At 43.7% G+C, this 48621-nt stretch carries 54 protein-coding genes; 36 read left to right on the top strand and 18 right to left on the bottom strand.

The window, feature by feature from the left end; genetic code table 11:
• From ACP5L5_RS08720 to ACP5L5_RS08710, 3 genes are all read right to left on the bottom strand, one after another.
• The coding region (locus ACP5L5_RS08720; RefSeq protein ID WP_428763119.1) for a hypothetical protein at positions 1-254 on the bottom strand (254 nt) is incomplete at its 3' end.
• The gene (locus tag ACP5L5_RS08715) at positions 238-369 is read right to left on the bottom strand and encodes a hypothetical protein (protein ID WP_428763117.1); all 132 of its coding nucleotides are present in this window, start codon (positions 367-369) and stop codon (positions 238-240) included. The genes ACP5L5_RS08720 and ACP5L5_RS08715, both read right to left, overlap by 17 nt.
• A gap of 326 nt (positions 370-695) precedes the next feature.
• Positions 696-1475: a hypothetical protein gene (locus ACP5L5_RS08710; RefSeq protein ID WP_013604764.1), complete on the bottom strand. Its 780-nt coding sequence runs from the start codon at positions 1473-1475 to the stop codon at positions 696-698.
• Positions 1476-1531: 56 nt separating this feature from the next.
• Here ACP5L5_RS08710 and ACP5L5_RS08705 point away from each other — a divergent pair, with 56 nt between their 5' ends.
• From ACP5L5_RS08705 to cas6, 7 genes are read left to right on the top strand one after another with little or no spacing between them, the layout of a single operon-like run.
• Positions 1532-1876 carry a hypothetical protein gene (locus tag ACP5L5_RS08705; protein ID WP_013604763.1) on the top strand — a complete coding sequence of 115 codons (345 nt, stop codon included), beginning with the start codon at positions 1532-1534 and terminating at the stop codon, positions 1874-1876.
• A 9-nt stretch (positions 1877-1885) separates the two neighbouring features.
• Complete coding sequence (locus ACP5L5_RS08700) at positions 1886-2884, top strand: DevR family CRISPR-associated autoregulator (protein WP_428763115.1); 999 nt, start codon at positions 1886-1888, stop codon at positions 2882-2884.
• Between the two features lie 17 nt (positions 2885-2901).
• A complete protein-coding gene (locus tag ACP5L5_RS08695) occupies positions 2902-3765 on the top strand; it encodes a hypothetical protein (protein WP_428763113.1) in 864 nt (287 codons plus the stop codon).
• Entirely contained in the window at positions 3758-4765 is a 1008-nt protein-coding gene (locus tag ACP5L5_RS08690; protein ID WP_428763111.1) for a hypothetical protein, read from the top strand. Before ACP5L5_RS08695 ends, ACP5L5_RS08690 begins: the two co-directional genes overlap by 8 nt.
• Positions 4755-6377, top strand: a complete 1623-nt coding sequence (cas3, locus tag ACP5L5_RS08685; protein ID WP_428763109.1) for a CRISPR-associated helicase Cas3' — start codon at positions 4755-4757, stop codon at positions 6375-6377. The genes ACP5L5_RS08690 and cas3 overlap by 11 nt, the downstream gene beginning before the upstream one ends.
• Positions 6378-6379: 2 nt before the next feature.
• Positions 6380-7084, top strand: coding sequence for a CRISPR-associated endonuclease Cas3'' (locus tag ACP5L5_RS08680; RefSeq protein ID WP_428763108.1), 705 nt, complete (start codon positions 6380-6382; stop codon positions 7082-7084).
• Positions 7081-7911: a CRISPR system precrRNA processing endoribonuclease RAMP protein Cas6 gene (cas6, locus tag ACP5L5_RS08675; protein ID WP_428763106.1), complete on the top strand. Its 831-nt coding sequence runs from the start codon at positions 7081-7083 to the stop codon at positions 7909-7911. Before ACP5L5_RS08680 ends, cas6 begins: the two co-directional genes overlap by 4 nt.
• A gap of 187 nt (positions 7912-8098) precedes the next feature.
• Here cas6 and ACP5L5_RS08670 read toward each other — a convergent pair whose 3' ends face one another.
• A complete protein-coding gene (locus tag ACP5L5_RS08670; RefSeq protein WP_428763104.1) occupies positions 8099-8233 on the bottom strand; it encodes a hypothetical protein in 135 nt (44 codons plus the stop codon).
• A gap of 357 nt (positions 8234-8590) precedes the next feature.
• Here ACP5L5_RS08670 and ACP5L5_RS08665 point away from each other — a divergent pair, with 357 nt between their 5' ends.
• The 5 genes from ACP5L5_RS08665 (at position 8591) to ACP5L5_RS08645 (ending at position 12119) form a co-directional block, all read left to right on the top strand.
• Positions 8591-9610: a metallophosphoesterase family protein gene (locus ACP5L5_RS08665; RefSeq protein WP_428763103.1), complete on the top strand. Its 1020-nt coding sequence runs from the start codon at positions 8591-8593 to the stop codon at positions 9608-9610.
• 48 nt (positions 9611-9658) lie between these two features.
• Positions 9659-10486: an inositol monophosphatase family protein gene (locus ACP5L5_RS08660; RefSeq protein ID WP_428763102.1), complete on the top strand. Its 828-nt coding sequence runs from the start codon at positions 9659-9661 to the stop codon at positions 10484-10486.
• Positions 10487-10555: 69 nt separating this feature from the next.
• The gene (locus ACP5L5_RS08655) at positions 10556-10783 is read left to right on the top strand and encodes a hypothetical protein (protein WP_048056933.1); all 228 of its coding nucleotides are present in this window, start codon (positions 10556-10558) and stop codon (positions 10781-10783) included.
• 81 nt (positions 10784-10864) lie between these two features.
• Positions 10865-11263, top strand: coding sequence for an SWIM zinc finger family protein (locus ACP5L5_RS08650; RefSeq protein ID WP_013604752.1), 399 nt, complete (start codon positions 10865-10867; stop codon positions 11261-11263).
• A gap of 160 nt (positions 11264-11423) precedes the next feature.
• Positions 11424-12119 (top strand): hypothetical protein, encoded by a 696-nt coding sequence (locus ACP5L5_RS08645; protein WP_428763099.1) that lies wholly within the window; start codon positions 11424-11426, stop codon positions 12117-12119.
• A 79-nt stretch (positions 12120-12198) separates the two neighbouring features.
• Here ACP5L5_RS08645 and ACP5L5_RS08640 read toward each other — a convergent pair whose 3' ends face one another.
• Complete coding sequence (locus ACP5L5_RS08640) at positions 12199-12612, bottom strand: hypothetical protein (protein ID WP_428763097.1); 414 nt, start codon at positions 12610-12612, stop codon at positions 12199-12201.
• A 71-nt stretch (positions 12613-12683) separates the two neighbouring features.
• On the opposite strand from ACP5L5_RS08640, the gene ACP5L5_RS08635 reads away from it, so the two are divergent.
• From ACP5L5_RS08635 to ACP5L5_RS08625, 3 genes are all read left to right on the top strand, one after another.
• Positions 12684-13346, top strand: coding sequence for a class I SAM-dependent methyltransferase (locus ACP5L5_RS08635; RefSeq protein WP_428763095.1), 663 nt, complete (start codon positions 12684-12686; stop codon positions 13344-13346).
• A gap of 66 nt (positions 13347-13412) precedes the next feature.
• A complete protein-coding gene (locus ACP5L5_RS08630; RefSeq protein WP_428763093.1) occupies positions 13413-15077 on the top strand; it encodes a long-chain fatty acid--CoA ligase in 1665 nt (554 codons plus the stop codon).
• A 33-nt stretch (positions 15078-15110) separates the two neighbouring features.
• Positions 15111-15692, top strand: a complete 582-nt coding sequence (locus ACP5L5_RS08625) for an MBL fold metallo-hydrolase (protein WP_428763091.1) — start codon at positions 15111-15113, stop codon at positions 15690-15692.
• On the opposite strand, the gene ACP5L5_RS08620 is transcribed toward ACP5L5_RS08625, so the two are convergent.
• From ACP5L5_RS08620 to ACP5L5_RS08605, 4 genes are all read right to left on the bottom strand, one after another.
• Entirely contained in the window at positions 15681-16613 is a 933-nt protein-coding gene (locus ACP5L5_RS08620) for an amidohydrolase family protein (RefSeq protein WP_428763089.1), read from the bottom strand. The two genes, ACP5L5_RS08625 and ACP5L5_RS08620, sit on opposite strands and share 12 nt — an antisense overlap.
• Before the next feature lie 106 nt (positions 16614-16719).
• Entirely contained in the window at positions 16720-17490 is a 771-nt protein-coding gene (locus ACP5L5_RS08615) for an enoyl-CoA hydratase-related protein (protein WP_428763087.1), read from the bottom strand.
• Positions 17491-17500: 10 nt separating this feature from the next.
• Positions 17501-18046: a Zn-ribbon domain-containing OB-fold protein gene (locus tag ACP5L5_RS08610; protein WP_428763085.1), complete on the bottom strand. Its 546-nt coding sequence runs from the start codon at positions 18044-18046 to the stop codon at positions 17501-17503.
• Complete coding sequence (locus ACP5L5_RS08605) at positions 18046-19260, bottom strand: thiolase domain-containing protein (protein WP_013604743.1); 1215 nt, start codon at positions 19258-19260, stop codon at positions 18046-18048. The genes ACP5L5_RS08610 and ACP5L5_RS08605 overlap by 1 nt, the downstream gene beginning before the upstream one ends.
• A gap of 160 nt (positions 19261-19420) precedes the next feature.
• On the opposite strand from ACP5L5_RS08605, the gene ACP5L5_RS08600 reads away from it, so the two are divergent.
• The 4 genes from ACP5L5_RS08600 (at position 19421) to ACP5L5_RS08585 (ending at position 24575) form a co-directional block, all read left to right on the top strand.
• Positions 19421-21415 carry a 3-hydroxyacyl-CoA dehydrogenase/enoyl-CoA hydratase family protein gene (locus ACP5L5_RS08600; RefSeq protein ID WP_428763083.1) on the top strand — a complete coding sequence of 665 codons (1995 nt, stop codon included), beginning with the start codon at positions 19421-19423 and terminating at the stop codon, positions 21413-21415.
• Between the two features lie 65 nt (positions 21416-21480).
• A complete protein-coding gene (locus ACP5L5_RS08595) occupies positions 21481-21819 on the top strand; it encodes an SCP2 sterol-binding domain-containing protein (protein ID WP_428763121.1) in 339 nt (112 codons plus the stop codon).
• A gap of 99 nt (positions 21820-21918) precedes the next feature.
• Complete coding sequence (locus ACP5L5_RS08590) at positions 21919-22875, top strand: hydroxyacid dehydrogenase (protein WP_013604740.1); 957 nt, start codon at positions 21919-21921, stop codon at positions 22873-22875.
• The gene (locus ACP5L5_RS08585; RefSeq protein ID WP_428763080.1) at positions 22875-24575 is read left to right on the top strand and encodes a thiamine pyrophosphate-binding protein; all 1701 of its coding nucleotides are present in this window, start codon (positions 22875-22877) and stop codon (positions 24573-24575) included. The genes ACP5L5_RS08590 and ACP5L5_RS08585 overlap by 1 nt, the downstream gene beginning before the upstream one ends.
• A gap of 33 nt (positions 24576-24608) precedes the next feature.
• Here ACP5L5_RS08585 and ACP5L5_RS08580 read toward each other — a convergent pair whose 3' ends face one another.
• Positions 24609-25655 carry a zinc-binding dehydrogenase gene (locus ACP5L5_RS08580; protein WP_273302707.1) on the bottom strand — a complete coding sequence of 349 codons (1047 nt, stop codon included), beginning with the start codon at positions 25653-25655 and terminating at the stop codon, positions 24609-24611.
• A 114-nt stretch (positions 25656-25769) separates the two neighbouring features.
• On the bottom strand, positions 25770-26237 hold the full coding sequence (locus tag ACP5L5_RS08575) for an SCP2 sterol-binding domain-containing protein (RefSeq protein ID WP_428763078.1): 468 nt from the start codon (positions 26235-26237) through the stop codon (positions 25770-25772).
• Positions 26238-26360: 123 nt separating this feature from the next.
• Here ACP5L5_RS08575 and ACP5L5_RS08570 point away from each other — a divergent pair, with 123 nt between their 5' ends.
• The 12 genes from ACP5L5_RS08570 (at position 26361) to ACP5L5_RS08515 (ending at position 38540) form a co-directional block, all read left to right on the top strand.
• Entirely contained in the window at positions 26361-27614 is a 1254-nt protein-coding gene (locus ACP5L5_RS08570; protein WP_428763076.1) for an acyl-CoA dehydrogenase family protein, read from the top strand.
• Positions 27615-27666: 52 nt separating this feature from the next.
• Positions 27667-28455 (top strand): acetoacetate decarboxylase family protein, encoded by a 789-nt coding sequence (locus ACP5L5_RS08565; protein WP_428763074.1) that lies wholly within the window; start codon positions 27667-27669, stop codon positions 28453-28455.
• A gap of 187 nt (positions 28456-28642) precedes the next feature.
• Complete coding sequence (locus tag ACP5L5_RS08560) at positions 28643-29041, top strand: hypothetical protein (protein ID WP_428763072.1); 399 nt, start codon at positions 28643-28645, stop codon at positions 29039-29041.
• A 118-nt stretch (positions 29042-29159) separates the two neighbouring features.
• Positions 29160-29774, top strand: a complete 615-nt coding sequence (locus ACP5L5_RS08555; protein ID WP_428763070.1) for a hypothetical protein — start codon at positions 29160-29162, stop codon at positions 29772-29774.
• A 124-nt stretch (positions 29775-29898) separates the two neighbouring features.
• On the top strand, positions 29899-30672 hold the full coding sequence (locus ACP5L5_RS08550; protein ID WP_428763068.1) for a DUF6114 domain-containing protein: 774 nt from the start codon (positions 29899-29901) through the stop codon (positions 30670-30672).
• An 80-nt stretch (positions 30673-30752) separates the two neighbouring features.
• The gene (locus tag ACP5L5_RS08545; RefSeq protein ID WP_428763066.1) at positions 30753-32837 is read left to right on the top strand and encodes an alkaline phosphatase family protein; all 2085 of its coding nucleotides are present in this window, start codon (positions 30753-30755) and stop codon (positions 32835-32837) included.
• Positions 32827-34218, top strand: coding sequence for an NAD(P)/FAD-dependent oxidoreductase (locus ACP5L5_RS08540; protein ID WP_428763065.1), 1392 nt, complete (start codon positions 32827-32829; stop codon positions 34216-34218). Before ACP5L5_RS08545 ends, ACP5L5_RS08540 begins: the two co-directional genes overlap by 11 nt.
• Positions 34200-35138: an FAD-dependent oxidoreductase gene (locus ACP5L5_RS08535; RefSeq protein WP_428763064.1), complete on the top strand. Its 939-nt coding sequence runs from the start codon at positions 34200-34202 to the stop codon at positions 35136-35138. Before ACP5L5_RS08540 ends, ACP5L5_RS08535 begins: the two co-directional genes overlap by 19 nt.
• A complete protein-coding gene (locus ACP5L5_RS08530) occupies positions 35135-36541 on the top strand; it encodes an FGGY family carbohydrate kinase (protein ID WP_428763062.1) in 1407 nt (468 codons plus the stop codon). Before ACP5L5_RS08535 ends, ACP5L5_RS08530 begins: the two co-directional genes overlap by 4 nt.
• Positions 36529-37923 carry an FAD-binding oxidoreductase gene (locus ACP5L5_RS08525; protein ID WP_428763060.1) on the top strand — a complete coding sequence of 465 codons (1395 nt, stop codon included), beginning with the start codon at positions 36529-36531 and terminating at the stop codon, positions 37921-37923. Before ACP5L5_RS08530 ends, ACP5L5_RS08525 begins: the two co-directional genes overlap by 13 nt.
• Before the next feature lie 54 nt (positions 37924-37977).
• Positions 37978-38211: an AbrB/MazE/SpoVT family DNA-binding domain-containing protein gene (locus ACP5L5_RS08520; protein WP_428763059.1), complete on the top strand. Its 234-nt coding sequence runs from the start codon at positions 37978-37980 to the stop codon at positions 38209-38211.
• Between the two features lie 116 nt (positions 38212-38327).
• A complete protein-coding gene (locus ACP5L5_RS08515) occupies positions 38328-38540 on the top strand; it encodes a hypothetical protein (RefSeq protein ID WP_428763057.1) in 213 nt (70 codons plus the stop codon).
• A 75-nt stretch (positions 38541-38615) separates the two neighbouring features.
• Here ACP5L5_RS08515 and ACP5L5_RS08510 read toward each other — a convergent pair whose 3' ends face one another.
• The 3 genes from ACP5L5_RS08510 to mqnC form a co-directional block, all read right to left on the bottom strand.
• Positions 38616-38957, bottom strand: coding sequence for a Rieske (2Fe-2S) protein (locus tag ACP5L5_RS08510; RefSeq protein WP_428763055.1), 342 nt, complete (start codon positions 38955-38957; stop codon positions 38616-38618).
• A gap of 76 nt (positions 38958-39033) precedes the next feature.
• Positions 39034-39159, bottom strand: coding sequence for a hypothetical protein (locus ACP5L5_RS08505; RefSeq protein ID WP_428763054.1), 126 nt, complete (start codon positions 39157-39159; stop codon positions 39034-39036).
• Between the two features lie 232 nt (positions 39160-39391).
• Positions 39392-40480, bottom strand: a complete 1089-nt coding sequence (gene mqnC, locus ACP5L5_RS08500; protein ID WP_428763052.1) for a cyclic dehypoxanthinyl futalosine synthase — start codon at positions 40478-40480, stop codon at positions 39392-39394.
• 111 nt (positions 40481-40591) lie between these two features.
• Here mqnC and ACP5L5_RS08495 point away from each other — a divergent pair, with 111 nt between their 5' ends.
• Genes ACP5L5_RS08495 through ACP5L5_RS08485 form a run of 3 tightly spaced genes read left to right on the top strand, consistent with a single transcriptional unit; the run spans position 40592 to position 43256 of the window.
• A complete protein-coding gene (locus ACP5L5_RS08495; protein WP_013604724.1) occupies positions 40592-41683 on the top strand; it encodes a CofH family radical SAM protein in 1092 nt (363 codons plus the stop codon).
• An 8-nt stretch (positions 41684-41691) separates the two neighbouring features.
• Positions 41692-42429 carry a menaquinone biosynthesis protein gene (locus ACP5L5_RS08490; protein WP_428763050.1) on the top strand — a complete coding sequence of 246 codons (738 nt, stop codon included), beginning with the start codon at positions 41692-41694 and terminating at the stop codon, positions 42427-42429.
• Positions 42430-42455: 26 nt separating this feature from the next.
• On the top strand, positions 42456-43256 hold the full coding sequence (locus ACP5L5_RS08485; RefSeq protein WP_428763049.1) for a menaquinone biosynthesis family protein: 801 nt from the start codon (positions 42456-42458) through the stop codon (positions 43254-43256).
• Here ACP5L5_RS08485 and ACP5L5_RS08480 read toward each other — a convergent pair.
• The 3 genes from ACP5L5_RS08480 to lysA form a co-directional block, all read right to left on the bottom strand.
• Positions 43253-44326: a CaiB/BaiF CoA transferase family protein gene (locus ACP5L5_RS08480; protein WP_428763047.1), complete on the bottom strand. Its 1074-nt coding sequence runs from the start codon at positions 44324-44326 to the stop codon at positions 43253-43255. The genes ACP5L5_RS08485 and ACP5L5_RS08480 overlap by 4 nt on opposite strands.
• A 47-nt stretch (positions 44327-44373) precedes the next feature.
• Complete coding sequence (locus ACP5L5_RS08475; RefSeq protein ID WP_428763045.1) at positions 44374-44883, bottom strand: PaaI family thioesterase; 510 nt, start codon at positions 44881-44883, stop codon at positions 44374-44376.
• 66 nt (positions 44884-44949) lie between these two features.
• Positions 44950-46155, bottom strand: a complete 1206-nt coding sequence (gene lysA / locus ACP5L5_RS08470; protein WP_428763043.1) for a diaminopimelate decarboxylase — start codon at positions 46153-46155, stop codon at positions 44950-44952.
• Between the two features lie 52 nt (positions 46156-46207).
• Between lysA and ACP5L5_RS08465 the strand changes: the two genes are divergently transcribed.
• Positions 46208-47056 carry a class II glutamine amidotransferase gene (locus ACP5L5_RS08465; RefSeq protein ID WP_428763041.1) on the top strand — a complete coding sequence of 283 codons (849 nt, stop codon included), beginning with the start codon at positions 46208-46210 and terminating at the stop codon, positions 47054-47056.
• 1 nt (position 47057) lies between these two features.
• Here ACP5L5_RS08465 and ACP5L5_RS08460 read toward each other — a convergent pair whose 3' ends face one another.
• On the bottom strand, positions 47058-48035 hold the full coding sequence (locus tag ACP5L5_RS08460; protein ID WP_428763039.1) for a S66 peptidase family protein: 978 nt from the start codon (positions 48033-48035) through the stop codon (positions 47058-47060).
• Positions 48036-48273: 238 nt separating this feature from the next.
• Here ACP5L5_RS08460 and ACP5L5_RS08455 point away from each other — a divergent pair, with 238 nt between their 5' ends.
• On the top strand, positions 48274-48609 hold the full coding sequence (locus ACP5L5_RS08455) for a hypothetical protein (RefSeq protein ID WP_428763037.1): 336 nt from the start codon (positions 48274-48276) through the stop codon (positions 48607-48609).
• Positions 48610-48621 lie beyond the last annotated feature (12 nt).

Here is a 48621-nt window from a genome sequence, read left to right as displayed (position 1 = left end):
CTGACGCTGGTTATGAATGCAACAAGTCTCTCCAGGTTAATGCTTGAGAACTGCCTGTAGATCCTGGGCAAGGCATAGGTGCCAGGGGGCACGAGCTGTATATTGAATGCGCAGTTACCATCCACGTAGTTCCTAACCCCCTGCCTGTCCTTGCTGAGTAGTTCCTGCATGTGCTCGGTGAGTACTGAATTAGTCAGGGCATGTATGTACACCCAGGGCTCCGCGGTGGTTTCCTCATCATGCTGGGACTGCATAAGTCCTCACAGACCTCTCTAGACGCCTGCCTCTTTTTATTGGCAACTCGGCAACTGCCTCATAAACAATACGCTTAAGTGCCTCCTCAGGCATCCACTTGTTTGACCTGTTCAAGGCAATGAGGTAAATGAGCCTCTTCCTAGCCTTCTATTCTCTTTAGAGAATATCTCAAAACTCACATTCGTAGTTCCAAAACCACCCATTAAAATCCCATGGCCTTCTATTCTCTTTAGAGAATATCTAAGACATTATTTTATAAGCTTATTTATAAGTCTTTCTTCATGAATATGAGCTAATTAATGGAATAATTATATCTATGTACGTTTATGGTACGTGTTTGTTCTTACGATTGTTTTGTCAGATTATTTATTATTCTGATGTTTGTGTTCAGTTTCTTATTATTGTAGTTGTTCCCACAATTATTTATCCCATGCATTGCGCTATTGTGTCTTTACTGTGCCCACTAGTATTGTACCTAACGGCGTTAATTCATAGTGGTGCGCCTTACCCCTCTTCTCATAATTAATTAATCTCTTCCTAACGAGCCTCACAAGTATTCTTTGCACTTTGGCCATCGACATGCACTCACTTACTTTCTTACACTCCTTTCTATACTCGTTTAGTATGTCCTTAGCCCTATGCTTGCCAAGGCCTATCAACCTTAGAACCCTGTACTCATCAAGCATTAGGTCAGCCAGTTTAGGTACCACGGGCCAGGGAATAACCCTCTCCTCAACACTCTTAAATAAAGCCCTGACTGATGGACTCTCCTCCTCAAGCATTGCGAAGACGCTATCCATGGTAATACCCACGTAAGGACCCACAGAGGCTAAGGCCAGCGCCAGAAACATCAATGCCGTGCTAAGCCACCTAAATCCACCAGCCATACCAATTATGACCCTACACGGTACATAAGCCTCAATTAGAGACCTAAGCCTAGCTACACTAGTTGCAATGCCGTCCTTAGGGTCAAGCCAAACATCAACAACATTAACCTCACTATCTAACTCATTAATGAATTTATGAAGTGCCTCCATAGTTTGAATGGGCTGTTCCCTACGGCCTCTAAGAATGCCCTCAGGCACAATCCTGGGTTCACTATTCACTAGAAAAACCACATCACCACCCACAGGCCCAGCCCTAGCCAATGCATGCTTCGCATTACCTGGATAAAGCCCAACACTAACCACCACACACTTCCTAACACTCAACTTCTCCATAGATAGAGAAGCATACTAAAACAAAGTATATAAACACTTTCAACTATTCAATATCAATGAGTCAGACATACCCGGAAGAAACCCAGAAAGAGAGAACAAATTACCTTGAGTCCATCATAAACTCTCTAGCTGTCTTAGCAAGTGAGAAGATTTATGGTCCGCTGGATGTCCTCGCATCAACACCAGACCCACAATTAGCATATGGAGTGCTCTACAATGCTATACGTTATTTAGCATCTCAGAGTTACTCAACACCTTCAGAGGAGGACATAGATAAATTATTTGCAATTGCCAGCAAGAGACCGGAAATACTTAGGGAGGTTGCCATAAAGGCATTAATTAGAGGTGTAAAAATGAGGTCTAGTAATAAGAAAGAAGCAATGCAGGTGCAGACAAAATAGGTGATTCTGATGGTTTTCGTATCAATGAGTTTTAGGTTCAGGATCGATGTCGAAGCCGCTAATATGGTAGAATCCGTGGGTAATTATTCGAGACATAGAGTTGTGCCTATAATAGCGCAGTACTATGATGGAAACGGTGGTTTAAGGTATGAGCTTACGTACTTACCTGCAATAAGTGGCCAATCACTTGCAAATGCTTTTTCAAGGGCATTGACCGACATAGCATTAAGCAGAAACCACCCGGTTTGTGACATGTGTAGAAATTACGAAAAAATCGGTGGTTTTCCCAAGAGACCTACATTAAGTGATAATGATTCTATCGACAAAAGAGTAAAGGAGTGCATTGTCGAGGATGTCACAGGTTTCATGGCAACTAAGGGTGGTGAGAGAGGTGAAGTTATTAAAAGGACGTCTAAGATATGGTTTAGTTACATGATCCCGGATGCAGATTCTATAAAGCATGCACCACCTATTCCTCAATTTCATGTCCGTTATAGCACTAATGAGAATGAACAGATGATTTTTTCTATCGAAAGTGGATCAGCAATTTATAGAGTTAAGATTGCTATAGACATTGATAGTATTGGTAAATTAACAGATAATAAATATGTTGATAATAGGCTTGATAGAATTAATGATGTCTTTGATGCATTAGCATTAATGTTTAACGGATATATAGGCGCTAAAAAAGCACGATACTTACCTCAGATGGAATTCCTTGGCGGTATTGCGTCAATTTCACACCCATATAGATTTATGGTAACTCCAGCCAAAGCTAAGCTGGTTAAGGATAGACTTGAGTCATGGTATTTATATGATACTGTTACAAGAGCCACAAGATTTCTAAGTATCTTTGGCAATAAGGTTCGACTCTCAATATATTATGCCGATAAGGAATTTAACACCTTACTGGCTTCTAAAGATATAACGATAGAAGGAGCCGACAGTCTTGAGGATTTAATCAGTAAAGTGAGGAACTCTGTGCAGAAGCTAATTGAGACGAAGTAATAATGAAGGTATAGACTATGTTAAAATCAAAATTCCTCATTCTCGTTGCAGTCGATTTAGAGACTTTCTCTATTTTACCTCCTCACGTATTAGCGTCACGTAGTATTCCTGTTCCAACACCATTAACACTTATTGGAGCCTTACTCTATCCTGTAATGGAGGATAAGTACGGTGTTCGTGAGCCAAATCCAGACGATCTTTATAAGGAAGCATACAATATAGGTATTCATTACGTAACATTTAGGGCTGCGCCCTATGCTACAGTCATGACTCTCGAGAGGGCGATGTCGATAACGTACCAGAGGCGTCTAAAGGAAATGAGTACAAGTATCATTAGCAAGTGCATTGACGTGTTTGCTGAAATCGAGAATTACGGATTGAAGGCAACAGAAAACAAATATGGAAGTAATAATGAGTGTATTAAACAATATAAAGAGGTTATTGCTAATGCATTCGCAGTTGCGTCGAGGGGCATTACGGTATTCAACGGTACATCATATATTGCTTATATCGTGAATAATGAGGAATTAGTGAAGTATGCTTGGCAAATTGTCAGGATTGGAAGGAAGGAAGATTTAGTCGTTGTACGTGATGTTAAGCTCGTAGGACTTAATGAACTTAAGCTATTAGGTGACGTTTCATTCAACAGCAGGTTTTATGTGCCTAAGGAATCCATTAAGGGCGAACCCATGAATGCATCATTATGGCAAATGCCAATCTACATAAACGGCTCTGTGCATGAAGAAGACGTGTATGTACCACATGGCTTATTTAATTCAACCATTATGGTGGACACGACCAAGGCAATTACGTATGAGGTAACTATTGACGGAATGAAGGAATTCATCGTTATTCCGAGAGAGGTGATTGAAAATGCCTAGCAAAAAATCGATAGCGGATAAAGAAACAGGTGGGACAGTGGTGATTAACTTCGATAATCTCTATAGTTATAAGTACCTGAGCTATTCGTGGTTTGTAAGATATGCACTTGCATTAACGATTAATGTGCCAAACGACCCATTTGAGGGTTCAATTGACCCTGCATTAATAAAAAGCGATAACGCATTGAAGACAATTAACGAGAAAATTCAAGAATTACTGAGCCATAGCAAGAAATCTAAAGTTAACAGTGTTTGGAAGCCGTGCGTGAATAATTTAACCAATGATGACTTACTGGATCCGAATGACTTCGAGGCCTATGTTAAAATAAACACTGACTGCTTCATGAATTTCGAATTCAAGGAGTATACGAGGGTATTTGGTGGAGCGGGAGAAAAAACAGGCAATGCGGTAAGCGTGCCGAGGGCAATCGCCAAGCTAGCCAAGTTGGGTAAGGCATTGACGTATACTGGCGAGTCGTACTTATTTCTTGACATTGACTTTTTATTGCAAAGAAACGTCTATAACTTGGTTAATTTCTTCGTGAGGAGCATTAATAAATTTAAGAAGGAAATAAGCAACGCAACAAAACTTGTTGGTTCGGCGGCACTAATTGTCGACGCGCTTCGCAAAGAGGGATTAAGCACTAGGATTAAGGACTTGCTTGAGAGAGGAGTAGTCATGTATGATGTAACGGATAGTGGTGCTTCAATGATAGACTTAACAAGCATCATTAAGCATGTTAATAACCTTAGACTCGCATCGTTTATTCATAGCCTAACCATGCTCATTAATCACCCAATAGCAAGGGATCTACTTAACAAAGTTAGCGAGGCCGTGATTACGTATACGAATACTCATAGCCTATTGCCAGTTTATGAATTCATAAGATATGCAATAACAACATTAGGGAACGAGGAAGTCAGGAAGGAGCTAGGCGATCGCTCGCATGATTTGATTCATGAATTGTCTATGATGGGGGGATTATACCATGAATATTAGGCCAGGCATTAATAAAGCCCTGGAACTCATTGAGGGTGGGCATGATCACATTATTCTTGAGTTGCCGACGGGTTATGGCAAGAGCACCGGTGGGCTGGAAATCTATAGGAAGCTAAGTGAACTCGGTATTCCCGAGGACAGGGTCATTCATGTACTGCCGCTTAGGGCTGTTGTTGAGGATTTAGCCAGAAGATTTTATGGAATACTCAACGATAAAGTTGCTTATCAAGCTGGTATTCATAATATAACGATTGATAAGGGGAAGATTATTAGGAAGTCACCGTTTTTTGATGCTGATTATAACATAACCACGTTTGATTCCTTCATTCATAATACGTTTAAGATACCCATTACCGAGGTATTCAGGGAATTGCGTCATTATTATATTCCATTTGCAAGAATATATACATCTAGTGTTATTTTTGATGAAGCTCATATACTTATTGATCCACGTGAGAAAAAGATGTTAACGGGTTTCTTAGCTAGCTTAGAACTACTAAGGAATGCTGAAGATCCAGTAATCATTATGTCTGCTACATTAACGCAAAACGTGAGAAGCGCAATAAGTAATGTACTGCCTGACGCAGTCTTTATCAGGCTTGGAAGTAAGGATGAAAATAACAATAATAATATCATCATACGCGACGTCGATTTTGAGGAAAAAATCGGCAATACAAGATATAGCATTAACTTCATGAATGCCAAACCCATTGATGTTATTAATAAGGTAATAAAGCTCGTCAATAATGATGAAAAGAGCGTACTCATTGTCATTAACAATATTGGCTTTGTAACGAAGCTCTACGAGGAATTAAAAAATAGGGGTATTCCCGTTGGCTTAGTACATGGCGAATTAACAAGAAGAGATAGGAGCAGCGTCATTAATAACTTGGATAATGATAAATATAAAGTACTTGTTGGCACTAGCGCGATTGAGGCTGGTATTGATAAATCATTTAATGTATTAATAACAACACCCGATGATGCGGCAAGCCTTGTACAGAGGGTCGGGAGAATTTGTAGGCATGGTGAGTGTAATGGTGAACTATACTTCATATGTGAGGATGATGGGAATGATAACATCAAGTATAGTAAGAAGTTATGTGATTACTTAATGAAGAAAGGCAGTAAAATTAATTGGAGATTGCCGTATTCAAAGGATGGCAATATTAGTTATGTTGAAATGCTTGAGGAATTCAAGCCGTATAAGGAAATCGAGGTGTCTCACGATTATTTACTAAGCTTCAAGGCATTAGAAAGACCCTACATACCTCACGACTTAATTAATTACCTATTTAATAAGCAGTTTAACTTTAACCTGGCTAGGAAGGAATTAATCGAGGTTTATGTAAGAGGGAGGGAGGAATTCGCAAGTGCGAGTCCTGACGATGTCGTGCTTGATTCATACACGACGGATCTCGATAATGCACCGATTGACTGCATTGAGTCGTTGGGTTACGTTGATGAAGAGCCAGTACTTATTTCTGACTCATCCTTAGTCCAGTACTTCAGAGACCCAGATAGAATAGCCAATGCATATGGAAAATTCGTAGAGAATTACGAAGCCACGCCAATCATGATAATCAAGCCTAATTGCTATAGGGGTGCGTGATCATGTGCTGGGCAAACTACCCTAATCACGGCATTAAGGAGAAGCTGGAGCCCTTAGGTATTCATTTAATTAATGTTGCCGAGGGCATGCTTAAGCACCCCGACTTTAAGAGAATAAGCAAAAAACTAAGTAAGGCGTATGGTATCGACACCAAGGTATCTCAAGACATTATCTTCCTAATTGGGTTACTCCATGATATTGGGAAGGCACATACCAAGTACCAAAGAGAGCTAGAGAAGGGGTTCAGCAAGCACGAGTTCTACTCAGCATTCGCAGTGAACTACGTCCTTACCACGAGAAATGTCGATGAAACAATTAAGACCCTCATCACCTACCCAATAATGCTTCACCACTACGCGCAAAGGTACGACGCCAACAAGGCATATGGAGGCGTGTCGAATGAACTCGGCATTAAAGAATCGCCAGTTCTCCCAATCCACGAGCAATGCATTAAGGACGTAATCGAAGCATTAACTTATGGGGAATCAACCGTAGTCAGCGACTTAGGCAAGGACGTAATCAATGAATTAATAAAAGAAGTAAAAACAAGCAACGTCCTCTACCTCTACCCACTGGGTAACGACCCACTAAAGCCCTTGCAATCAATCATCCAGCAGAATCGATGGTTCGGCATAGCCGCTTTAACAGGAATCCTAAACGAGGTTGACGGAAAAACAGCAAGAAGGAATAGGCGTGATAAAATATGATTGTATCATTAATTATTTACTTCTCTATTGAGCATCCAATAAGATTTGGAACATGGAATGGTAGATTTGTAAATAGGGTAATTAATGAGACCCTTGAAAGTATAAACGTTAAGGTACAGCACGGTGCTAGAGAGAAACCCTTTACATCGACACCTATACTTGATTTAAAGAATGCCGTTGTAAACGTTTTAAGTCCAGGGAATCATTACTGGTTCAGAGTCTCGCTGTTCTGTAATGAGGTAGATTGTCCAGGAGCCATTGAGGCGTTTACAAGTCCCATGTTCCAATTATCAACTGGTGAAGTGCTTAATATCATAAAAATTAACTTGAATAACTCAGAGCTGATAAGTAAAAATCACGGTGAAAATGAGGATATTAGGGCTGTTATTCATTGGCGTGTTAGGTTTTGGCCTACTTCGTTTATTTTTAGGAGTCAATATGTTACTTGGCCTAGTCCTGCCAGGTTCTTCTCCTCAGCCGCCTTAACTCTTGTTAGGGTTTTGAGGGGTAGTAATGCGTTGATTAGTAAGGGTGGTGAGCCGTTAATTGGCATTATTAATGATGTCGATTTTAAGGGCTTTGTTAAGGACTTGGTCTTTAACACGGAGGTTCTTAGCATGAGGGTTAGGAGACTCATGATTAACCTGGGTAGGGGTAGGAGGCTTCCTGCGTTTAATGGTGTTGCTGAGTATGTTACCTATACGGATAGGCCTGGTTTGTTTAGGTTCCTTCTTGATGTTGCTAATGCCTATGGTGTGGGTAAGAATAGGGCGTTGGGTCTTGGTTATGTTAATGTTGACGTGCTGGGGCAGCGCCTATTGCGTTAACTGTGTTTTTCGTAATAGTCATTCTTAACCTAGTTATCATAAATGTAGGTCAGTAGCATGGGTATATTAAGTCCCAAGGCCCCAGTTCCTGAACCTCATCAATTACTAGGATAATCATTTCGCCTAGATCCTCTGCAACTTTATTCACGGTCTCTGGTAATGATGTTAATACGGCCCTGCCTCTATGCTATGATATAGATACGCTCAGTGGCGATGTATTTACTGAAATTCCATCAATGTTACGTAATAAACCCAGTAATCTATCCCTAGCATTAGATCTCTGCCGTAGGAAGTTGATTAAGGCCTGTGAAGGCTCAATCATGAAACCCCCTAATGCTCATCCTCCCCTAATTAATCACTATTCTTCTTGCATCAATCAGTATATGCGGTACCCCATAACTATTTAAGAAACTCCTTAACAGACTAACTTGCCCATCCTCCTAAGGCCTAGAATCACTGCAATCCCATCATCCCTGTAGCACATCATTAACTGACCAGGTTAGTTTTGAAGTCGTACAATTCCTTAGTATGTCCCTGGTTTTTTAGATCGAAAAACACTGGTACCACCAATTACAGGTAGTAGTACCAGCTAATGATCCTTTGCTTTACTTTTTGTTTAATTATTTGTTTAAATGGCTTGGTTTGTATTTCCTTTATTTTGATGGGTTAGGTTTAAATATTGTTTAAAACGGAGGACTTCGTGGGTAGGTTGAGGGTTTTACTTGTTTCGGATCTGCATGGCTCTAGTGTGGCGTATGGTAAGTTGTCTAATGCCATTAAGTTCTATAAGGCTGATGTCGTGGTCTTCGCTGGTGACCTTACTGGCAAGGCCCTGGTGCCTATTATTAGGGATGATGGCTCCTTCAGCCTTGGTTCCGGCGTTAGTAAGTACTTGGTTAATGTCTTTGGTGATGTGAAGGCAGTGGGTGATAAGGACCTTAACAAGGTAGTTAAGGATTTGAGGGGTAGGGGTTATTACCCATTCGTTACTGATAAGGCTGGTTATGAGGAACTAGCCAGTAATAGGGATAGGGTTAGAGAGACCTTTGTCAAGCTCATGATCAATGCCCTGGAGGAGGACCTGGGCAAGGTCGTTGCTAGGTACAGGGAGGCCGGTGTCAAGCTTTTAATAATGCCGGGTAATGATGACTATCCCGAAATTGCGGATTACGTGAGGAAGCAAGCCTCTGACGTGTTGGTGCCTATTGATGAGGATGTTATTGAGTTCAATGGCTACTACTTCCTGGGCTTTGGGTACTCAACACCAACGCCCTGGAACACACCTAGGGAGGTCAGTGAGGAGGAACTTGGAGCAAGGGTTGAGAAGTTGATTTGGAGTGTTGATCAGACAAGGCTTGGTAGATTGATAATGGTTATTCATGATCCACCATACAACACACTCATTGATCAGGCTTATCAATTGAATAAGGACTTTAAGCCCGTGGTTAGGGGTGGCGAGATTGTGAGGACTCACGTGGGTAGTAAGTCAGTGAGGGCCTTGATTGAGGAGTACTCACCATTGATGGGTATGCATGGCCACATACATGAAGCCCCTGGCATTGACTATGTAAGGAGTAATTCAGGTGTTAAGGTCCCTGTGATTAACACAGGTAGTGAGTACTCGGAGGGTGTGCTTAGGATGGCTTACCTAATTATTGAGGATAATAAATTGAAGAATTACTTCCTAGTCAAGGGCTAAGCGGGATTAGGTAGGATTTTTAAATAAGGCATTCGAGTGAGGCTCAACGTGGAGGTAAACCTTGAAACACTAATAAAGGACCTGGCCATTAAGGCGGGTTCATTCGTCAGATCCAAGGCTGAGGATCTAAACTATAGGCAAATAATGAGGAGGGGTTCAACAGATGTTTCCAGGCGTATTGACCTTGAGGTTGAGGATTTAATAATCAAGGGTGTTGAGGAGGAGGGTTTGAGGGCTGTCGTAAATACTGAGGAGAGGGGTGTTGTTGAGGTTGGTGGTGGTGAGCCTGAGTACGTATTCGTGGTTGACCCATTAGATGGGTCATTAAACTTCGTACTCGGTATACCCTTCTACTCAATATCAATTGCAGCAGGTAAGTACAGCAGTACTCTCAGGTTTAGTGATTTGACGGATGGCGTTGTTTATTACGTGGAGAAGGACGCGCTCTATTACGGCGGTCTGAAGGGTGTTGATTTTAGGGGTGATGATCTTAACGACCTTAATGAGGATATTGATAAGCCAGTAATATCGCTTTACCTGGAGCCAGATGTAAATGAGAAATTGCTTATGGGGCTTAGGGGGATTTATGATAGGTTCGGTAGGTTTAAGATTAGGAGTCTTGGTGCTGCTAGTCTCGAGATGGTCATGGCATCAATTGGTAGGTTCCTAGCCTTCATGGACCTTAGGAATAGGCTTAGGATATTCGACATAGCCGGCGCCTACGTAATTGCCAGGGCAATGAGGACCAATACATACACGCTGGGTGGTGGTGATTTGGGGAGTGAGTTGGTTAGTAGTGATAGGAGGTTTAGCCTGGTTGTTAGTAGGAATAGTGATTTCATAAGGGGTTTTCTTGGGTTATTGGGTGTTAAGTGAAAGTTTTGCTGTTCTAATTAGCTAATTAGTTAGGAGGGGTTAAATAGGCGTTTACTTAACGTGAATTTAATGAGGATTAGACTAAACCTTGATTGTCCAAGGTGTGGAGGTGCATTGTTTATGGAGGAGAATGAGGAAAGCGTCACCATTTATTGCACAAGGTGCGGCCTTAGGGCTAGTTGGAGATTACGTGATGCGGCCAGGAGGGCATTGAGAAATATTGATGGTTCATTAATATTTGATTGGAACTCTGTTATTGATGAATTATACCTTGAATTGGCAATTAATGTTCATTAAGTGGGTAATACTTGTTCATGAACCAGAAAGATTAATTTAAGCCAAATACGGATATCTAACGAAGCAATACTGGTGATTTAATTGTCGGAGGAGTTAACACCGCAATTGAATAAGAAGTTGAAGGAATGGCTACTAGAGCTAGCTGGTAAAATAAACTGGAGGGTAGATAAGGTCCTTGATTCATACAGGTTAGCCCAGCGTTCAGTGATAATTGATGTTAGAGACGATGGTAACTCAATAAATGGCATAAGACTGAGGGTCCCATCAGAGACTAGGGATAATGCGTACTACTACGTATCCGTAGGCCCATACGGCGCAAAATGCACCTGCGAGGCCTCCGTAATTAGGGGCGAGGTTTGTAAGCACATGGTCGCGGGACTCATAATGTGGAACATGCTCAGTGTGATTAAGTACGGTAAGTGGCTTAATCTTAATGAATTAACATGGTTAAAACAGACACAGGACAATGAGCGGGTATAAAATAGGTTTACTATTTGTTGAGGGTGGATACCTAGTGTAAAAGGTCGTGTCTTTAATATTATGTATAGCAACCCTCATGAAGTAATCAAAGCATTAATTCACTGGACATACATACTAATTACTTCTTAAAAAGATACATTAGTGAATAAATTGATTAACTATGACCTGGAAGAAATACCTATTATTGGCAATAATACTCTCTATCACGGTATTACTAATAACCCACTACACATTGTCCGCAAGTATTTATGATGAATCCTCATCAACTCCACCGCCTTCATCATACGTACTCATAAACATCACAGCACCAAACTACACCACCTGGACAATATACGCAAACGCCTCCAATGGATGGTACGCGTATTACCAGGGAAATGGCTCCCAAGTCTTTGGGCCAGCATACGTTGGTGAGCCTGGAACAATAGTCACATTCAACGTTGCGTCAACCACAAATTGCGAGTATCCATCAATAACCTATGAACCATCAAGCAGCATAGCATTATCGGAGGGTGCCAATTACGAAATGATAGCCGTTAATTGCGTTCCCTACGTTAACGCCACAATCAATGTAACGGGCGGAGGAGGAATAATAATGATACTTAGTACGCCAGGATTCATAACTACACAATCACTCATTATTAATGGCCCAACAATCCAATCAATGGTTCTACCCGTGAATACCACGTTATTTATAATAGCGTGGCCGTTCTATGGATATACCCTTGAGGGGGTTTATGTCGATGGTACGGCAATAAACTATACGGAAACACCGTATGGTTCATTCCACACTGAGGTAATGCTATCAACGAATTCAACAATTACTGTGGAGTTCACGAATGCGACCAGTAGCTCATGAGTTTAATGACAAGGCATTAAAATAATTAAAAATGTCAATTTAATTCCCCTACATTTTCGCCTTTGAGGTTAACTTGGCTCTAGTAAGTTATGTTAATATCTACGTGCCTTTTCCTAGCCAACTCACTAATGGCGTTCTCAAGCATACGCCTAGCCTTACCTGAACCGCCTATCGTAATATGCATAGTACCCCCCTCTTTACCATGCTGTGTGAAAACAACCCCATAAATAACCCATGTTGCGTCCTTAACCACGTAATACTCAAGGGATTGATCCTCGAAATCCCTCTTAATCAACTCACCATCACTTAGGGTAAAGTAGATCTCAGGTTCATCATTGGATCGATCCTTGCCTCCCAGGGATAATAGGGCTACGAATCCCGGTGTTTTCTTCTCAAAGTCCACGAGTACTGACTTAACACCTTTCTCCCTAATGAGCCTCTCTAGTTCATTTACAAGCGTGATGGCGCTTATCCTATCCTTAACTAGATACATCAATAGTGATTTCTCACCGAAAATAATAAGCCACTAACGTATCCATAATTAAGATTTTAAGGGTGCTTAACATGTATTATTTCGTGGAATACCTGAGGAGGGTTATGGAGGCCTACGACATTATTTCTAGGGCATATCCCGAGACAAGGGAAGGCGGTTTGCTGGCTGGGGTTTTGCTTAGTGAGGTTGGTGATTTCATTAGGGAATTAGCACCACGCTTGGTGCTTGATGTTGGTGCTGGGGCTGGTGGTAACCTGGAGGTTTTGAGGAAATTCCTGGGAAATTCCATGTATATTGGTTGTGAGTTGAGTATTGGCATGATAAGGGCTTCAGGGGGAGGTATTGAGTGGATTAATTGTTCAAGTACTCACATACCAATCAGGACTGAGTCACTGGATCTAGTGGTGTCCATTGCTGTGCTTCATCACATACCAAAGAACTTAATCATGGATGCACTTAGGGAGATTCGTAGAGTGCTTAGGATTGGTGGTGCTTTCATAACTACCGTATGGGGTTGTGAGGGGGAAGTACTAAGGCGCTTAAGGAAGTTGAGTGATTGTGAGGGTTATTTGCCGTGGAGTTACGGCCTTGATAGGGAGGTTCTTAGGTTCTATAGGCTTTACAGGAAGGGTGAGTTGGAGGGTGAGGTCATTAATTCAGGCCTTAATGTTATTAAGAATGGCGTCATTAGGATTGGTGGTTTTATTAATTATTACGTAGTTTCACGGAAATAGGTATATAACCAATATATAGGCAATGCTTTATTCGCATTATGACTTAATTCACGCAGTGGCTTAGTAATGTGCGCCCAGTACTATGATTATCAATTAACGCTGGACAAGATAATACGCAGGGCTGCCCAACTATATCCTGATGTTGAGATTATTAATGCGCCACCCAATGGCCCCATAACTAGGTCAAGCTATGCCAAGGAGTGGGACAGAATACAAAGGCTTGGCTCGGTACTTGAGGAATTGGGTGTGAATTCCGGCGGTCCAGGTAAGTTCGGCAGTAGGGTTGCCGTACTTGATTGGAACACCATTAGGCATTACGAGCTTTACTACGGCATACCCATGTACGGCGCTATACTACACACCGTAAATGTACTACTTGCTCCTGAGGACATAATATACACAATGCTCCAGGCACAGGATGAGGTATTATTCATTAATGAGGACTTCACACCACTTGCGAGGGTTGCTGTGTCGCTTGTGAAGACAATAAGGAAGGTTGTGATAATGAGTGATAAGCAGGAGCATGGGGAGGTTACGTTTGATGGGGCCGAGGTTTATTGGTATGAGGATTTAATTAAGGATGCTAAGCCGTACAAATTCCCTGAACTTAATGAGAATACCGTAGCCACAATGATGTTCACATCAGGTACTACGGGTAGGCCGAAGGGCACATACTTCACGCATAGGCAGTTAGTCCTTCATGCAATGTCAGTCGCATTATCAATAACCGCACCACCAATTAACGCGAGTATTTATGACGTTGCAATGCCCCTCGTGCCAATGTTCCATGTACATGCCTGGGGATTACCATACATATCCACCCTCACTGGTATTAAGCAGGTCTATCCAGGGCAATTCGAGTGGGGTTGGATACTGAGGTTGATTAAGGATGAAGGCGTGACAATAATTAACGGAGTACCAACAATACTCTATAACCTACTCTATCACCCAGACTCCCCTAGGTATGACCTTAGGGGATTGAAATTCATAATAGGCGGCGCGGCGCTACCAAGGGGCTTACTCGAGGAAGCAAGTAGGAGGGGTATACACGTGGTTCAGGGCTTCGGCCTAACAGAGACAGCCCCAGTAATCCTGCTGTCAATGGAGAAACCAAACATGAGGAATTGGTCCGAGGACAGGAAGAGGGAACTCGTACTTAGCGCCGGTCTACCAATACCACTAGTGGATATTAGGATTGTTGATGAGCAGGGTAGGGATGTGCCTAGGGATGGGAAGACAATGGGTGAATTAGTGGTTAGGGCTCCATGGATAATTAAGGAGTACCTAAATGATCCGGAGAAGACTAGGAATGCCTGGCGTGATGGTTGGTTCCACACGGACGACATAGCCGTTTGGGATAGCGAGGACTACATATGGATAATGGATAGGGCTAAGGATGTTATTAAGAGCGGTGGTGAGTGGATATCAAGTACGAGGCTTGAAGACCTAATTAGCACGCACCCGGCGGTTTATGAGGTTGCTGTTATTGGTGTTCCTCATCCGAAGTGGGGTGAGAGGCCCGTGGCCATTGTAGTTCCCAAACCTGGCCGAAGAATTACCGAGAACGAAATCAAGGACTACCTAATGGGACTTGTTAATGAGGGTAAAATGCCGAAGTGGTGGATACCAGATAAGGTGGTGATTATTGAGTCCGAATTACCAAAGACGAGTACTGGTAAGGTTGATAAGAAGGTGCTTAAGGAAAGATTTCAAGTGACTCTTGGTTCTTAATTCTTAAATAAAATTGGGAAGTATTGAATTGCCGTGGAGGTTTACATAATAAAGGGTATGTCAAATGGTTATTTAACAAGTGACGGCGTATTAATAGATGCTGGTGCTAAGGCTAGTGACGTGATTAGGGTGGCTAGGGAACACGGCATTGATGTTAAGTACTTGTTCATAACACATTATCACTTTGATCATACCAGGTATGCCTATTATATTGTTAAGACCTTTAATCTTAAGGTGGTTGCGTCATTACTTGAGTCAGGAATTATTGAGGGTAGGGAGAGGCCCAGGACTGCGAGTTTTCTTCAATCAATTGTCTCATCATTAATGAGGACTAGGCCCGTGAATGTTGATGTTAAGGTTAATGATGGTGATGTCGTTGAGGGTTATAGGGCAATATACGCGCCTGGCCATACACCTGGTAGTACGGCTTACTTTAAGGGTGGTTTATTATTTACGGGAGATGCCATTACTGAGCATGGTGGAAAACCAGCGCTACCGCCAAGAGGATTCACACTTAACATGGATGAGGCGATGAGGAGTTTCAATAAACTAATTAGTTTGAGACCTAGGGTTATTTATCCTGGCCATGGAAGCCCAATAAGCCTAGGTACTTAGGTTCTCGTTGACTCTGAATCCATGGTACTTAAACAAGTCAAGTGCGTTATTCATCATTATCACCTCCTTATCAACATTACTAATACCATCACTACCCTCAATGCACTTAACATCACCCATTAAATCCCTAAATCTCCTGTAGGGATAGCCACTACCAAATAGTATTCTCTCTGGGCCTAAGGTATTTAGTACGGGCCTTGCTGATTCATCATTGAATAGGTAGCAATTAATTCCGGGGGTGCTTAGGTAGGTATTATCGTACTTCCTCATTACCCTAAGAACCTCCCTAACCCAGAGATTAAACCTATCGGGTGATGTTCCAAGGCCACTGATTACCATGTAAGGCCTATATTCCTCAAGAATTTCCATAAGGTTCTTGGGCATTATATGCGTTATGACCCTCTCATCAACATCCCTAGGCATTCCCAAGTGCATTATTACTAACACATTATTCTTCTCTGCATACTCCATCAACTGCTTAAAAGCTGGGCTTGTGGCTGGGTTGAAGAATTGAAGTGTTGGCGAGACAAACACACCCCTAAGGCCTAAGTGCTCCATCTCCCTAATCTTCTGCTTAACATACCTACCACCAAAGCTTGGGTTTATGCTCGAGAATGGTATGAAGAAATCACTGACGCCCTCCTTAAAGACCTCATACCAAAGCTTCATATTATCAATCATGTACTCAGGCCACCTACTAATCAAGTCATAAACCTCCCTAACCACGGACTTAACATCAACATACATACCCAAGTCCCTAGCCAACCTATATAGGCCATGAAGGGTTAGGCTAAGCGTTGGGTCAATATCAATTGGGTAGAGGGCTGATGCAACAGCCCCAGCATTATGAAGCTTGTTCCTTAATCGAATAAGTTCCGCGGCTGGATGCACGTGGAAATCAATGAAGTAGTAGTTCTGCATTAATAAGAGGATTAATCAACTGCTATTTAAAAATAATACATCATATTTTAACTTATGAACACTGAGTTAAGTACTTAATGATAATCATTTTATAAATATAAAATGATCAATAACCAACAAACCTAGGCCTCCTCTTCTCTAGGAACGCTGAAACACCCTCAATAAAATCATGGGTATTACCCAACTCACCCTGTAACCTGGCCTCGGTCACTAGGAACTGCTCAAGGTCCTTAAACAACGCTTCATTAATCAATTTCTTACTATGTACGTATGCTCTAAATGGACCTTGAGCAATCTCATTAGCAAACTTAATGGCCTCTCCTAATGGGTCATCAACAACCTTGATGAGTCCCATGGACTCAGCCTCCTCAGCCGTGAACTCACCACCAACTAGCAGGTACCTAAGTGCCTTGGCACCAACTAATCTAGCCATCATAAGCGTTAACCCAGTATCAGGTGCTAACCCAATGTTTTGAAACGCCATAACAAACCTAGAACTCTTTGACGCAAAGGCGAAATCACATGCGACGGCAAGACTAATACCGGCGCCCGCGGCTACACCATTAATCGCCGCAATGAATAACTTATCACTAAACCTTATCTCCCTCAGAATTAGGTGGAAGGAGTTCCTAAGCTCGTCCTCAAGATTGACGGTTCCAAGCTCACTTGGCTTAGTTGATATGTCGGCACCCGCCGAGAACGCCTTACCAGAACCGGTTATTATGCCAACCCTCTTTTTCGGGTCATTATTGAACCTACGCAGCGCATCCAATAACTCAGCCCTGAGCTCAGGCCCTAATGCATTCAATCTCTCCGGCCTATTAAGCGTGAATATAGTTACGGAATCCCTCTCATCAATAACCAAGTACCTATACATTCAGCACCACCTATTGCTCCATAGGTATGAATTCATACGTTAAGTAACCCTCAGGCTCCCTCTTAACAACCTGAAGCTTAACCTTCATGCCAACCTTAACCTTCCTTGGATCATCAACCCTCAACCAAGCCAGCACATTGAATCCCTCCCTCATCCTTGCAATGGCCACTATGTAATCTGAATAGTGCGAGTATGTTAAGGGTTTCGTGTTTATTACGGTATAGGTTAGTAATTCACCCTCACCACTAGTCTCAACCCAATCCATATCACTGACCTTACAGTACGGGCAATCCACCTGGGGCGGGAAGTAATACCTACCGCACCTCCTGCATCTGGTGGCGTAGATCTTGCCCTCCCTCAAACCATCAAAGAACTTCTTAATCCTCTCAACACTAATCGAGAACCTAAGCCTCATCTCCCTAACATCATACCACAGGCTGTATTGACCCTTCTCATCAGGCGCTATGGGTAGTCCAGTGGCCTTGACAACTTCATTCAGCTGCTTAATGGATTGCCTCCAAAACTCCTCATACTTAGCCTCCAGGGACATCACCATCACCTCTTGGGCTTCACCTTTGGCGAACCATCCTTATCAAGTGAGTATATAGTTACATAAGCGTAATGGCCAGTACCACCAACGTTATGCGCCAATGCCCAACCAGTATAGATATCGGCTTGCCTATCCCTAGGCTCAACACCCTGCCTTAACTGCTTGGTCATCTCAACAGCCATACTAACCCCCGTAGCCCCTATGGGATGGCCCTTTGCCTTGAGACCGCCATCCAGATTAACGGGTATTAAGCCACCCTTGTAGGTCTGTTCATTCCTAACCAGTTGAATACCCATGCCCCTTTCCACGAATCCCAGGTCCTCGTAAGCCATGACCTCAGCTATCGTGAAGCAATCATGAACATTAGCAACATCGAAGTACTTCCAAGTGTCCCTATGCTCGATGCCAATCCTCTTGAACGCTTGCTCAGCTGCTTGGTAGGCTGCATCGAGCCCTATGAAGTCGGGTCTCCTACTCAGGTTTGCTGTACCTGTTGCCACGCCCACGGATCTAATCCACACTGGCGTGTCCGTTATCTTCCTAGCCAACTCTTCACTGACTAGTATCGCTGCAGCTGCGCCATCGGTTATTGGGCTTGAGTCGTAGAGTTTAATGGGCCAGGCCACATACCTGGACTTGAGGCATTGATCAATGTTTATTTTCAACCCATAGAACTGGGCCTTGGGGTTTATTGATCCGTAATAATGGTTCTTAACAGCCACCCTGCAGAAGTCCTCCTCAGTGGCTCCAAACCTATTCATGTAAGCCGTCATGTATAGTGCATAATAACCTGGGAATGTTAAACCAAAGTTCTCAAACTCCCAGAAGTAATTACCTGCCCTACCAATGAATTCAACAACTGTTGGTGTTGGTGATTCGTACATTTTCTCCACACCTATTGCCATGGCTATGTCGGCCATTCCCGAAGCCACGGCTAAGTAGGCATTATAGAGGGCAGCACTACCAGTGGCGCATGCCGCCTCAACCCTCATAGTACCCTTCGGACTTAACCCACAGTACTCACCAACAATCACGGCGGGTAATGACTCGGCGCTCCAACCACCTGCATTACCAACAACGAAGTACTGAATATCCTTCTGATCAAGCCTTGCATCCTCAAGTGCCTCCTTAACAGCCTCCCAAGCAAGCTCACCTAAGGTTGTGTCGGTCCTACGCCCAAACTTCGCATGGCCAATCCCAACAACCGCAACCCCCCTCATAATTCCCATATTACTCCTCGAGAAGCACCTTAAATAATAATGCCCCTCTGTTCACTATTGCTTAATCATTATCACTATATTCATTATATACACCCTCGACACAAATAATTTGAGTAAATTGAGATCGCACTTAATAACTTACCTAGAGCCAGAGTGACTGATGAGTACGCAAATTAGGAGGGTTGCGGTGATAGGAGCAGGTACAATGGGCCATGGAATAGCCGAAGTATCTGCCCTGGCGGGTTATGAGGTTGTGATTGTTGATGTGTCTCAGGACTATCTAAATAAAGCCCTGGAAAGGATTAAGTGGAGCCTTGACAAGCTGGCTGAGAGGGGTACAATAAGTAAGGAGAAGGTTAACGAGCTCATGAGTCGCATAAAGACTTCATTATCAGTGGCTGAGGCCGTTAAGAATATTGACATAATGATTGAGGCAGTACCCGAAAAACTTGACCTTAAGAAGCAGATATTTTCTGAGGCAGACGCAAATGCGCCTCCGCACGCAATACTGGCCACGAACACGAGTAGTTTACCAATAACCGAGATTGCAAGCGCCACAAAGAGGCCTGAGAGGGTCGTTGGAATTCACTTCTTCAATCCACCAGTACTAATGCCCCTTGTTGAGGTTATTAAGGGTGCCCAAACAAGCGACGAGGTCGCCAGGAGGGCCTATGACTTCGTTAAGAGCCTCGGTAAGGAGCCAATAATGGTTAATAAGGACGTACCTGGATTCGTGGTAAACAGAATATTAATAGCGCTGAACTCAGCTGCATGCCTATTAGCCGCTAATAACGTGTACTCCATTGTTGAGATTGACTCAGCCGTTAAATACAGGGCTGGTTTACCAATGGGTATTTTCGAGCTTCAGGACTTCACGGGCATAGACGTTGGCTACCTAGTTGGCTTTGCAGTTGCTGAGAGGGACCCAATGCTTAGGGTCCCATGCCCATTAATTGAGGACCTATATAAGAAGGGCTGGCTTGGTCAGAAGAGCGGTCGTGGCTTCTATGAGTATAAGGGTGGCCCGTACGAGAGGGCTAACATACCCAGGGAGGCTGGTGAGAAGGTTGACCTAGTACAGGTATTTGCACCGGCAATAAACATGGCAGCATGGCTGCTTAGGCAGGGTATTGCCTCTAGGGAGGATATTGATAAGGGCGTTAAGCTAGGCCTTGGCTGGCCAAAGGGAGTTCTTGAGTATGCTGATGAGTTCGGCATTGACAAGGTTGTTGACGCACTTAATCAGTTGTACTCTAAGTATGGTTATGAATTGTTTAAACCAGACCCGTTACTCATGCAGATGGTTCAGGAGGGTAAGCTCGGGCAGAAGAGTGGTAGGGGATTCTACGAGTATGGTGCTGTTGGCGTGACTGAGTTTAAGGAGATAATACTCAAGAAGGAGCCACCGCTCGCCTGGATAATACTCAACAGGCCACAGAGGCTTAATGCCTTAACCCTGACAATGCTTGAGGAGATAGGTAGGGCGCTTGATATGCTCTGGGATGATAAGGAGGTTAGGGTTGTCGTAATAAGGGGTGCTGGCGATAGGGCTTTCTCGGCTGGTGCTGATGTTACCTCATTCCAAGGCCCACTACACACCTACTACTTCTTCCTGTATAATAGGAGGTTTCAGGACGCTGTAAGTAAGATTGAGAGGTTCCCCAAGCCCGTGATAGCGGCTATTGATGGTTACGCACTTGGTGGTGGCCTAGAAATCGCAATGGCCTGCGACTTCAGAATAGTCACTGACAAGTCCGAGTTTGGCCAGCCTGAGATCACCCTAGGCATAATACCAGGTGCTGGTGGTACACAGAGGTTGATTAGGTATGTTGGTCTTGGTAGGGCTAAGGAGTTGATAATGCTTGGCGATAGGATTAAGGCTGATGAGGCGTATAGGATTGGCCTTGTTAATAGGGTCGTACCCAAGGAGAAGTTTGAGGATGAGGTTAGGTCATTCGCAATGAGATTAGCCCAAGGCCCACCAATAGCACTGACCTACGCGAAGTATGCAGTGAACTTCGGAACACAGGTACCAGTTGACATAGGCATGCTGCTCGAGGCGGCCTTCTTCAGCATGGCTGTGAACACGAAGGATGCCCAGGAGGGGGTTATGGCCTTTGCCATGCGTAGGAGGCCTGAGTTTAAGGGTGAATAATGGTATATAGTATAAATAGCAACATTACTTAAAATCCAGGTAATCAATGCTTATTCTTGGTTGATATGTCTGAGGATCCCTTCGAACTTCTAAAATCAATGACTGAAAAGGCCCTACCAAAGCTTGCCAGTAAGGCTAGCGGGCCTGTTAAGGTGTTTCAATTCACTGGGGAGGGTTACGAACCATTTTATGTTGAGGTTGGTGGAGGCACTGTGAAGCTTAATAAGGGTTCTCATAAATCACCGACAGCCACAATACAGGTAAACAAGGACAATCTATTGAAGTTAATTAAGGGGCAACTCGACGCAATGCAGGCTTACTTCTCAGGAGTGATTAAGGTGACAGGTAACATAATGGATGCGGCAACCCTCATAGATATCATGAATACCGCACGTAGTGCGTGATAATATATAGGTTTATACATAGTAATTAAAATACACATTTTTCCTCCGTACTATAAATAATAGGCATACTTATTACTATATTAAGTGCTGCATTATTATATGAGGATATTGGTCACGGTTCCACTGGTGGATCCGGATGTTGGTCCTCAAGCCATGAAAATGCTCAGTGAGGTTGGTGAGGTTGATGTTAGGCCCATGACGACTGATCAATTGAGGGAGGCAATACGTGATTATGACGCAGTAATAGTCAGTGTTTGGCATAGAGTCACTAGGGATATAATTGATTCCGGCAGGAACCTTAAGGTGATTGGTACGGCATCCGTAGGTACCGACCACATTGACGTTGAGTACGCTGAGAGTAGGGGCATTAAGGTCGTTAGTGCCGCCGGCGCATCGACTTATAGCGTTGCGGAGTTCACCTTCGGCTTACTACTAATGATGGTTAAGAGGATTCCCGAGAACATGGGTAGGGTTAGGAACGGTGAGTGGGGTTCATTACTAACGCCAGGTACTGAGTTATTTGGGAAGACATTTGGCATAATTGGCCTCGGTAGAATTGGTGCCTACGTTGCCTCAATAGCCAATGCCTTCAGGATGAGGGTTCTGGCCTACGACCCGTTCGTAGATAGGGAGAGGTTCATTGAGGCTAATGCTGTTAAGGTTGAGAACCTTGATGAATTACTTAGGCAGTCGGACTTCATAACAATACATACCTCATTAACCAAGGAAAGTAAGGGCCTAATCGGTAAGAGGGAGATCGGGCTTATGAAGGATGGTGTTTATATCATTAATACGGCGAGGGGTGAGGTCATTGATGAGAACGCAGTCCTTGAGGGCTTAAGGAGTGGGAAGATAGCTGGTTATGCGGCGGACGTACTTACTGGAGAACCACCAACAGAGGAGTCATCGCCATTATTAAGGGCATTCAAGAGGGGTGAGATTGCTAATCTATTCATAACTAGTCATATTGCTGGAGTTACCCGGGAATCCGTTAAGAGATACACACTATACGTTGCGAGAGGAGTTAGAGACGCGTTAATGGCCTTTAGGAGGTGATGGGTGTGGTCAGTGGCGGTGAGGTCATAGTCAAATCCCTAATAGAGGAGGGCGTGGACACTGTTTTTGGCTTACCTGGGACCCACGTACTTGGTCTATACGCGGCTCTACATGATTACCATGAGAGGATAAGGCATGTACTGGGTCGTTTCGAACCAAGTATGGGATTTATGGCAGATGGCTACGCAAGAGCCAGTGGAAGGACTAGTGTTCTAATAAGCACGGCTGGGCCTGGAGCCACGGGACTAGTAACACCACTTGCCCAAGCCGCTGTTGAGGGTGTCCCCATTGTGGCACTTGCTGGTTTAACGCCGATAAGGACCGCCGGTAAGGGTTATTACCATGAATTCAGGGATGCCAATGCTCAATTAAGTATTTTCAAGCCATTCACGAAACTAGCCATTAGGGCTGAGGAACCTAGGGAAATACCTAAGATCCTCGCCAAGGCATTTAGAGTTACTAGGGAAGGCAGGCCTGGGCCTGTTTATGTGGAGTTGCCCAGGGACATTATTGAAAGCGAGACCGAGTGGGTTGGCTATACCAAGGAGGAGCCCGTAAGGATTAAACCCGACACCACTTTAGTGGATTTGGCGGTTAAGGAGTTGCTCAATGCCGAGAGGCCCATTATTTACGTGGGTGGTGGTGTAATAGCGGCAAACGCAGGTGATGTGCTTATTAGGGTGGCTGAGGAAATTGGTGCACCAGTCGTTACCTCAGTGATGGGTAAGGGCGCAATACCCTTTGACCACCCACTACATGGTGGTTTAGCCGCAGGTTACTTTGGGGATACCGTAGCCGTTAAACTCGTTGAGAACGCGGATGTAGTGCTTGCCATAGGCACTAGGTTCAGTGAGTTGGGCACTGGCATGTGGTCACTACCGATAAGGGGTAGGTTAATTCATGTGAATGTTGATCCTAATGATATTGGTAAGAATTACAAGACGGACCTTGCGATAATCTCTGATGCATTGGAATTCCTCAATGCATTGCATGATAGAGTTAGGGGTAGGGGCCCAGGTAAGGATAGGGGTGTTAAGTTGATTGATGAGGTTAGGGCTTCAGTTGGTAATCAACAATTGAGGGAGCTTGGTTATGACGAGACTAAGATAAACCCAAGCGATCTTGTGAGGGCGCTCGCCCACGTGATTGATAGCGACATGCGTGAGGGGAAGGCGGTAGTCACATGCGACGCTGGTGGTAATCAAGTCGCAATGTTTGAATTACCCGTTTATAAACCAAGAACTTACTTCAACCCGGCTGGCTTCACATCACTGGGCTTCGCAATACCAGCAGCGATAGGCGCTAAGGTGGCTAGGCCTGAAGCAACCGTGGTGGCTACTACGGGTGACGCAGCATTCTTCATGACCGGCATGGAAATAGCAACGGCAGCCGAGCTAAACCTTAAGATAGCCTTCGTGATATTTAATGATAGGGCTCAGGGAGTCCTAAAACTACAGCAGAGGCTTCTCTATGGTGGTAAGGTCTATGCATCGCATACATACCCCATGGACTTCTGCAAATTCGCTGAGTCACTAAACATAGGCTGTGTTAGGATTAGTGATAGGAAGGAGCTTGAGGACGGACTGGAGAGGTGCATATATGGATTTAATGGACCATGCATTGTAGACGTCCTCGTAAATCCTGACGCCATACCAACACCAATAACAAGGCAGGTAATGACCATCTTCGGTAAGAGGTAAGAGTTTACAATTCAATTTTAAAATAATAACTACTCAGCTCCACTTAACAATAGCCCTCGCATGCAACCCCTTCTCAAGGTTTTCATAGGCCTCATTTATCTGCTCAGGTGCATATACGTGGCTAACTAGCTTCTTAATATCCACCTTACCCGAAGCCACTAGCCTAATTATCTCAGGTAGGTCAAGCCTAGGTCTATAGCCTAAACTACCCATTATCCTAATGCCATTAATGACGAATGGTAATACGTTCACACTAAAGGATGACTTTGGACCACCAAGCCCAGTCACCACTATTGTCCCAGCCCTAGCAACGACCTCCATGGATAATTTAAGATCAGGCTCTGGTCTGGCCTCATGAACAACATCAGCACCGTCAGGGAGTATATCCCTTACCCTACTAATTGGGTCTTCCTTTGTCGAGTTTATCACGTGGGTAGCACCAAGCTCCTTGGCCTTATCCAGCGCATAGTCCCTAATGTCTACGGCAATTATTGGGTATGCACCCATGGCGCTGGCTAATTGAATCGCCGATAAACCAACACCACCAACACCTATTATTACTAGGCTCGTGCCAGGCCCAACACCAGCCTCCCTGAGTGCGTGATACGCGGTACCATAGGCGCAGGCGATTGGTGCTGCGTAGTAAACATCAACACCCTTCTCAAGGGGTATAACGGCTATTTCAGGTATTGTGATGTATTCCGCATGACCACCATTAAGTCCAACAAGGCCTGGCATCCTGCCAGCGGCTGTCGGGCAGTAATTCTCCTTACCACTGGCGCAGTACTTACAAATGCCGTCTGGGACTATCCAAGAGACAATTACTGGATCACCCTTCTTTAAGCCCCATGGATTCTTAACATCGGGTCCCAATTCCTCAACCCAACCCGAGACCTCATGCCCTGGTATAAAGCCTTGCCTAACAGGTCCGAAATCACCCTTAAACAGATGTATGTCGCTGTGGCATATACCAGTTGCGGCAACCTTAACGAGTATTTCGTCAGATCCCGGCTTTGGTGCCGGTACGTCCTTAATTTCCAGGTATGGCTTGCTCGGTCCCCTAAATGTTGCAGCCTTCATGAAGACTTAATGCACGTTAATGCTTTTAACATATTACCTTAAGATCACTATTTTATTATAAATAAATTATATAATTATATGTATAGTTTTAAGGTGAAACTATTACAGATAATGTCAAACAACAAACTTTGTCGGCACCTTCATGGCCGTATTCGTCATTTTTATTGCCGCTGATGAGAACTGAATTAACGTTAAGAAACTACCCTTCTTCACCCTTATCTTCCTCGAGAGTATTGCCGCGACTGGATCAACCCTACCCTGAATTAAATCCTTCCAAAGGGTATAATCGGCCTCGAGTATATAATCAGCATCAGCCTTACTGGCATCTATGTAGAACTCAGAGCCCTGGCATGTACCATTCCTAAGCTTAAACTTCATGGCACCAGCGCTTGAAGTGACGTTGGTAAGCCCCATTAGTTGAGCGACTGTATTAATCACGGCACTGGGTACGTTAGAGGCCACGAAAACGAGATCCCAAACCCAATCCTTAGCAGCCTCCCTATACTCCTGATTCTCATTTAAGGCCTTGCAAAATGCCTCGGCCCATTGCGGACTTGGGAATATAAAGCCCTCACTTGACATACATAATTACTAAAATCCATTTTTAAATTAAGGATTATTTGTATAAATACTATTTAATTTAATTATTAATTAGTTATAATATATAGTGATCACGTTTAAAATATCTACATATAATTAGGATTAATGAGCTTCCTGGACCTTGACAGATTAACCAATGAGGATGAATTAATAAGGAGGAATATACATAGGCTCGCTGAGGAGATCCTTAGGCCATTATCCATTAAGGCGGATAGGATGGAACCCAGGGATAGGATCGCACTTGGTTCACCGTTATATGATGCAATTAAGGAGATGAAGAAGATGGAACTACATAAGATTCACTTACCGAAAGAGCGTGGTGGCTTGGAATTAACGAACATACAGAGGTACATAATTGATGAGGAACTTGGCTGGGCTAGTCTTGGTTTCGCAACACTTATTGGTGTTGACGCAATACCCTTCACAATAGCCGCATTGTTCGGTTCAGAGAGGGTTAGGGATGAGCTTGTTAAGCCCTGGCTCGAGGACACTGAGGGTAAGTACATCGGTTGTTGGGGAGTTACTGAGCCTGAGCATGGTAGTGACTACATACTGGCCTTTAGGGATAAGGATGTTGGGTCCTTCGGTAAAGGTAATGTGATTATTGAGCATGATGGTGATGAGTGGGTCATAAATGGACAGAAGTCCGCCTGGGTATCAGCGGCGCCAATATGCACCCACATGGGCCTTCACGCGCAGTTAAAGGATGGTAAGAGTCTCAGGGACGGCGCATTCGTGATAACGCCACTTAACCTGAGGGGTGTTAGGAAGGGCGAGCCTGTTGATATGCTTGGTAATAGGGATTGCCCACAGGGGCCCGTATACTTTGATAATGTACATGTACCTGATGATTATGTGATTGTTCAACCACCATTCTATGAGGTGTTCTCAGATCAACTACTTAATTTAACGAGTGTAAACATGGGCGCGTACTCCGTGGGGCTCGCAAGGGCGGCATTTGAGGAAGCCCTGAGGTATGCGAAGACCCGTGTACAGGGTGGTAAGTCATTGATTGAGCATAAGAACATTAAGTTGAGGATGTATGAAATGTTTGAGAGGGTGGAGACGGCCCGGTACTACGTTAGGAGGGCCATGGACTACGTATACACTAAGTTCTTTATTGAACAGTCATTCGCAACACCACCTAGGTATGCCAGGGCTGCCCAGATATATGCGAAGAAGATAGCCTTTGAGGTTGCACACGATGCACTGCAGGTATTTGGCGCTTACGGACTCAGTAGGGAGTTTATTATTGAGAAGTTGTTTAGGGATGCGAGGGCATTACTCATTGAGGATGGTACAGTGGAGACATTAAGCCTTGATGCTGCTGATGACATTATTCAGAATTATGGTTTGTAAATAATATAAATAGTACTAATGCTTAAATCTAAATAGATATAAATCAAGTATAATGGTCCTTAAGGGTGGTGATAAGGGTTTTGGAATACCATTAAATGCACCATTGTATCCCCAATCATCAATCATAAACTATAGTAAGGTTAGGGTAGTTATGGCGTTGGCTAATATTGATCCGAAAAGTGTGGAGCCACTATTGCCTGAGGGTGTTGACCTAGCCCTTGAGGTGACCGCGTTTTGGGTTGGTGATTATGGCATATCAACCGTTGGGATCTACAGGGAAGCGTTGGTGGCAATACCGGTAAAGACTGAGGGTATTGAACTTGCCTATTATATACCGTATATTTACGTGACAAATGATGCGGCATTGGCGGCTGGTAGGGAGTTGGCGGGTGCGCCGAAGAAGCTTGCTGACATTAGGTTATTAGTGAATGATTATGGATTAGCAATAGGCACGTTGGAGAGGGGTGGTGAGTTAATGAGGGCTGAGGTTGCGTTAAGTAGTAGGTTGGGCCTTGAGCAGTTGGATGCGTTTAAGGCATTAATGCCTAGGACCGACAATACAGTGACGTTCCCACTATTGTCAGTAAGGGTATTACCACCACTGCCGGATGGTACACCCGGTATTGCACAGCTAATACATTGGTATGCAAAGTTCACATTCACACCAAGGGAGAGCCCACAGATATGGGCCGGAGAGGCTAGGATAAAATTAGATGGTACACCTTTCGACCCACTTAGTGATATAAAGGTGACGCAGGTAATTACTGGCTTCTACATTGAGGGCGACATGGAGCTGGGCATTGTTAGGAGAGTTAAGGAGTGGAAATTAACCTGGAGTTAGTGGTGATCTATAAGCATTACATAGCATATATATTAAAAATACTTTAATGGCGCTTCATTAAATTAATCATTGAATTATGAATAAGGGACTTATTCTCATTTTAATTTTAGGAGCATTATTAACAATTATCTTATTGAACATAAGCGCATCTTATCACGACCATTTTAAATCATCGAGAGGATTAAGAATGAGTAATGACCCAATAATTTACATATATTCACCGGTAATTAAGGCGTCAGGTTATATCTCATTCAGCGTGGGTAATTATGATGGTATACCAGTGGTTGTTTACCAAGCCAGCATACTTTACATGCCTTCAGGGCAGTTAATGATTGGATTTGACTCCAGTCATAATGTTACAATAAGCATGAGTAGTGCCGTTATGCAAAATGTTACGGTATATGCCGCGAATATAACCGCCACGGTCTTAGGAATAACAGTGACAATAACCCCACAGAACGTGGGAGTACTGTCGATAATATCAGAAATAGTGTTAGAATTACTACCGCTCTATAATGTAGAGATATATGCCTATTACGTTAATGCGTCATTAATAACGTACTCCTCGATTGAATTAGATGCTTGACTTATGTAAAGAATTTAATTAGGGATTGATCCTTTTACTCAAGTAACTTTTATCACAATAAATATATGTCATATTTATGGACTAAACTTTAGAACTAAAACGAGATAGAAACAATAGTATGAACTGGAAACTAACAGCAATAGGTTTTGTTCTCGTGATAGCACTACTCATCGCTGCATCAACGTTGGGTATTGCCATTAATGCTGACATACCGGGCCCAGTCAAGATATACCTACCAACGGCCCAAATAAGTAACGTCCTAATGTACGGCTGGGTTTACTCAACATCAACACAGCCAGGTGAGTATGCGCCAGTGATTGCTCAGTCAATAAGTACGCTGGGTGCGCCTAATGGTCAGCTCATTAGCAAGACGGTCACGATACCACTACCCAACCCACTAATGCCAAGTTGCCCAACAGCCACTGTTCAAATCACAGCATCACTAGGCATGAGTTCGGCGAGCATGAGTAACGTATTCATGTATGCGGTCAACCTGACATCAACGTCAGGTAGCTTAAGTGGCGTTAATATAATAGCGGCTGGCTTACCATATGTCGTTAATCAAACGATTAGCAGTGGTACGATGTATGGCTTAACGACTTACGCATACTACGTAAGTGTCGGTGGCCTATCATACAGTGGATTAAATGTTACAGTGACACCAGCAGTAATAGTTTGTAGTTCAAGTGGTGTAACAACGTATAATAGTGTACCAAGTAACGGGATTGGTTAAGGCCATAGGCATTAACGTTTTATTTATATCAAAATTACTATTTATTTTCTTTTTCATTTTTCTAATAAACTATAAAGATTATATATGGATTAACCTTAAAGGATATGCCTTACATTAGTTATTTGTGGATTTCTTCACTAGGTTTGGTTTCGGTCTCGTTAGTGTGTGGAGACGTAAGGTCATAATACTACCTGCCCTATTTGCCGTGAACCTGGTTACTTGGATTTACTTCTGGGTTAGGCCGTCACTACTTGGTTTTGCATTAATAATCCTCACCCTGGCGGTTTTTCTGACCGTGGTATTCATCGGCGTTATACCCGTGGTTATTATGGAGGAGAATAATTATGACCCAGGTGTGGTTAGGAGGATGGGCCTTGACACCTTCATATCATTAATAATAGTATACGCATTATTCATATACGTTAGTTCAGTACTTCTCGCCTTGATTAAGCCGCCCTCATACCTCTTCGTAATGATGGCGCTACTCTTTGCGCTACCCTTGACACCCATCGTAGTGTTGGCAGTATTGGTACCGCCACTCATTGGTTACTTCATTAGGGATAAGTGGCGCTCGCTCAGGGGTAGGATACCCTTCTGGGGAGTTTATCTGGGTTTACTATCAGCCGTAATACTCCTCCTAATGCCAATGATGTACTTCAGAGTATTATTCGTGAGCACATCATTAATAAATGCCCTCATACTTGGTGGAATAACCCTAATACTATCACTGGTACCACTACTCTATCCAAGGCCTGAGATTTGCAGGGTATTGGGCTTGGTAATGGTCTTCCTTGGCATACTAATGTGGATACTCGCTGCTGGAGGCCTAACCTGGGGCTCGGTCCTCGCAATAATAAGCGGTGGGTATCTCTATGATTGGAGACCGTGGAGTAAATAAATTATATATAATTCATGGATTCAATGTATATTAGTAAGTATTGCCGATGTTTAAATAGTAATGAGTGAATTACAAATATAATGTTGATTGGTAAGTATAGTTTACAATTCACTATAATAATTATAGTGGCTATTGCCCTATCCCTAGTACTACTTGGGCTTTTTATCTATGGTACATACCAGGGTAATGCCTTGATCTCTATGGTACCGCAATGCCAAACCCTAACAGCATCTCAATTGAGTACTAGGACTCCCATTAAGCATGTCATTATAATATTCCTGGAGAATCATAGCTTTGACAACATATTCGGTGTGTACCCAACCAACGGTACATTGAACGGTTCCTTAATTGTTCAATTTACGATACCTAATAATCTACTTACCATGAGTGAAATACCCAGTTATCTGGAGCCCGTACCTATAGGTATTTACTACACAAAGGATCCTAATGAGGGGTATATACCGTACCATGCAGATTGGGATTACGGGAAAATGGATGGTTGGGTAAGGGGTTCAGGCCCACAGTCGCTTTATTACTACACTGTTGATCAAGTTGCACCCATTTGGGATTTGGCTGAGGAGTATGGGCTTGCTGATAATTACTTCACGCCATACCTCTCGGAAAGTGCACCAAACCACCTCTTCCTATACGCGGCATATGCACCTGTCATAGATGATTACGGCCCACCACCATACATACCAGTTCAAGAGAGCATATTTGCGGAGTTGTGCCAGTACCACGTGAGTTGGGGATACTACATAGACCCCAGGGAGCCTCCGAGCCTCCTCGATATTAAGTATTTCTACGGTATTAATAGATACTCATCGCATGTACAGACATGGAGTGACTTCATTAGTGAGGTCATGAATGGTTCGTTACCCGCGGTTTCATGGGTAATGCCAAACCCAATAAATGACATGGGGCCACCAAACAACATGTTGTATGGTGAGGCTTGGCTTCTTTACATAATTAATACGGTTGAGGAGAGCCCAATATGGAATTCAACGGTCATTTTCATAACTTGGGATGAATTCGGTGGTTATTACGACCATGTACCACCACCAATAATTAATGGTGAACCACTGGGTGTCAGGGTTCCCCTAATAGTCATATCACCCTACGCCAAGGAGGATTACGTATCGCATACACTACTCACGCATGTCTCATTAATAGCCTTCATTGATTATAACTGGGGACTACCAGCCCTGAACGAGTACGTGCTGAAGAGCAACATACCCCTTGACTTCTTCTACTTCAACATGAGCAGGGGGCCAATAGTATTTAGTCAAGGATTCCCATTAATAGACAATGTATATTCATTACCCAACGTATCCAATTACAGGGACTTATCAAGCCTATTCCCATTAACACTGCAGATATCGCTTAATGAGCTTCCATACTCAAGGTATGGCCTTAGTAATATAACGCTTGCTGAATTAGGATCACAAGTATATGTAAGTGGGAATTCTGCGTACGTACCAGTGATTTATACACCATTATTCCTATGGTTAATCATAGCCCTAATCATAGACCTAACAGCAGTGTCATTACTACCTATGGGCAGGGAGTCGCCTAGGTCAGTGCCCGTGAAGGTGCTTAGTGTTATTAGTGGTTCAGTGGTTACTGCATCAATTATTGGACTAATAACCCTAACAACGGGCTTACTTAATTACCTAGGCAATACTGGTGAGGCACCACCACTGCTTCTAGGGTATTTAATAGGCTTAATACTATTCTCAATAATCGGCTTAGTACTAATGCGGATTAGGCATGGCTTGCACACATTGATAATCCTTTCAATAATTATCCCAGTACTTCTATACGTACTTATTTATGTTCAAGCCATTCAATCCTACTTAATGAGCGACAAACCATTATTAATCTACGGCTTACTATCCACAGCGCCTATAATGCTAATTACATTATTAATGCTCAAGGCATACGTAAGCAATAATACCTGGGCCAGGGGCTTGGGTTATGTGGTTTCAGTGGGGCTCCTTTCCTACATAGTAATGCTAATGATTGCCTTCGCATACATAAGGCTATACCAACCAGGACTATCAACATTGCTACTACCCACGGAATTAATAGGCCTCCTACTAACTATTACCTGGTTCGTAATGCAGATAGGAGGTATTAGGCGGGGTGTTGGTCATGAGTTATGACGTTGCCATAATAGGTTCTGGCGTTGTTGGTTTGTTCATTGCCTATGAACTTGCGCATTATAGGGTTAGGGTTATCGTCATTGATAAGGAGACCGAGCCCGGCTTCGGTGTTTCCAAGGGACATGCAGGTGTTGTTCATGTTGTTCAACCACCATTCAATTCACTAAGGAGTAAATTGGCCGTTGAGGGCAATAGGCTATATGATGGCATTGCAAAGAGGCTTCATGTTAGGGTCAAGAGATTAAGCACCTTATTAGTGGCTCGGAACCTTAGCCACCTAATTGCGCTACCCGCCGTGTGGTTAATACTCAATTATGTATATGGTAAGCGCGGCTTTAGGGTTAGGATTCTCGGTCCATGGGGATTACATAAACGTGAACCCAACACCAGTGGTTTGGGTGCGGTTGAGGTTGAGGGTTATGGGGTCATAAACTCCTTTGAGTTAGTGTCACAACTATTCAACTTCTGTAGGTTGAATGGTGTTGACTTTGCCTTTAATACCGAGGTTAGGAGCGTTAGGGCTTTAGACGATGAGTTTATCATTATTACTAATAGGGGCGAGTACAGGACTAGGTATGTCATTAATGCCGCTGGGCTTTACTCGGCAGACATTGCCAGGTTATTCGGTGATGAGTATAGGCTTGAGTTCGGTAAGGGCGTAATGCTTGTGTTTTGGGGTGAACAAACCAGGAATATAATTGCACCGCTCCAGTTAATACCTAACCCAAGGACTAAGGGTGGTGCTATCATACCCACTGTATTCAACACGACCATATGGGGACCAAGTCTATCAGTGAGTGGTAGGGATGATAGGGCTGTTAATGAGGATGACATCAATGTATTAGCCAGGAAGTTTAGTGGCTTATTGAGGAATAGGGATTTCACGCCAATAAGGGCCTACGCGGGTATTAGGCCAATACCTGAGGGTGATGACTTCATAATTACGTATAGCAGGTTGAGTAGGCACGTAATTCATTTAGTGGGTATTGAATCACCTGGCCTAACGGCAGCACCAGCAATAGCTAAGAGGGTAGTTGAAATGCTTAGTGGCGCTGGAATAGAATTGGTACCCAAGGATTATGTTAAGGAGGTGGAGCCCATGGTAATGACGAAGGACGCCATTGAATCTGGTGGAACCATTAGTGATGACCAAGGCGAGGTTGTTTGCCCATGTATGGGGGTTACCAAGGCCGATATTCGTGAGGCTATAAGACGTGGTGCTAGGACGCTGGATGGTGTTATTTTCAGGACTGGGTTAGGCATGGGTGTTTGTCAGGGTATGTGCCTTGGTAGGGCAATTAAGGTTATCTCTGAGGAGTTGGGGATTGAACCGAGGGAATTAACCAAGTCGGGTGGTAGTTCATGGTTGGTTACACGGTAATTGGTGCTGGATTGGCCGGGCTCTCGCTGGCGCTGGAGTTACGTAGGTTAGGCGTTGATATTGAGGTAATTGAGTATAGGGATTATGCTGGTGGGATTCACGCCTTAATGCCTGAGGTTAGGGGCGTGATTAATGATGCGTTGAATGTGGTTAATATTCGATTAATCACAACAGCCATTAAAATTGATAGTACTGTATACGAGGTTTGGAGAGGTGGTTACAGGAGACTCAGTGATAATGCCTTGGTGGCTACGGGATTTAGGGTAATGACAATGCCAGAGTTGGGTATTTATGGTGAGAGACCCGCGGGGATTTACCCACACCATGCCGTATTGGATATGCTGCATTACGATTTATTACCTGGCAAGAACGTAATAATTTACGGAGACAATACATACGCCATATCACTGGCCAGGGAATTAATGAGGCGCGGTGCTACTGCCCATGTCGTATCGCCAACAAAACCGAATGTTAGGACTGCAAGTGGTGATGTTGAGGTCATTATTGGCAAGGTTAGGTATGTTAAGGGTTTAGGTAGGGTTGAGAGGGTCTTAGTGAATAATGAGTGGGTTGTTGCGGATACCCTGGTAATATCCGTGTTTAAACCCTTTAATCCATTCCCTGAGTTTAGGGCCGTTGGTCAATCAGCCATTGAAATCTACGACCCAAGCATTGTAATTGAGAGTGGTAAAATAATGGCTAGGGAATTAATGAGTAAGTCTAATGAGTTCATAACTATAGATAGTGATTTACCTATCTACCCAGGTAATAGGGTTAGTAGGGATATACGTAGGGTAATAATTCCCTGCGGTGGATGTAGGGTCATGATTAATGATAGGGAGTACGTAATTAATGGTGATGCCGCAGTAATTGAATTACCGGACGTGGAGAGGGTAAGCATTAGGAGGGTGGTTTCATGAGTCTTGGGGTCATTGATGTTGGGACTACAAACATTAAGTTCATAATATATGATGATGAGCTTAACCAGAGGTATTCCGAGACTGTAAACGTGCCAATGCTATTCCCCGCCAATTACTACGTTGAGCAGGACGCAAACGCGCTTAGGTTAGCTTTCAATCACTTAATTAATACGGCTAGGGATAAGGGTGTTAAGTACATCGGTATTTCGACATATAGGGCATCAATAATCGCCTGGGACAAGTCGGGTAATCCCCTCATTAATATAATCACGTGGTTAGACAGGAGAGGTCTGGAGATTGTTAATAAATTCCCATACTCATTCATGAGACATTTGCCACTAATGAGCAGTATCCTAATACCGACATCACCCGTTACCCAAGTACTCTGGTTGTTGAGGAATAGGCAGGACTTAATTGAACGTGCAAGGAAGGGTGAAGTATTCATTGGTACATTGAGTTCATACCTGGCGTATCTCGTTAGTAATAGGTATGTTAATGATGCCGGTAATGAGGCATTAACGGGACTTTGGCATCCAGGTAATTTAAGTAGGATTGACCTAATTTATGATTTACTGAAAATACCTAGGGAGGTAAGTCCTGAGGTTGTTGATAATGTTCATGAGTTTGGGGAGGTCAACGGAATGACCGTTGGGGTTTTAATAGCAGACCAGCAAGCAGCAATGGTTGGTGAGGGCTGCCTAAGCGTTGGTTGTGGTAAGGTTACGAATGGTACAGGTTCCTTCGTTGACGCCGTTATTGATAGATTTAGACTTGTTGGTGGTGGTTTATTACCGCTCCTCATACTTAAGTATGGAGGTAGTGTGTTTTATGGAGTTGAGGGCTTCCTGCCAGCGACCGGTTCGGTAATTGACTGGCTAGTTAAGCTTGGACTGCTGTCTTCACCGCAGGAATTAGATGGATTAACCAATGTTAGTACCCAGGATATAGTGGTTATACCAGCATTGGCCGGTGTTAACGTGCCGCCTAGGCCATGCGCAAGGGGTTTAATTGATGGCTTAACGCTAAACACCACTAGGGAGGCCTTCGTGAGGGCTGTTGTTGAGGGCGTCGTTCAATTAATAGGCCTAATCTTCGATAAAATTAAGAATTACTCAAGGGTTGATGTTGTTAGGGTTGATGGTGGCTTATCAAGGAGTGCCCTATTCCTTAGGTTATTGGCTACGGCACTAGGCACCATCGTTGAAAGACAGAGGGATGTGGAGGCAACGGCTAGGGGTGTTGCTGCATTATTGAAGGTGTTTAGGGGTGATTGGTCATTGAATGACATTATTAGGGGAATTCATGTTAACGTGGAGTTACAAATCAAGCCTGGCGAGGAGAGACTATCATTAAATAGGGATGTTGTTAAGAGGATTGTTGAGGGGATGAGATGCAGAGCATAATTGAGAAACTAATTAACGCCTTGAGTCATGATAAGGTAATAATAAGTGACGAGGCATTAAGGAGGTACTCCAGGGATTTCTGGCCGTTATTAATAATGCGTGAGCAGGTACTTAACGAGGAGTTACCAAGGCCTCTCGCGGTTATTATGCCCGAGAGCGTGAATGATATATCACTAACCCTGAGAATAATTAATGAGAGCAATGATGTAGTGCCCGTGGTTGTTTATGGTGGTGGCTCAAGTGTTACGGGCGCGTCATACGGCGCTGGGTCAATAGTTATTGACATGACTAAATTGAATAGGGTCATAGACATTAATACTTATGACTCATTAATAACCGTTGAGGCTGGCGCCAGGTTGAGGGATGTTGAGACTAAGCTGAATGAGATGGGGTATAGCCTTAGGCATATTCCGCAATCATTCAATTACGCAACAATAGGCGGCTTAATAGCTACAATGAGCTCGGGCCAGTATAGCACGTTATACGGTAATATAGAGGACATTGTGATAAACCTTGAGGTTGTACTACCCAATGGCGAGGTCACTTGGTTGAGGAGCAATAATGTCCCCCGCGCATCGACAGGTCCATCACTTAAGTACCTATTCATTGGATCGGAGGGCATGCTCGGCGTGGTCACAAAGGCTGTGCTTAGGATCGTGCCGTTACCAACATCTATCATTTACGGCGGATACGGATTTAACTCCCTTGAGCAGGGTATCGAGGCTCTTAGGGAATTAATGATGAAGAGGATTGTCCCAGCCGTCGCTAGGCTTTATGATGAGAGCGAGGCATCGCTTAGGTTCGGCCTTAATAAGTCATTACTAATAATTAGCTTTGAGGGTTACTATGATGATCTGGTACAAGTGCTGTGGAGGAGGGCTAATGAGATTATTAGAAGTCGCGGCGGTGATTACGTGGGGAGTAAGTACTTTGAGGATTGGTTAAGGACGAGATTCAACGTTGAGGAGGAGATTGAGATGGTTAAGAGGTATGGGTTGTGGTTCGACACGATAGAGGTTTCGGCCACCTGGTCCAGGATTGCCTCATTGTATAGGGATTTCAGGGATTCACTGCTTAAGACTAACGGTGTATTAGGCGTTATGGCCCACATATCGCATTTATACATTAACGGCGCATGCATATACTTCACAATACTATTCAGGCCCGACGTAGATACCTACTGGGAAATATGGAATAAGGCGATGGAGGTCACATTGAGGAATGGTGGTTCCATAAGTCATCATCACGGTGTTGGTATTGTACGGTCTAAATGGTTAAAGTACGAGCTTGGTAATGCGCTTAACGTGCTAAGATCAATAAAGAAGGCTTTGGATGATAAGGGAGTGTTAAATACGAAGAATGGCATGTTCTTCACTGATTAAGTCAGGTATTTTTCTCGGTAGTAGGTATTTAAATGGTTTAGTAAATTAAGTAGTATGGAAAAAGTTAAGGTTACTAGGAACTACCAGGTTACAATACCTGCAAGCATTAGGGATAGACTTGGAATTAAGGAGGGTGACGTATTAATTGTTTATGTCGAGGATGATAAGATCGTGTTTAGGAAATTATCAGATACCAGGAAGAGACTCACATTCGGTAGAAAATTAACGCTTAAGGATATTGAGGCAGGCATTGAAAGAGGTGTTTTTGATCATGGAGGCAATAATTGATACTAATGTTATAATTTTTGACCTATTTACCGATCCGAGCTTCATAATGAAGCCAGTGCACTTACGAACTCATTAGAAAGATGGCCTATACCGCCCATTGTAGTTCACGAGCTTATTTGGTTTTTAGAGGACACGGGCTTGAGGATCGCATTGACTATATAATGCAGTATTTGAGTAATGATAAGGCAGAAATACTTTGTGAATGCGGTGATAAAATATTCAATGCCATTAACCTAGTACTTACAGCAGGGATTAAGAATTATAACGATATGGTAGTACTTGCTCACGCAATTGCTGAAAATAAGCCATTAGCTACATTTGATAACTAAATTGGCTAAGCTAGCTAAGAAAATGGGTATTGTGACATTACCTAAATAACGATTTTAAATGCATTAACATCAAAGCTAGACGTCAATCTCGAGAAATCCATCCTGCGTGACCCTAACTTTATAGGTTGGTAATGGTGTCTTCACGTCAGCGTATTCACAGAGCACGTCAGGCCTCACCTGCGGCTTCTCAATCATTTCGCCGGTCCTGACGTCGTATTTTGCTTGATGCGCTGGGCAAGTTGCTATGTAGCCATTGACGTCTGTTAGTAGTGCGCAGCCCATGTGGGCGCATATGGCGAGCATCCCGTAGTAGTTATCGCCGTATTTAACCACGAGTATTGGCTTGTTATCTACCCAGGTAATCACGGAGTTCCTCTTATCGAAAACCTTAACCAGTATGGAAACCCTCTTCCACATAACAAGACCCAGGGCATAGGCACTAATTAATTAAGATTATTGCGCAGACACGAGCCAAAATAACTAATGAGAAGTTTTACATGGGGATTACCGATACGCCTAATTTCCTGGCAACATTAGCCTGTTCTTTATCGCTTGTTAAAAGGATTCCCTTCCTCAATGCCTTTGGCATTCTTACTGTAATTACAATACTGCCGCACATCAGTAATACAATAATGTAATATAAATTTAAATCCACATCACTTCATTGGTGCCCTGACCTGACGTAGTTTCCTCCTGAATGTATCAAGTCCTTGGTATTCCCAAAACATTCCTCCTCAAAATGAAGTATACGGCGCAGGATCAGCAAGTAACCCGGCGTATACGTATTCCATGCTTAATTATGGCATTAACATTGGACCAGACCATGGATTTATCAAATGCTCATTCAATACCTAGTTATATACCTTAACAATTTTGTACCAATTATCCCTCTCAGCAGGTATTAGCCCCAGGTCCTTAATCATACCAATAATGGAGTCCCTAGTCAATACCAGCATCTTAAGCCCTGTAGCCGGTATAACCCTCTCCTCATAGAGCGTACCACCAAAGTCATTAGCACCAAACTTAAGGGTTAATTGAGCAACATCAAGGCCATTTGTTAGCCAGCTTGATTGTATATTGGGCAGTATGTTCTTAAAGACGAGCCTAGCCACGGCGACCATCCTCAACAGCGTGACTGAGGTTAATGGGTATGTAACCTCCCTGGTCAATTCACTATTGCCTGGTTCGAAGTTCCAGGCCGTGAAAGATAGGAACCCATGAGTCCTTCTCTGCAACTCAATTATCCTATAGAGATGCTCAGCCTGATCACTTATGGTCTCCACGTGACCATACATCATTGTTGCATTACTCATTATGCCCATTTTATGGGCTGTCTCCATTATATTTAGCCAGGTATCGGTATCGATCTTATGAGGCGCAATAATCTTCCTCACCCTATCAACCAGTATCTCACCGCCACCACCAGCCAATGTGTCCATGCCAGACTCCCTAAGCCTGTCTAGTGTCTCTCTATAACTCATCCTATGCTTCCTAGCCAGGTAATCAATCTCTATTGGACTTAGTCCATGAATGGCCACGTGAGGTAGCTTAGCCTTCAACGCCTTGAATAACCTCTCGTAGTACTCAATGTCTAGTTCAGGGTTTATGCCTCCCTGGATCAGGACCTGTCTAATGCCGAATTCCCTATCGATAGCCATAACCCTACGCAAAGCCTCCTCGGCACTTAGCGTATAGGCCTCTGGGTGTCCAGGTAATCTATAGAAGGCGCAGAACCTACAGGCTATTATGCACACGTTTGTGTAGTTAAGTATCATGTTCGGTATAAACGTGACGACATTACCAAAGTACTTCCTTGTCAAGTACTCAGCGGCAGACCCAAGTTCCCAAAGATCAGCCTTAAACAATTCCTCAATGTCACGTGGACTTAACTGCTCTTCATAAATAGCCTTCTCGACTATGGGGCTCCAATGATTAGGCACGTTGCTACGTAATAAGCGGCATTATTTAAGTTATCACGTGATTGCTGGTAATGAAATAAATAGAATAATGAAATCAATATTTAAAAGGGATGTGACTTTTAACGCGATGTCATGTGCACAATAGATGACTTACGTAATGCCGTGACTAATGGCATTACTAAGACCGATGTTGAGGAATTCATGAGAGAATGTGATTTTAAGGATCTAGCCCGCGTGGCGAATGAGCTTACGTGGAAGATAACTGGCGATACGGCTACCGTGGTTAATAATGTAGTTATTAACTACTCAAACATATGTGTGGCTCAATGCCCAATATGCGCCTTCTACAGGCCTAAGGGTCATCCAGAGGCCTACGTTAGAACTCCCGAGGAGATAACCAAGGGTGTGCTGGAGGCTAAGGCGCATTTTGGTGTAACGGAGCTTCATATAAACGGTGGCTTCAACCCCGATTTAGGCATTGAGTATTTTGAGAATGTTTTTAGGTCAGTTAAGAGGGCGGCGCCTGACGTAACTATTAAGGGGCCTACAGCAGCGGAGATAGACTTCTATGCAAGGGTTTGGAGGATGAGTACGAGAGAGGTCCTTACGAGACTCAGGGAGGCTGGACTTGACGCACTTAGTGGGGGTGGTGCTGAGATACTTAATGAGGAGGTTAGGAGGGTGATAACTCCGTATAAGTTCAATGCCGAGACCTGGCTCAGGATTCAGGAGGAAGCCCATAGAGTCGGGCTTATGAGCAATGCCACTATGCTCTACGGCCACATCGAGAAGCCAAGTCACATTGTTGAGCATGTCTTCGCGATTAAGGAGGTTCAGGAGAAGACCCATGGTATACTATTGTTCATACCGATAAAGTTCGTTCCCTGGAACACGAAGTTATATAAGGATGGCTTGGTTAAGGGTCCGGCATCCACGGAGTATGATATAAAGGTCATAGCCATCTCAAGGCTAATACTTGGGGACTCCATCAAGAGGATAGGCGCTTACTGGATCTCGACCGGTAAGAGACTTATATCAACCTTGCTAATGGCCGGAGCTAATGACTTGGTTGGCACGATGATCAATGAGCAGGTACTTAGGCAAGCGGGTTCTAGGGAATCAGTAATGCTTAACGAGTTGGCGCACATAGCCCGTGAGGCTGGCCTGAGACTATTCCTGAGGGACACATTTCATAGGATAATCACCGAGGTGAGTAGTGCGTAAGGATGGTGATGATGAGTATCGTTAGACTAAAGTACGCGCATTCGAACCCACTCTTCTATTACTCGGGGCTTAATCCAATATGGGCTAGTAATAATGAGTCAATAAGGCTACTCCTAGAGGGCAGGACAAGCATAGGCTTCGTGCCACTAACACACGCTGTGCATAATTGTGACGTGTTATACGTCGTTCCAAAGATCGCAATTTATAGTGATGGGGCAGTAATATCGGCTAGGTTATTCAGGGGATTGGGCTTCGGTTATGCGGCCGTTAGTGACACAAGCGTTAATGCAATGGCTGTGAGGAGGTTATTGGGTATTGACCTTAAGGTCATTGATGATCCATACAGGGCGTTGAGGGATTTTGGTGCTGTGCTTGTTATTGGTGATGATGCCCTGAGGATGGTTGATGCTGGTTACCCGTACATACTAGACGTGGGTGAGCTATGGAGGGAGAGGGTCGGCCTACCCCTGGTGTATGCGGTCATGGCTGTGACTAGGAATTATGATGAGAAGGAGTTGAACATGGTCGTAAATGCCATTGAAAGGTCCCTCAAACTCTTTGAGGAGGACCCAGAACCCGTTATTCAGTATACCGCGGGTAAGCTTGGCGTGTCCAGAGAATTAATTAGGCAGTACTTTAGTGCCATTAGGTATAGGGTTGATGATAGGGTCATTTCAGGGATTAATGAGGAGCTGAGGATATTCGGCATAAATAATTGCCTACGATTCCTAGACAATAAAACTTAATACCACGGGGTGAAACCCCCAGCATGATGGAGTTATTGATTGGACATAGCCCTGATCCAGACGATGCATTCATGTTTTATGCACTAAAGAAGGGTCTGATTAAAGTGCCATTCACGGTTAGGGAATTCCTGGTCGACATTGAGACACTAAATAAATTGGCGGTCCATTGTAGGATCGACATCACGGCTGTGAGCACACACGCCATGGCATACATAGGTAGTAAATACTACATACTTAGGGTCGGTGCATCCATGGGGTTTAAGTACGGCCCAGTCATTGTGAGTAACACCGCAAAGCCTGAGCTAGTGGCTGTGCCAGGCACTTACACCACGGCGACGTTAATGGTCAGGTTAGCAATGCCTAATGTAAAGACCGTGGAGATACCCTTTGATAGAATTATGGATGCCGTGAAGGCCGGTGTTGTTGATGCCGGCGCCCTAATACACGAGGGCCAAATAACCTATGAAAGGTATGGTCTTAAGAAGGTCATTGATCTTGGTGAGTGGTGGTATGAAGAGACAAAACTACCAACACCCCTAGGCCTGGATGTTGTTAGGGCGTCCCTGGGAATCGACATGGCCAAGGCTGTTAAGGAAGCATTGCTGGAGTCCATTAGATACGCAATGAGCCATAGAGAGGAGGCTCTAACGCACGCCATGAAGTTCTCAAGGGGTTTGAACATGAGTGATACTGACAGGTTCGTTAGGATGTACGTGAATGACTATACAATGGATATGGGCGTCGACGGTGAGAAGGCGATTAGAGTACTACTTGAGATGGGTCGTGAAAGGGGTTTATTACCTGAGGTTCAATTATTGTTTATTTAGGTCAATTTAATGATTACGCCTAATTCGGCTAATTTACTTATTTCATCACGTGGTAAGCCCATTTCAATCAATATCTCCATTGTGTTCTCACCCAATTTTGGCGCTCTACCCTTCATGCCTGGCCTAATGCCATTTATTAATAATGGGTTGAGGAAGTCCTTTCCATTAAAGCCCCTTGCAGTTAATTGTGGGTCTTTTTCGAAGTCCTTTATGGAGTTTATGGGAGCCGCCGGTACATCATAACTCCAGAGGAGTTTAAGGGCTTCAGCGACCGTGTACTTACTTAATTCCTTACTTAATTCGCTTATGGCTTCCTTATCGAACTGCCTATTGATTAGGTCCTCACGGTTCAATGCCCTGCATAGTCCCTGCCAGAACTTAATCTCTATGGCGCCAATTGTTATGTAGCCATCCCTACACTTATAGACGTTATAGAATGGGTACTTACCTGTTAGGCTTGGGTCGGCGTTTTCATACGTCATGGCCATGTTTAGTGTATTGAAGAGTAGTGCAGTCTCCATCATTGAGACCTCAACCCTACCGCCAATACCACGTAGCAGTAGGCTTAGTATGCCAATGACACATAGTAGGGCTGAACCAACATCGGCAACTTGCACAGTGAGTGGTCTAGGCACACCATCACTGAAGAGGTTAGGGTCTAGTAAACCGGCGACACTAACTGTGTTAATGTCATGGTTTGGAAGCCCTGAGTATGGGCCATACTCTCCATAACCATTTATTGAGCAGTAAACAATCCTATTATTAATACCCCTGAGAGTTTCATAATCAATACCTAGCTTCTTGGTAACGCCAGGTCTAAAGCCCTCAATAACCACGTGGCTGTCCCTAACCAGTTTGTAGAATAGTTCCCTGCCCTCATTAGTCTTTAGGTTAATGGCAATGCTCCTCTTGCCAGCATTCAACCACTCGAAGAGCTTTGGCGATATCTCCCTGAGGTAATCACCAACCTCCGTATCCTCAACCTTAATAACATCAAAACCAAGGTCAGCTAGTAATCTCGTGGCGACACCGCCAGGATAAAGCCTGGTCAGGTCCAGAACCCTATACATTAAGTAAATTCCAAGCCTAGGTTAATAAGAATAATTAACCCTGGGAATCAATGATTATTGCCCTTCTGCCCACTATTCTTTACCATGAACCACGTTCCTATTCCCACGGCGCATAGTTTTTTGTTTGTGTCGTATACGTGGGCCTCTGCAACCGCCAAGTGCCTGCCAGCCCTTATTACCCTGCCCTCTACTGTGAATGGTCCATTTATTAATGGCTCTAGGAAGTGAACCTTTAACTCTGCCGTGTATTGATCAATACCATCATTAACAGTCATCACGGCAGTACCAAGGACAGTATCAATAACAGTCATAACAACACCACCATGAACCATACCACCACGCCTCAAAACCTCACGCTTATAGGGAAAAACAGCCCTAACAAAACCATCACCAACCTCAACAAACTCAAGACCAATGAAATTGAATAGAGGCTCACTACGCAGGTAATTATTCATTAACTCAGCAACATTAAAACCGGCTGACCTAGCCTTGAGAAACAACTCCCTAATGCTGCTTATTGAACCAACAGTCTTCATTAATTCATCCCATGCCGACACGTGATACTGGAGAAGGAAGGCCTATTTAAGCAAAGTTGTCCTGGTGAATAAATAGTGGTAAGTAACCTAAATAAAGCCAGGAATGAGCTGCCCAGTAACAAGTGAATCAAGTGGTTCCCTAAACCTGGCTATTCCGTACTCATTCCTGTAAACAACGATCTCAGCAGGCCTGGGTCTACCATTGTAATTACTACTCATTGAGTAGACATAGGCACCTGCATTAAGAATAATGAGTAAGTCGCCCTCACTAACCCTCGGTAATTCCCTATTAATCGCCAATTTATCAGTATTCTCACAAATGGGCCCAACAACATCAACAACCTCGGTTACCTCAGTATTATTGCCACACGTGATCATTTGGTGATGGGCACCGTAAAGCATGGGTCTAATGAGAACGTTCATGCCAACATCAACACCAACAAAGGTCCTACCACCCTTCCTCTTAACCTCAGTAACCCTAGTCACCAGGTAACCCGCATTACCAACAATGAACCTACCAGGCTCAACCCATAACTCACCAGGGAAGAAGTTCCTAAGTACACTTAATTTACTCAAGTCAAGGGATTTCTCACCTGGTCTGTACGGTATACCAAACCCACCACCCATATCGAAATAACTAATCCTAATACCAACCCTATCCTCAATAGTTTTCGCATGCTCCCTAAGTAACTCGGCAATCCTAATGAAGTAATCAGAATCAAGAACGTTACTACCCATCATTGCATGTATACCGAACTCCTCAGTACCAATGGACTTAGCGAGGCTATATGCATCAATAGCGTCGTTCAAGAACATGCCGAACTTACTCTCCTCACCGGCCAATGTGACGCCAGGCGCAAAGCCCCTGCCATAACCCAGGTCAACCCTGAAGAATATGGTCCTAGGCCTGTAACCAAGGGCTAGTGCTCTCTCGAATTCCCTTCTCGAGTCGAAATTAAATAAGACCCCTGTATTAATTCCGTACTTAATATCATCAAGTGAGCGATAGGCACCCGTGTATAATATATTACTGGGTTCAAAACCAGCCCTCGTGGCTAGGAATATCTCACCAGGTGATGCAGCATCAGCTCCAGATCCAAGTTTCCTGAGTAGCGTTAGTATTGCCAGGTTGGGATTAGCCTTGATTGAGTAGAGGATCTTGGCATTAATGGAATCCCTAATGGCTCTATAATTCTCCTCAACTCTGCCGAGATCATAAACAATGAGGGGAGTGCCAAACCTATTCGCTAACTCAGTAAGATTAATTCCATTACCAACAATGCAATTGCTCACGATAGTAAGCACAGCAATGCATTTTTAAGTATTCGACTTGAATACTGGGATAATGTGTAGGGTATTCGTATTCTCAAGCAATGGATCAGCCAGTGAATTGGTTATTAATGGTCTCTCTGCCCTTAGGAATTCCGCCCAGGCAGATCCCATGGGTCCCAGTGGCGTTATTAATCACAGTGATGGATGGGGATTCACAGTGGTTAGTTATGGCGTTAGTACAGCACTTAAGTGGTATTACAGGTCATTAACGCCGATTTATAAGGATGATAATTACCAATCACTTGGGATGGTAATAGGTAGGTTATTAATGTCAGGTGAGTCTTACGGGATCTTTCACGTACTTAACGCGGCAGACAAGAAGTTAATTAGAATTGAGAACGTTCATCCGTCAATGGTTTATACGAGGGATGGTGAATTGCACGTTGTTCATAATGGTGTTGTTAATAAGTATGCATTGTTTGAGATACTGAGGAGGGAGTATGGTGTGGAACTTAATGTAGATGATGCATCAGACACTTACGTGCTTACCCACTTAATTGCATCAATGTATAATGAGGTTGGTGACCTGGAATCAACAATCAAGGAACTTGCGGGGCTACTTAGGGAGATTAATGGTGTGGAATCCGCATTAAATACGGGTATACTATTGATTAAGCCATGCTGTGCGGAGTTGTTTATAACGACCATGTATAATAGTGACGTTATAAATAACGAGAGAAGGAGGAGGTACTACAACCTATTTATTGGGAGGTTGAATAATGGTGTATTCGCAGCATCAAGCACGTTAGTTAGAGCCTACGGCCTAGCCAAGTTAGGAGATACTAGGGAGCTTGAGCCAGGTATGGGTGAATTAATATACTGCAGGTTATCAACCAGCGATTTTAACTGCAGTAAAGCCTAATTTACTCAGTGAGTGGTTCAATCATTGTCATAATTCCATCATCAGCATCAACCTCAACGTCTATGCCAATTGGTACGGAATACACATTGTATCCATGCTCATCACCACCATGACAACAGGGATAACCAATGAATGAAGGCGCCCCTGTAACTCCCCTGGTATCCTCAATAATAACCTCCTCAAGGCTTGGATGAGGACCCTTATCCTCAGGTTCTGGGAATTCTCCATAAACAATGGCATTAACAGTAGATAAAGCCTTATTCAACCTTAATACAGTTAGGTAATTATCAACCCTATATGCCTCCTCATTAATATCCTCCAGGAACAATACCTTATTACCTGGATCGGGTCTATACGGCGTACCCTGTAGCAACGTGAAGAGTGTTAGATTACCACCAATAATGCTTCCCCTAGCCCTTCCATGATTTATAACCTTCGGATATGGGCCATCCTCAGTAGGTTTCAACTCCAATGTTTCGCCCGTGAGTATCTTCACGGCCAACTCTAAGTCCCTTTTGAACCTAGCCCAACCTATCTCATCACCGGGTTTAGGCGTTACGGAGGGCATTGGTCCCTGTAGTGACGGTAAGCCAGTCATTGAGTATATTGCGTTTTGTATCGCCGTTATATCACTAAAGCCAACAATAACCTTAGGATTCTCCCTAACTAAGTCATAATCAATCATGTTAAGTAGCCTTAGGGAACCGGCACCACCACGTACGCACCAGATGGCATCAACATCACTCCTCTTAAATCCCTCGAGTAAGTCCTTAGTGCGTATGTCATCAGGTCCAGACAAATGCCAGCGGACCCAGGACTCCCTAACAGACTTACCAAGAACTACATTAAAACCCATCTTCTTAAGGAGTTGAATACCAAGCATCAAATTCATACTGGGATACTGAGGAAAACTGGCAGGTGCCACAAGCATTATTGCAGAACCAGGCCTAAGTCTCCTAGGTTTAATTGAATACTTCACATAATTAATCATAACAGGGTATTTATAATGATAACCTAGGCATTATACAAATACTCAATTTCTAAAATAGGAAAACTTAAATGTCAGTTAATAAGCATTAAGAGGTGCTTAGACAAGGGTTAAATGGGGGTTTGTCTCGTGCTGCGTTAATAACCCTAATAGTGGTAATCATAGTGGTAATAGCACTAGGTGCTTATTTTGCTGTTACTTATCATCCCAGCCCACTGCGCCGCCGCCCGTGATTAACGTTACGAAGCCAACAGTCACCGTGGTCTCGAACCAAACAATCACATTGGCACCACCAAACCCAAACGAACTAATCGATCTATCTGAGGTCTACTCACCTGATTGCCTAGACCCAGCAACGGGCTTTATAATACCCGACACCATAGTATTTAATGTATTATACCAGGAGTTAGTGACATGGAATTCCTCGAATATTTATGGGGTCGAACCAATGCTCGCCACTAATTGGACTGTGGTTAATTATCAGCATTACGTATTTACCCTGAGACAAGGTATTTACTTCACTGATGAGGTGTTTAATGCGACCTTCCTGGCTCTCAATGAATAATTACTTATGGCT

The organism is Vulcanisaeta sp. (assembly GCF_049966235.1).
Lineage (GTDB): Archaea > Thermoproteota > Thermoprotei > Thermoproteales > Thermocladiaceae > Vulcanisaeta > Vulcanisaeta moutnovskia.
Note: the sequence above shows the minus strand (reverse complement) of the source record. Positions and strands in the feature narration are given on the sequence as shown.

Coding starts and splice junctions, on each gene's coding strand:
- ACP5L5_RS08710 (WP_013604764.1), bottom strand. CDS start 1,475: ATGGAGAAGTTGAGTGTTAGGAAGTGTGTGGTGGTTAGTGTTGGGCTT.
- ACP5L5_RS08705 (WP_013604763.1), top strand. CDS start 1,532: ATGAGTCAGACATACCCGGAAGAAACCCAGAAAGAGAGAACAAATTAC.
- ACP5L5_RS08700 (WP_428763115.1), top strand. CDS start 1,886: ATGGTTTTCGTATCAATGAGTTTTAGGTTCAGGATCGATGTCGAAGCC.
- ACP5L5_RS08695 (WP_428763113.1), top strand. CDS start 2,902: ATGTTAAAATCAAAATTCCTCATTCTCGTTGCAGTCGATTTAGAGACT.
- ACP5L5_RS08690 (WP_428763111.1), top strand. CDS start 3,758: ATGCCTAGCAAAAAATCGATAGCGGATAAAGAAACAGGTGGGACAGTG.
- cas3 (WP_428763109.1), top strand. CDS start 4,755: ATGAATATTAGGCCAGGCATTAATAAAGCCCTGGAACTCATTGAGGGT.
- ACP5L5_RS08680 (WP_428763108.1), top strand. CDS start 6,380: ATGTGCTGGGCAAACTACCCTAATCACGGCATTAAGGAGAAGCTGGAG.
- cas6 (WP_428763106.1), top strand. CDS start 7,081: ATGATTGTATCATTAATTATTTACTTCTCTATTGAGCATCCAATAAGA.
- ACP5L5_RS08670 (WP_428763104.1), bottom strand. CDS start 8,233: ATGATTGAGCCTTCACAGGCCTTAATCAACTTCCTACGGCAGAGATCT.
- ACP5L5_RS08655 (WP_048056933.1), top strand. CDS start 10,556: ATGAGGATTAGACTAAACCTTGATTGTCCAAGGTGTGGAGGTGCATTG.
- ACP5L5_RS08645 (WP_428763099.1), top strand. CDS start 11,424: ATGACCTGGAAGAAATACCTATTATTGGCAATAATACTCTCTATCACG.
- ACP5L5_RS08640 (WP_428763097.1), bottom strand. CDS start 12,612: ATGTATCTAGTTAAGGATAGGATAAGCGCCATCACGCTTGTAAATGAA.
- ACP5L5_RS08635 (WP_428763095.1), top strand. CDS start 12,684: ATGTATTATTTCGTGGAATACCTGAGGAGGGTTATGGAGGCCTACGAC.
- ACP5L5_RS08630 (WP_428763093.1), top strand. CDS start 13,413: ATGTGCGCCCAGTACTATGATTATCAATTAACGCTGGACAAGATAATA.
- ACP5L5_RS08620 (WP_428763089.1), bottom strand. CDS start 16,613: ATGCAGAACTACTACTTCATTGATTTCCACGTGCATCCAGCCGCGGAA.
- ACP5L5_RS08615 (WP_428763087.1), bottom strand. CDS start 17,490: ATGTATAGGTACTTGGTTATTGATGAGAGGGATTCCGTAACTATATTC.
- ACP5L5_RS08610 (WP_428763085.1), bottom strand. CDS start 18,046: ATGGTGATGTCCCTGGAGGCTAAGTATGAGGAGTTTTGGAGGCAATCC.
- ACP5L5_RS08605 (WP_013604743.1), bottom strand. CDS start 19,260: ATGAGGGGGGTTGCGGTTGTTGGGATTGGCCATGCGAAGTTTGGGCGT.
- ACP5L5_RS08600 (WP_428763083.1), top strand. CDS start 19,421: ATGAGTACGCAAATTAGGAGGGTTGCGGTGATAGGAGCAGGTACAATG.
- ACP5L5_RS08595 (WP_428763121.1), top strand. CDS start 21,481: ATGTCTGAGGATCCCTTCGAACTTCTAAAATCAATGACTGAAAAGGCC.
- ACP5L5_RS08590 (WP_013604740.1), top strand. CDS start 21,919: ATGAGGATATTGGTCACGGTTCCACTGGTGGATCCGGATGTTGGTCCT.
- ACP5L5_RS08585 (WP_428763080.1), top strand. CDS start 22,875: ATGGGTGTGGTCAGTGGCGGTGAGGTCATAGTCAAATCCCTAATAGAG.
- ACP5L5_RS08580 (WP_273302707.1), bottom strand. CDS start 25,655: ATGAAGGCTGCAACATTTAGGGGACCGAGCAAGCCATACCTGGAAATT.
- ACP5L5_RS08575 (WP_428763078.1), bottom strand. CDS start 26,237: ATGTCAAGTGAGGGCTTTATATTCCCAAGTCCGCAATGGGCCGAGGCA.
- ACP5L5_RS08570 (WP_428763076.1), top strand. CDS start 26,361: ATGAGCTTCCTGGACCTTGACAGATTAACCAATGAGGATGAATTAATA.
- ACP5L5_RS08565 (WP_428763074.1), top strand. CDS start 27,667: ATGGTCCTTAAGGGTGGTGATAAGGGTTTTGGAATACCATTAAATGCA.
- ACP5L5_RS08560 (WP_428763072.1), top strand. CDS start 28,643: ATGAGTAATGACCCAATAATTTACATATATTCACCGGTAATTAAGGCG.
- ACP5L5_RS08555 (WP_428763070.1), top strand. CDS start 29,160: ATGAACTGGAAACTAACAGCAATAGGTTTTGTTCTCGTGATAGCACTA.
- ACP5L5_RS08545 (WP_428763066.1), top strand. CDS start 30,753: ATGTTGATTGGTAAGTATAGTTTACAATTCACTATAATAATTATAGTG.
- ACP5L5_RS08540 (WP_428763065.1), top strand. CDS start 32,827: ATGAGTTATGACGTTGCCATAATAGGTTCTGGCGTTGTTGGTTTGTTC.
- ACP5L5_RS08535 (WP_428763064.1), top strand. CDS start 34,200: ATGGTTGGTTACACGGTAATTGGTGCTGGATTGGCCGGGCTCTCGCTG.
- ACP5L5_RS08530 (WP_428763062.1), top strand. CDS start 35,135: ATGAGTCTTGGGGTCATTGATGTTGGGACTACAAACATTAAGTTCATA.
- ACP5L5_RS08525 (WP_428763060.1), top strand. CDS start 36,529: ATGCAGAGCATAATTGAGAAACTAATTAACGCCTTGAGTCATGATAAG.
- ACP5L5_RS08520 (WP_428763059.1), top strand. CDS start 37,978: ATGGAAAAAGTTAAGGTTACTAGGAACTACCAGGTTACAATACCTGCA.
- ACP5L5_RS08510 (WP_428763055.1), bottom strand. CDS start 38,957: ATGTGGAAGAGGGTTTCCATACTGGTTAAGGTTTTCGATAAGAGGAAC.
- ACP5L5_RS08505 (WP_428763054.1), bottom strand. CDS start 39,159: ATGTGCGGCAGTATTGTAATTACAGTAAGAATGCCAAAGGCATTGAGG.
- ACP5L5_RS08495 (WP_013604724.1), top strand. CDS start 40,592: ATGTGCACAATAGATGACTTACGTAATGCCGTGACTAATGGCATTACT.
- ACP5L5_RS08490 (WP_428763050.1), top strand. CDS start 41,692: ATGATGAGTATCGTTAGACTAAAGTACGCGCATTCGAACCCACTCTTC.
- ACP5L5_RS08485 (WP_428763049.1), top strand. CDS start 42,456: ATGGAGTTATTGATTGGACATAGCCCTGATCCAGACGATGCATTCATG.
- ACP5L5_RS08480 (WP_428763047.1), bottom strand. CDS start 44,326: ATGTATAGGGTTCTGGACCTGACCAGGCTTTATCCTGGCGGTGTCGCC.
- ACP5L5_RS08465 (WP_428763041.1), top strand. CDS start 46,208: ATGTGTAGGGTATTCGTATTCTCAAGCAATGGATCAGCCAGTGAATTG.